This is a genomic window from Pseudomonas sp. A6 (assembly GCF_052367875.1).
GTDB lineage: Bacteria > Pseudomonadota > Gammaproteobacteria > Pseudomonadales > Pseudomonadaceae > Pseudomonas > Pseudomonas citronellolis.
Window position 1 is genome coordinate 5340573 of sequence record NZ_CP198970.1, and the last position, 55093, is coordinate 5395665.

Genomic DNA, 55093 nt, shown 5'->3' on the forward strand with positions numbered 1-55093 from the left:
GGTGTTGGGTTCAAGAGCGCCCTCTCCCCAGCCCTCTCCCTGAAGGGAGAGGGGGCTGTCCGGAGTGGCCTGTAAGTCAGGCACCATCCTTCAACCTCGTCATTCCCGCGAACGCGGGAACCCAGTGACTGGTGGGTTCGCGAGCAAGCTCGCTCCTACGAAGAGCAAAAGCGCGTTCGCTCTTGGGATTTCCAGAGAAACCTCCGCGCGCACCGAAACGCCCCTTCAGAAGGCCGAGCGAAACCCGCGCTCAGGAGGTCATGCGACATGGATGTCGCGAGAGCCCCGCGGGCTACAGGGACGTACCCTCGGGGCGGGCCTCCGTGGCGGGGGAATTCGCGAGGGTAGCCCGACTCTGTCGGGCCCGTATGTGGGGCAAGCCTTTTTGGTTCCTTTTTGCGGGGGTGGCCTTCCACCGTTTGACAAAAGGGACTCGCCCGAGGGGGCGAAACCAGAGACATCCGAACACTCGGTGCGGCGCGCTACACCGAGCCCCCAAGTCACTGGGTTCCCGCGTTCGCGGGAATGACGGGGGGTGAGGTTGGGTGCAAAGTGAAGAATCAGGCTCCTACGCATCCCAACCTCCCAACCTCCCAACCTCCCATCACTCCTCTTCCTCCTCCTCCGGCAACTCGAACAACTCCGCCGCCCGCAACAACCCCGCCAACACCGCATGCCGCTCCCACTCAGGCAACTCGGCAAAGCGCACCAACACATATTCCGGCAACAACGGCGGCGCCGACTGCAATGCGTCACGGCCAGCGTCCTCCAGCAGCAACCATTGCTTGCGCCGATCCTGCTCATCACGCCGGCGCGCCAGCAAACCACGGCTTTCCAGACGATCGAGCACCCCGGACAGCGAAGCCTGGGACAGGCTCACACGCTTGGCCAGGCGGCTGGCAGTGATCTCCCTCTCCACCAGCAACACCTGCAGGATCAGCAGTTGCAGCGGCGTCAGCCCGCCGAAGCGGCTCAGGCGCTTGGCGTGCACCTCGCTGCCCTGCTGCAGCCGCCGCAGGGCCTGGAACATGGACAACGCATAGGCATCCTCCAAGGCATTTTTTCTTTCAACCATAATCAATCTTCCATACAGAAGGCGCATGAATTCATAAAAAAATCATAGAACTACTTTCACATGAAACAGTCTTTCTGTTAACACAAAAAAAGGGCCCCGGCCTGACCCCCCATTCATCCCCAACGGAGAACCGGTAAGGAAAATGTGCGGCATAGCAGGAGAACTACGTTTCGATAACCAGCCGGCCGACCTCGCGGCGGTCGAGCGCATCACCCACCACCTCGCCCCCCGCGGACCCGACGCCTGGGGCTTCCACAGCGAAGGGCCAGTGGCCCTCGGCCACCGCCGGCTGAAGATCATGGACCTGGCCGAAGCCTCCGGCCAGCCGATGATCGACACCACCCTGGGCCTGTCCCTGGTGTTCAACGGCGCCATCTACAACTACCCCGAACTGCGCAAGGAGCTGGAAGCCCTCGGCTACCGCTTCTTCTCCGGCGGCGACACCGAGGTACTGCTCAAGGGTTACCACGCCTGGGGCAAGGAGCTGTTGCCCAGGCTCAATGGCATGTTCGCCTTCGCCATCTGGGAGCGCGACGCCCGCCGGCTGTTCATCGCCCGCGACCGCCTGGGCATCAAGCCGTTGTACCTCGCCCGCGACGGCCAGCGCCTGCGCTTCGCCTCCAGCCTGCCGGCGCTGCTGCAGGGCGGCGGCGTCGACACCAGCCTGGATGCCGAGGCACTCAACCTGTACCTGAACTTCCACGCCGTGGTGCCCGCCCCGCGCACCATTCTCAACGGCGTGCGCAAGCTGCCGCCGGCGACCTGGATGAGCATCGACGCCGACGGCCGCAGCGAGCAGCACTGCTGGTGGCGTCTGGAATACGGCTGCCACGAGGACGAACGCGAACTGCGCCTGGAGGATTGGGAAGACCGCGTGCTGGACAGCCTGCGCGAGGCCGTGGCCATCCGCCAGCGCGCCGCCCGCGAGGTGGGCGTGCTGCTCTCCGGCGGGGTGGATTCCAGCCTGCTGGTCGGCCTGCTGCACGAGGCCGGGGTGGACGACCTGCTGACCTTCTCCATCGGCTTCGAGGATGCCGGCGGCGAGCGCGGCGACGAGTTCCACTACTCCGACCTCATCGCCCGCCGCTACGGCACGCGCCACCACCAGCTGCGCATCGGCGAGAACGAGGTGATCGAGCAACTGCCGGCAGCCTTCCGCGCCATGAGCGAACCCATGGTCAGCCACGACTGCATCGCCTTCTACCTGCTCGCCCGCGAAGTGTCGAAGCACTGCAAGGTGGTGCAGAGCGGCCAGGGCGCCGACGAACTCTTCGCCGGCTACCACTGGTACCCGCCCATGGTCGACGCCGCCTCGCCGCTGCACGCCTACCGCGCGGCCTTCTTCGACCGCAGCCACGGCGAATACGAAGCCACGGTGCGCCCGGCCCTGCGCGTCGAGGACGTGGCCCAGGCCTTCGTCGCCGAGCACTTCGCCATGCCCGGCGCCAGCGACGCGGTGGACAAGGCGCTGCGCCTGGACAGCACCATCATGCTGGTGGACGACCCGGTCAAGCGCGTCGACAACATGACCATGGCCTGGGGCCTGGAGGCCCGCGTGCCGTTCCTCGACTACCGCCTGGCCGAACTCTCGGCGCGCATCCCGGCGCGCTTCAAGCTCGGCGACGGCGGCAAGCAGGTGCTCAAGGCCGCGGCGCGGCGGGTGATCCCGGCCGAGGTGATCGACCGGCCCAAGGGCTACTTCCCGGTGCCGGGGCTCAAGCATCTGCAGGGCAACACCCGGGCCTGGGTCAGCGAACTGCTGCTGGACCCGAGCCAGGACCGCGGCCTGTTCGAGCCGGCGCAGATCGACCGCCTGCTCGGCAGCCCGCAGGACGACCTCACCCCGTTGCGCGGCTCCAAGCTCTGGCAGCTGGCCGCCCTCAACCTCTGGCTGACCGAACAGGGACTCTGACCCAGCCAGCAGCGCGGGCCACCGGCACCGTACCGGCGGCCCGCCCTCCAGGGAGCGAACCATGAAAAGCCATTTCAACCTGCCCCATCCGCACAACCAGCGCCTGCTGCGCGGCCAGGTGCCGACCTACCAGCGCCTGCAGGCGCGCTTCGCCGAGGACCACGAGCGGCCCGGCTGCGAGCCTCACAGCCTGCACTGCGGCTGGGGCCGGCTGTTGATCGGGCACACCTTCGCCGAACCCGACGCGCTGGCCACGGAGCTGCTCAACGAGCGCCCCGGCGAACGCGATATCGCCCTCTACGTGGCGGCGCCGCAGCAGGTGCTGGCCCACGCCCCGCAGCAGCTGTTCCTCGACCCCTCCGACACCCTGCGCCTGTGGTTCACCGACTACCGCCCGGCGCGCCGCTCGTTCCGCGGCTTCCGCATCCGCCGGGTGCACGGCGAGGACGACTGGGCGGCGGTCAACCGCCTGTACCTGGCCCGCGGCATGCTGCCGGTGGACGCCGAGCGGCTCACCCCGCACTACCAGGGCGGGCCCACCTACTGGCTGGCCGAGGACAGCGAGACCGGCAATGCGGTCGGCGCGGTCATGGGCCTGAACCACGCCAAGGCCTTCCACGACCCCGAAGGCGGCTCCAGCCTCTGGTGCCTGGCGGTGGACCCGCAGTGCAGCCGGCCGGGTGTCGGCGAGGCCCTGGTGCGCCACCTGATCGAACACTTCATGAGCCGCGAGCTGGCCTACCTCGACCTGTCGGTGCTGCACAGCAACAAACAGGCGAAGGCGCTGTACCGCAAGCTCGGCTTCCGCGAACTGGCGACCTTCGCCATCAAGCGCAAGAACGGCATCAACCAGCCGCTGTTCCTCGGCCCCGGCCCCGAGCAGGGGCTGAACCCCTATGCCCGGATCATCGTCGACGAAGCCCATCGCCGCGGCATCGAAGTGCAGGTGCAGGACGCCGACGCCGGCCTCTTCAGCCTGACCCAGGGCGGCCGGCGCATCCGCTGCCGCGAGTCGCTGTGCGACCTGACCAGCGCAGTGAGCATGACTCTCTGCCAGGACAAGCGCCTGACCCACCGGGCGCTGGCCCGCGCCGGGCTGAAGCAGCCGCAGCAGCGCCTGGCCGGCAGCGCCGAGGACAACGCCGCGTTCCTCGCCGAGCACGGCGCGCTGGTGGTCAAGCCGGTGGACGGCGAGCAGGGCCAGGGCGTGGCGGTGAACCTGATGCGCGCCGAAGAGGTCGAGGCCGCCATCGAACACGCCCGCCAGTTCGACGGCCGCGTGCTGCTGGAGAGCTACCACCCCGGCCAGGACCTGCGCGTGCTGGTGATCGGCTACGAAGTGGTGGCCGCCGCGGTGCGCCACCCGGCCACGGTGATCGGCGACGGCCGCCACAGCATCCGCCAGCTGATCGAGGCGCAGAGCCGCCGGCGCCAGGCCGCCACCGGCGGCGAGAGCCGCATTCCGCTGGACGGCGAGACCGAGCGCACCCTGCACGCCGCCGGCTTCGGCTACGACGACGTGCTGCCCGAAGGCCGCCGCCTGGCCGTGCGCGGCACCGCCAACCTGCACACCGGCGGCACCCTGGAAGACGTCACCGACAAGCTCCACCCGGCCCTGCGCGAGGCCGCCATCCGCACCGCGCGGGCGCTGGAAATCCCGGTCACCGGGCTGGACCTGCTGGTGCCCGACGTGGAGGGCGAGGACTACGTGATCATCGAAGCCAACGAGCGCCCGGGCCTGGCCAACCACGAGCCGCAGCCCACCGCCGAACGCTTCCTCGACCTGCTCTTCCCGCTCAGCCGCGAACCCCTGGACCGCGAGGTGCCCGCATGAGCCGACTGCCGCAACCGGACCTCAACTACCTGCAGCGGGTGCTGCTGGAGATGCTCGCCATCCCCAGCCCCACCGGCTTCACCGACACCATCGTGCGCTACGTCGCCGAGCGCCTGGAGGAGATCGGCATCCCCTTCGAGATGACCCGCCGCGGGACCATCCGCGCGACCCTCGCCGGCCGCCGCAACAGCCCGGACCGCGCGGTCTCGGCACACCTGGACACCATCGGCGCCATCATCCGCGAGATCAAGCCCAACGGCCGCCTGGCGCTGGCCCCGGTGGGCTGCTGGTCGAGCCGCTTCGCCGAAGGCAGCCGCGTCACCGTGTTCTGCGACAACGGCGTGCTGCGCGGCAGCGTGCTGCCGCTGATGGCCTCGGGGCACGCCTTCAACACCGCGGTGGACAGCCTGCCGATCAGCTGGGACCACGTCGAGCTGCGCCTGGACGCCTACACCGTGAGCCCGGCCGACAGCGCCGCGCTGGGTGTGTCCATCGGCGACTTCGTAGCCTTCGACCCGCTGCCGGAATTCACCGACAGCGGCCACATCAGCGCCCGCCACCTGGACGACAAGGCCGGCGTGGCGGCGCTGCTGGCGGCGCTCAAGGCCATCGTCGAAAGCGGCCAGGAACCGCCGATCGACTGCCACCCGCTGTTCACCATCACCGAGGAGATCGGTTCCGGCGCGGCGGGCGCCCTGCCCTGGGACGTCAGCGAGTTCGTCGGCATCGACATCGCCCCGGTGGCCGAGGGGCAGAACTCCAGCGAGCACGCGGTGAGCGTGGCCCTGCAGGACTCCGGCGGACCCTACGACTACCATCTCTCGCGGCACCTGCTGCGCCTGGCCGAGCGCCACGAGGTGGCGGTGCGCCGCGACCTGTTCCGCTACTACCACAGCGACGCGCAGTCGGCGATCGAGGCCGGCCACGACATCCGCACCGCGCTGCTGGCCTTCGGCTGCGACGCCACCCACGGCTACGAGCGCACCCACATCGACAGCCTGGCCAACCTGGCGCGCCTGCTCTGCGCCTACCTGCTCAGCCCACCGGTGTTCGACAGCGACGCCGAGCCCAAGGAAGGCGCCATCGAGCGCTTCAGCAAGCAGCTGGAACACCCGGTGCACATGGAGAGCACCACCCACGTGCAACCGGTGGGCGAACTGCTGGACAACAGCAAGGACGATGAAAAGGGGCGCCACTGAGGCGTTCCGCACTCGCCGGCGGGCCGGCGCGCGACTAGAATCGCCGCCAGTTCCGCCGAGTGCCCGCCCATGCTGATTCCCTACGACCTGCTCGAAGCCGATACCCTGAACAACCTGCTGGAAGACTTCGTCACCCGCGAAGGCACCGACAACGGCGACGACACGCCCCTGGCCACCCGCGTCGAACGCGCCCGCCACGCGCTCAGGCGCGGCGAGGCGGTGATCGTGTTCGATCCGGAGAGCCAGCAATGTCAGCTGATGCTCAAGGTGGAAGTGCCGAAGGAGTGGCTGGAGAGCTGAGCGATACCCATCCTACGGTGTGTGGTGGTGTAGGAGCGCGCCCTGCGCGCGATATCGCGGGCAGGGCCCGCTCCTACAGGGGTACGCCATGGCTGATGCCGCGTAGGAGCGAGCTTGCTCGCGAATGGCGCTTGCCGGGGACTTTAGGTGCTGGGCTTTGGAGCGCCCTCTCCCCAGCCCTCTCCCTGAAGGGAGAGGGGGCATTCGGTGTCTGGGGTGGTTTCTATGCCCGCCGGCAATGCTGGAGTTGCCGGCATGCACGGATAGCTCCCTCTCCCTTCAGGGAGAGGGCTGGGGAGAGGGTTGCAAGGGTTAGCTGAGCACCAGGAGCCAGGTTCGCGAGCAAGCTCGCTCCTACGAAAAGCCAGCCCCCATCAAGGCGCCAACTTCGGCCCCAGCAGCACCACGCTCGCCCCCACGATGCACAACGCCACGCCCAGCCAGTCGCTCCACAGCGGCCGGCTCTTCTCCACATAGGCCAGCCAGAACAGCGACGCCGCCACGTAGATGCCGCCATAGGCCGCATAGGAGCGCCCGGCATAGGCCGCCTCGACGCGGGTCAGCAGCAGGGCGAAGCACAGCAGGCTGAACAGTCCGGGAATTATCCACAGGGGCGTGCGGTCCAGGCGCAGCCAGAGGAAGAAGGCGTAGCAGCCGGCGATCTCGCAGAACGCGGCCAGGAGGAACCACAGGTAGTTGAGCATCTCGCTTTCCTTGGCGGCTCAGCCGCGCAGGCCGCCTTCGCGTTCCCAGGCGCAGCGTACCCGCAGGTCGCCTTCCTGGGGGCTGTGGAAGCCGCGTTCGGATTCCCAGCGGAAGGTGTGGCAGCCGTTGAGTTCGGTTTCCAGGTGCACCACCGCGCTGGCCCAGTACAGGCGCTTGAGCAGCGCCTCGAACTGCTCCACCCACAGGTTCCACTCGTATTCGATGGCCGGGTAGCTGGCGCCGAAGTGGATCACCTGGGACTGGTACAGGCCGGCGCCTTCCTGCTCGCAGCGGCTGAACATCTCGCGGCCGAGGAACGGCCAGGCCTCGCCCACCGGCAGGCTGTCCAGCACCTTGCGGTTGGCCGCGCGGCGCAGGCGCCGCTCCATGGAGTCGCCGGGCCAGTCGCGGATGCAACCATAGACGATGGATTCGGACTGCAAGACGGTGAGACTCCCTCTGGACGACGCTGCCTTCTAGCACAGGCGCAGGCGCCACGGAAGCGCCGGGCAGCAATGTTGCGTGGCCTGGCCCGGAAAAGCAAAAGCCCCGCGATGGAGGCGGGGCTTTCACTGGGGTCCAACTTACATCGGCAGGCAGGCCGGTGAAGCAAAACTACGCTTTTGCACCGCCCTGGGCAAGCGCTGTTTTCGCCTGCACCGAAGCGGTGCGAAAACTCAGGCCAGGCTGCGCTGCTTGGCCTTCATCTTCTGCGCCATGCGCGTCATCTCGTCGTAGATCGCCTGCGGGTTCTGCTGCTTGACCTGCCAGGCCAGGCGGCCCTGCTCGTGGGGCAGGATCATGAAGCTGCCGCGCTCGACTTCCTGGTGGATGTAGTCGGCGATGTCGGCGGCGCTGATCGGCGAGCCTTCCAGCAGCTTGCCCACCTGGTTCTTCATGTCCGGGCTGGGGCCGCGGAAGGAGTCCAGCAGGTTGGTCTGGAAGAACGACGGGCAGACCACGTGGACCTTCACGTCCACCAGGCTCAGCTCGGCCAGCAGGCTTTCCGACAGGGCCACCACGCCGGCCTTGGCCACGTTGTAGTTGCTCATCGCCGGGCCCTGCATCAGCGCGGCCATGGAGGCGATGTTGACGATGCGCCCCTTGCTGCGCTCCAGCAGCGGCAGGAAGGCCTTGCAGCCCTTGACCACGCCCATCAGGTTGATGGAGATCTGCCAGTCCCAGTCTTCCAGCGACAGCTCCTCGAAGAAGCCGCCGGAGGCCACGCCGGCGTTGTTGACGATGACGTCGATGCCGCCGAGCTTCTCCTCGCAGGCCTGGGCCAGCGCCGTCAGCTGGCTGTAGTCGCGCACGTCGCAGCGCTGGGTGAAGCCGTCGCCGCCGGCCTCGCGCACCAGGCGCAGGGTTTCGGCCAGGCCGTCGTCGTTGATGTCGGCCAGGGCCAGGCGCCAGCCTTCGCGGGCCCAGCGCAGGGCGATTTCGCGGCCCAGGCCGGAACCGGCGCCGGTGATCATCATGCGGTTTTGCATAGGGGGGTTGCCTTGTCTTGTCCGGGGAATTGTCCGGCAGTGTAGCCAAGGCCCCGCCCGCGCTGCGCTTTAATCAGGCTGCTGAATGGCGCCGGCAAACCGGCGCCACAGCCAGGTAAGGCGCGGCCTTCAGAACAGTGGAAGCAGCAGACAGGAAAGCTTCCCGAGAACCAGTGCGACGCCCGCGAAGATCAGCACGAAGGCCGCGCAATTGACCTTCTCGCGGCGCAGGCCGGCGAACGAATGCACGCGGTAGCGCAACAGGAAGAAGCCCAGCGCCAGCAGCAGGGCCGGGGCGAAATAGACGAACTGCCAGTAGCGTTGCGGATCGCTCTCCCGCGCCAACCAGTCCGCCGCCGGCAGCGCCACCAGGCCACTGAGCAACTGGCCGAGCAGCCACAGGCTGCCCAGGGCGACCAGTACGACTCCGAGCATTCCCTTTCCCCCGTCCTGCAAAAGGCCATCATGGTAGGGCGTGGGAGGACGGCGGGCTGTGTCCTGGATCACTTTGCGCACCTTGCGCCGGCGGCGAACCGCGAAGGGTTCACGCTATACGTAGCCCAGCAGGAGCATGACCAGCAGCACCACCAGGACCACGCCGAGGATCCCCGAGGGCCCGTAGCCCCAGCTGCGCGAATAGGGATACACCGGCAGGCCGCCGATGAGCAGAAGGATGAGGATGACCAGCAGAATGGTTCCCATGGAGCGCCTCCCGTAGGCAGTCGGACGGCACGCCAGCATTGCCGGCCCGCGTCCGCGGAACGGGCAGCGCACGGGCTGCCCACCTGCTATTGGGACTGGCGTCGCAACGCCGGGATTCAGTTTTTCTGCGCCGCGGGCTCAGTGCTGCAGGTCGGGCAGCGAGCCCTTGCGCAGGCGCAGGAACATCAGCGCCACGCTGCGCGCATCGCCCAGCGCGGTGTGGCGGCCTTCCACGGGAATGCCGAGGGTGCGCGCCAGGGTGTCGAAGCGCAGGTCCAGGTGCAGGTCCGGGTAGCGCCGCGCCATCTTGCGCTGGTACAGCGCGGAAACCTCGATGCGCGGGTTGCCCAGGGCCTCGCCCAGGCGCTCGCGCAGGTGGCGGCGCAGCACGGCGACGTCGAACGACAGGTAGTAGCCCAGCAGCGGGCGGTCGCCGATGAAGGCCAGGGTCCGGCGCAGCGCCTCTTCCAGCGGCAGTTGGCCTTCGAGGTCGGCGCGGCGCAGCTTGTGGATGCGGATCGACTCGCCGTCGAGGCTGGCCGGCGGCTCCACCAGCAGCTCCAGGCGCTCGCCGAGCACCAGCTTGCCGCGGCGGATGAGCACCGCGCCTATGCTGAGGATGTCCGCCTTGCGCGGGTCGAGGCTGGTGGTCTCCAGGTCCAGGGAGACCACCTCCTCGGCCTCCTCCGGGGCGTGCAGGCACCAGTACAGCCGGCGGCGCCAGCCGGACCAGTGGTGGTCGGGAATCTTCACCAGGGCGTTCATCGGCTCTCCAGGTGGAACTGCCGTTCCAGGCTCTGCTTGAACTTCTTCACCGCGTGCAGGCCGAAGCGCAGCATGTCGCGCTCGTGGCGGCTCAGGCGGGCCACGTCCAGGCCCTGCTGGCGGCCGTCGCGCTCGCCGGCCAGTTGCTGGGTCAGGCGCAGTTGCAGGAACAGCTCTAAGGCCTCGGCAAGGTTCTCCGCCAGGCCCTCGTCGAGCACCCCGCGCGCCTGCAGCGCTTCCAGCCGGGCCAGGCTGCCGCGCGCCTCCAGGCCCTCGCGCAAAGCCAGCACGCGGCAGCCGTGGACGATGGGGAAGATGCCGCCGCGCTTGATGTCCAGGTGTTCCTCGCGGGTCTTCAACTGGCCGAGGAAGGTCAGCGGGGTGTCGAACTGCAGGGCCGCCACGGCGATGTCCGCCAGCCAGCGTTCGCCGTCCGCGGCGAAGCCCAGCAGGCCCTGGCGCAGGCTCTCGAACAACTGGCGGTTGCCGGCCACCGGCCAGGCGTCGGCGAGGATCGACAGGCGCAGCAGTTGCTCCGGGCGCCCTTCCAGGGCCGTGGCGTTCAGCTCGCGCTGCCAGGCCGCCAGCGGCTTGCACCACTCTGCGTGGCTGGCCATGACGCCGCCGGGGCACGGCGGGTAGCCGCAGGCCAGCAGGGCATCGCTGAAGCGCTGCATCAGCGCCAGGGCCTGTTCCTGGGGAAAATCGTCGGCGAGGATCAGGGCGTTGTCCTGGTCGGTCTTGAGCAGTTGCTCGCCGCGGCCTTCGCTGCCCATCACCACCAGGCAGCAGCGGCTGCGCAACGGCGGCGGCACCAGCAGTTCGAAGAGGCGTTCAAGCAACTGCTCGTTGAGCGCGCTGACCAGTTGCATGATGAAGCGCAGGCGGATGCCGTTGCCGGCCAGGGTGGCGATCAGGGTGTGCAGGGTCTCGGCGGCGGCGCGCAGCTCCTCCTCGGTCTCGGCGCGGGCGATACGCAGCGCCAGGACGTGGGAGTGGGTGGAGAACAGGCTGAGCACCTGGGTCAGGTGCAGCAGGCCGACCACTTCGCCGTCCTCGTGCACCGCGACGCGCTCGATGCGCAGGCGCGTCATGAGGATCATGGCGTCGAACAGGAAGTCGCCCAGCTCGATGCTGGCCAGCGGGCCGTGGGCGAGCGGGCCGATGGCTTCGTCCTCGGCGCGGCCGTCGCGGAAATGCGCGCGCATCAGGTCGGTGCGGGTGACGATGCCCAGTTCGCCGCCGCTGCGCACCAGCAGGGCATCGGCGCCATGGCTGAGTTGCAGGCGCGCGGCGTCGCCCAGGGGCAGCCCGGCGTCCACTTCGATGGCCGGCAGCAGGTGTTCGCGGGCGATGCGGGTGAGGATGAATTCGGCCAGGTTCTGCCCGTCGCGCCGCGCCAATTGGCGCTTGGCCGCGAGGTCGGCCTGGAAGAAGCGGGCGAAGCCGGGGTTGTCGCCGCACAGCTGGTGGAAGGTGCTGGCCGGCAGTTCGTAGAGGATGCTCTCCTCCACCGCGCGGTAGTCGTGCTTGCTGCTGCCGGAGAACAGCCCGCGGATGTCGAACAGGTCGTCGCCGGCGTACTGGGCGAACAGCCGGCCATCTTCGCCGCGCTCCTCGACCACGCCCTTAAGCACGATGAACAGGCAGGGCACCGCGGCGCCGGCTTCGAGTACGGTCTCGCCACTGGTGTAGTAGGCGACGCTCAGGGCCTCGGCGAAGGCCTGGCGCTCGCTCACGCGCAGCTGATCGAACGGCGGCGCGGAGAAGTTGAAGCTCTCGGGCATCGCGAGCCCCTTGTGGCAGTGCGTAAAAGGCGAAGCCGGAGGCGAGCCTCCGGCTTCGTCAAGTCAGCCGCGAGGCATCAGTGGGCTACTGCGCCACTGGCGCCCAGGCCGGTCTGCGAGCGGATGAACTGCGGGAAGAAGCGTGCGCGCTCCTCGTCCGCCGCCGCCGACTTGTCGGTGATGGAGAAGAACCAGATGCCGATGAAGGCCACGGCCATGGAGAACAGCGCCGGGTATTCGAACGGGTAGATGGCTTTCTCGTGGCCGAGGATCTGCACCCAGATGGTCGGGCCGAGGATCATCAGCACCACCGCGGTGATCAGTCCCATCCAGCCGCCGATCATGGCGCCGCGGGTGGTCAGCTTCTTCCAGTACATCGAGAGCAGCAGCACCGGGAAGTTGCAGCTGGCGGCGATGGAGAAGGCCAGGCCGACCATGAAGGCGATGTTCTGCTTCTCGAACAGGATGCCGAGGATGATCGCGACCACGCCCAGGGCGACGGTGGTGATCTTCGACACGCGCAGCTCGTCCTTCTCGTTGGCCTTGCCGCCCTTGATCACGCTGGCGTACAGGTCGTGGGACACCGCCGAGGCACCGGCCAGGGTCAGGCCGGCGACCACCGCGAGGATGGTGGCGAAGGCCACCGCGGAGATGAAGCCCAGGAACAGGCTGCCGCCCACGGCGTCGGCCAGGTGCACGGCGGCCATGTTGTTGCCGCCGATCAGGGCGCCGGCGGCGTCCTTGAAGGCCGGGTTGGTGCTCACCAGCACGATGGCGCCGAAGCCGATGATGAAGGTCAGGATGTAGAAGTAGCCGATGAAACCGGTGGCGAAGAACACCGACTTGCGGGCTTCCTTGGCGTCACTGACGGTGAAGAAGCGCATCAGGATGTGCGGCAGGCCGGCGGTGCCGAACATCAGCGCGAAGCCCAGGGAGAAGGCCGAGATCGGGTCCTTCACCAGGCCGCCGGGGCTCATGATGGCCTCGCCTTTGGGGTGCACCTTGATGGCTTCGGAGAACAGCGCGCTGATGTCGAAGTTGACGTGCTTGAGCACCATGATCGCCATGAAGGAGGCGCCGCACAGCAGCAGCACGGCCTTGATGATCTGTACCCAGGTGGTGGCCAGCATGCCGCCGAACAGCACGTAGAGCACCATCAGGATGCCGACCATGACCACGGCGACGTGGTAGTTCAAGCCGAACAGCAGTTCGATCAGCTTGCCGGCGCCGACCATCTGCGCGATCAGGTAGAAGGCCACCACCACCAGCGAGCCGCAGGCGGACAGGGTGCGGATGTTCTTCTGCTTGAGGCGGTAGGAAGCCACGTCGGCGAAGGTGTACTTGCCGAGGTTGCGCAGGCGCTCGGCGATCAGGAAGAGGATGATCGGCCAGCCCACGAGGAAGCCGATGGAGTAGATCAGGCCGTCGTAGCCGGAGGTGAACACCAGCGCGGAAATCCCCAGGAAGGACGCGGCGGACATGTAGTCGCCGGCGATCGCCAGGCCGTTCTGGAAGCCGGTGATGCTGCCGCCTGCGGTGTAGAAGTCGGCGGCCGACTTGCTGCGCTTGGAGGCCCAGTAGGTGATGCACAGGGTGAGGCCGACGAAGGCGACGAACATGATGATCGCCGAGACGTTGATCGGCTGGCGCTGCACGTCGCCGGTCAGGGCGTCGGCCCAGAGGGCGGGGGCGAAGGCGGCCAGGCCGAGGGCCGCGAACAGGCGGGCGATCATTGCTGGACCTCCTTGAGGACTTCCTGGTTCAGGCGGTCGAACTCGCCATTGGCGCGGCGCACGTAGATGCCGGTGAGGACGAAGGCGGACAGAATCAGCCCGACGCCGATGGGAATGCCCCAGGTCACCGAGGAATCGGGGCTCACCTTGGCGCCCAGCACTTGCGGTTCGAATGCGATCAGCAGGATGAAGGCCACGTACAGGCCCAGCATGATCAGTGAGAGCAGCCAGGCGAATCGCTCGCGTTTGGCCACCAGTTCCTTGAAGCGCGGATTGGTATCAATCCGCTGGTAGATGCTGTCGTTCATTTTGTTCTTGTCCTCACAGCGGGGGATGACGCGGATGTCGTCGATCCCCACTTTAGGACTCTGGTGCAAGGCCTCCAGACGACTTTAGTCGTAGCGGGCTGGGAGGTGCTGGCTAGAGCCTTCGGCGTGGGAGTGGCGGAGTCTTGGTGGGGATGTCTGTAGGAGCGGGCTTGCTCGCGAATGGGGTTTGTCGGTGGCTGCGGTGTTGGGGTTGAGAGCGCCCTCTCCCCAACCCTCTCCCTGAAGGGAGAGGGGGCTGTCCTGAGCGATGCGTCGGTCAGGCGCCATCCTCCCACCACCGTCATTCCCGCGAATGCGGGAACCCAGAGACTTTTTTGAGTTGGGGCTCGGTGTAGCGCGCCGCTCCGAGTCTGCGGAGATTTCTCGTTTCGCCCCCTCGGGCGAGTCCCTTTTGTCAAACGCCACAAAAGGAACCAAAAAGGCTTGCCCCGACATACGGGCCCGATAAAGCCGGGCTACCCTCACGAATTCCCCCGCCACGGAGGCCCGCCCCGAGGGTACGTCCCTGTAGCCCGCGGGGCTCTCGCGACATCCATGTCGCATGACCTCCTGAGCGCCGGTTTCGCTCGGCCTTCTGAAGGGGCGTTTCGGAGTGCGCGGAGGTTTCTCTGGAAATCCCAAAAGCAAAAGCCAGAGCGGACGTGCTTTTGCTTTTCGTAGAAGCGAGCTTGCTCGCGAACCTGGCCGTCACTGGGTTCCCGCGTTCGCGGGAATGACGGGGTAGGGTTAGGCGTTCCAGGATGACTCCAAACTCCCCACCCACTCCGAACAGCCCCCTCTCCCGCTTGCGGGAGAGGGTTGGGGAGAGGGCGCTCTTGACCCCAACACCACAACCACCGCCCCCCACTCCCCAAACAAAAAAGCCGCTCCCCCAAAAAGAGAAGCGGCTCTCCTCACAACCTCTACCAGCCCCAGCAGCAACCTACCGCCAGGCCAGGCAAAGCCCTACTGCGTCCACTCCTTCACCCGATCCGGGTTGCTGGCCACCCACTGCTTGGCAGCCTCCTCAGGCTTGGCGCCGTCCTGGATGGCGAGCATCACCTGGCCGATCTCCGCGCCGTCCTTCCACTGCAGTTTCTTCAGCAGCGCCCAGACTTCCGGGGCCTTCTTCTCCAGCGCCGGGTTGGCCACGCTGTCGACGTGCTCTTCCTCGCCGTAGACCTTCTTCGGATCATCGAGGAACTTCAGCTTCCACTTGGCGAACATCCAGTGCGGAATCCAGCCGGTCACCGCCACCGCCTTCTTGTCGTTCTCGGCGCGGGTCAGCTCGGCGATCATGCCGCTGCCGGAGCTGGCCACCAGCTTGTAGTCCAGGCCGTAGTCCTTGATCGCCTGGTCGGTCTTGAGCATCACCCCGGCGCCGGCGTCGATGCCGACGATACGGCCGCCGAAGTCGTCCTTCATCGCCTTGAGGTCTTCGATGCTGTTGGCCTTGACGTACTCCGGCACGATCAGGCCGATCTTCGCCCCGGGGTAGTTGACACCCAGGTCGACCACCTGGCTCTTCATCTTCTCGTAGTAGGCGCCGTGGGTCACCGGCAGCCACGCCGAGAGCATGGCATCGAGCTTGCCGCGGGCCACGCCCTGCCACATGATCCCGGCCGCCACCGGCATCAGCTTGACCGGGTAGCCGAGCTTCTCGCGGATCACCTCGGCGGCCACGTGGGTGGTCGCCACGCTGTCCGACCAGCCATCCACGTAGCCGATGGTGATCTCCGGCTTGGCCGCCGCACCGGCCAGGCCCGCTGCCGCCGACAGCACGAGCCCCGCACCCAGGCCCATCAGTCGTCGCATCATTCGCATAAGAGTCTCCCCTTGTTCTAGGTTCACCGGAACGAGCGCTCCGGGACGGTCTTGGCCGCCCCTCCATCATCGGCGCGAGGGGCTGGCGGGCTGCTCCGAGAACGACGCGCAACCTGCCGGTACGCGACAACGACTGTCCAATTGCGACAACCACGGAGCATTTACGACATGCTCGTGTCCCCCACTGATGCCAGAGAGCCATCCCACGCTCGTCTGCACAGACGCCGGAGGCGGGGCATTGCTAAGATGCGCGACCTGCTCGAAAGCACCGCGCCCATGCCCAGATTCCAGCGCCATCCTTTTTCAGCCTACTGTCTCGGTCTGCTCCTGGCCACCCTTGCCCTCTGCGCCACCTGGTACCTGCAAGGCCGCGCCATCGTCCTGCCCGACGCGGCCGGCCCCACGCACAAGCTGCAGTGCGCCTCCTACAGCCCCTTCGGCAAGGACCAGTCGCCCTTCGACCAGCCCTTCACCCTGCGCCCGGCGCAGATGGACGCCGACCTGGCGCTGCTGGCGACGCGCTTCACCTGCGTGCGCACCTATTCCATGAGCGGCCTGGAGGGCATTCCCGAGCTGGCGCGCAAGCATGGCCTGAAGCTGATCCTCGGCGCCTGGATCAACGCCATCCCCGCCGACAGCGAACGCGAGGTGCAGAAGCTGATAGCGGCGGCCAACGCCTACCCCGACGTGGTCCAGGCGGTGATCGTCGGCAACGAGACGCTGCTGCGCCAGGAAGTCACCAGCAAGTACCTCGACGGCCTGTTGGCGCGGGTGAAAAGCCAGGTGCGCCAGCCGGTGTCCTATGCCGAGGTCTGGGAATACTGGCTCAAGCACCCGCAGCTGGCCGGCGGCGTCGACTTCATCACCCTGCACCTGCTGCCCTACTGGGACAACCAACCCAGCGGCATCGACGGCGCCCTGGAGCACGTCGCGGACATCCGCCGGCGCTTCGACCAGGCCTTCCCCGGCAAGGCCATCCTGATCGGCGAGACCGGCTGGCCCAGCGAGGGCCGCCAGCGCCAGACCGCCCTGCCCAGCCGCGTCAACGAGGCGCGCTACATCCGCGACTTCGTGCGCCTGGCCGAGGAGCACGGCTGGCGCTACAACCTGATCGAGGCCTTCGACCAGCCGTGGAAGCGCCGTATCGAGGGCGCCGTGGGTGGCTACTGGGGCCTGTTCGACGCCGACCGGCAGGACAAGAACGTGCTCGCCGGGCCGGTTTCCAACCAGCCGGACTGGCCGCGCTGGCTGGCACTGTCGCTAGCCCTGTGGGGCGCCGCGCTGCTGCTCGGCGGTCGCCCGGCCCGCGCCCGAGACGCCCTGCTGCAGCCACTGGCTGCCGCCCTCGGCGCTGCCTGCGTCGGCCTGTGGGGCGCCCAGGCCCAAGTGATCTGCACCTTCCTCGACGAATGGCTGTGGGCGGCGTACCTGGTGCTGCTCAACCTGTTGGTGCTGGCACACCTCTCCCTGGCGCTGGGCGCCGGGGCCGGTTGGCGCGCGCGCCTGCTGGCCTGGCTGGAGACCCGCGGCGGCTGGTGGCTGCTGGCCAGCGGCTTCGCCGGCGCGGTGTGGATGCTGGCCCTGGTGTTCGACGCGCGCTACCGCAACTTCCCCAACGCGGCGCTGCTGTTCCCGGCGCTGGTCTACCTCTGCCGGCCGGCGACCGCGCCACGCCGCGAGGCCGGCCTGCTGGCGCTGCTGATCGCCGCGGGCATAGTCCCGCAACTCGTGCTGGAAGGGCTGGGCAACCGCCAGGCGCTGATCTGGGCGGGGATCGCCCTGCTGCTCGCCGGCGCCCTGTGGCGCGGCCTGCGCCAGGAAAGGTGCGTGGCGGCCGCAGCCTCGGCGCCGGCCGCCTGACTCAGGCCCGCGCCGGGCGCGGCTGGCGCACCAGGCGCAGCCCGGCCAGCACCACGGCGAACACCGCCATGCTCACGCTGTAGAACACCAGCGCCAGCAGGCCGACGAACAGCGCCAGGGCCGCCAGCCACCAGCCGATGCGCCCTGGCAGCAGAAAGGCCGGCACGGACGCCGCCAGCGCCGCCTGGCCGAACACCCCGAAATGGATCAGCAGGCCCAGCCCGGAGCGCGCCTGGCACGCCCACAGCGCCGCATCGTCGGCGCACACGTCCACCCAACTGCCGTTTTCCAGCAGGCCGAAGCGCACGCCATAGCAGGCGGCCAGCCAGAGCGCGACGAGGCAGAGCAGGATCAGCGATGAACGTGAAGGCATGGCGCCACTTCCACGGGCGAAGGGCGCCCAGCATAACCAGCGCGGGGGCCGATGCAAGAGGCGCAGCCCCCTGGCGTGGGCGGCTGCAGCAGCTGCGCATCCCGCACCGCCGAGGTTGCCAGCGCCGGGCCGGCACGGCATGCTCGGCGGTCCGCTTCACCAGGAGATGAGCATGTCCCGCATCCAGCTGCGCCCCGCCCGCCCCGACGACGTCCCGCTGATCCTCGAACTGATCGCCGAGTTGGCCGAGTACGAACGCCTGTCCCACGAGAACAAGGCCGACGCCGGGCGCATGCACGAGCACCTGTTCGGCCCGCGCCCCTACGCCGAGGTGCTGATCGGCGAGGTGGACGGCGTCGGCGCCGGCTTCGCGCTGTTCTTCCACAACTATTCCACCTGGCTGAGCCAGCCCGGCATCTACCTCGAAGACCTCTACGTGCGCCCCAGCGCCCGTGGCCTGGGCCTGGGCAAGGCGCTGCTGAGCGAACTGGCGCGCCTGGCGGTGGAACGCAAGTGCGGGCGCCTGGAGTGGTCGGTGCTGGACTGGAACGAACCGGCCATCGGCTTCTACCGCAGCCTGGGCGCCGTGCCCCTGGACGAATGGACCGTCTACCGCCTGGCCGGCGATGCCCTCGCCCGCCTCGGCCGGCGCGACTGAACGACCACCCAAGAGGATTCCGGACGCGTCCTACAGCACTTGTAGAACTTGCACTTGTCATAGTGCTCGGTTTCACTGCATTTCGCGTCCTACTGAAAGGAATCCACCGCATGCCTCTGCTTACGCGCGTGGCTGCCCTGCTCGGCAGCCTCGTCATGGGCTTCGCAGGTCCGGCGCTCGCCAGGGATGTCGACCCGGCCAGTTACGGCTACCCCCTGGGCAACCCCTTCGAAGCGACCATCGCCACCACCCCGGCGGAGCTGCGCCCGCAGCTGCCGGACGATGCCGACATCGACCAGCACGACTACGCCCTCAAGCTGCGTCCGGAGCGCGAGTTCCAGCTGCCGGACAACTTCTGGCCGGTGAAGAAGCTGCACTACCGCCTGGCCCGCCAGGACCACCCGGCGCCTCTGGTGTTCATCATCGCCGGCACCGGCGCCAGCTACCTCAGCAGCACCCCGGAGTACCTCAAGCGCCTGTTCTACGGCGCCGGCTACCACGTGGTGCAGATTTCCTCGCCGACCAGTTGGGACTTCATGGCCGGCGCCTCGATGCGTGCCACCCCCGGCTACAGCCCCGACGACGCCGACGACCTGTACCGGGTGATGCAGGCGGTGCGCGCCCAGCACCCGAGCCTGCCGATCACCGGCTACTACCTCACCGGCTACAGCCTCGGCGCGCTGCACGCGGCCTTCGTCAGCCACCTCGACGAAACCCGCCGCAGCTTCAACTTCAAGCGCGTGCTGCTGCTCAACCCGCCGGTGAACCTCTACACCTCGGTGAGCAACCTCGACCGCCTGGTGCAGACCCAGGTCAAGGGCATCACCGACTCCAGGACCTACTACCAGCTGGTGCTCGGCAAGCTGACGCGCTACTTCCAGCAGAAGGGCTACATCGACCTCAACGATGCCTTCCTCTATGACTTCCAGCACTCCAGGCAGCACCTGACCAACGAAGAGATGGCCATGCTGATCGGCACGACCTTCCGCTTCTCCTCCGCCGACATCGCCTTCACCTCGGACCTGATCAACCAGCGCGGGCTGGTCACCCCGCCGCACTACCCGATCAACGAGGGCACCAGCCTGGAACCCTTCTTCAAGCGCGCGCTGCAATGCGACTTCGACTGCTACATGGTCGAGCAGCTGATCCCCATGTGGCGCAAGCGCCATGGCGGCGGCAGCCTGCCGCAGCTGATCCAGCAGACCAGCCTGTACGCCCTGCAGCAGTACCTGCACGACACGCCGAAGATCGCCGTGATGCACAACGCCGACGACGTCATCCTCGGCCCCGGCGACATCGGCTTCCTGCGCCGCACCTTCGGCGACCGGCTGACGCTGTACCCGCTGGGCGGCCATTGCGGCAACCTCAACTACCGGGTCAACGCCCAGGACATGCTGGACTTCTTCCGCGGCCAGGACGCCACGCTGCAGGCCGCCGCCGACACAGGAAAGCGCTAGATGACCCGCCGATCCCCCTGGCTGCTGGCCCTGCTGCTGGGCAGCGCGCTGGCCCACGCCGACAACGCCTCCGACCTCGGCCCGGCGCCCGCCGTGCCGCCCTCGGCCGCCAAGCAGGTGCAGCTGACGCCCGACGCCGACGGCTTCAAGCACCCGCTGGACGCGCTCAAGTTCAACCCCGGCCTGGACCAGCGCGAGTTCGAACGCGCCACCCTCAGCGCACTCAACGTCTACGACCCCTGGGAGTCGTGGAACCGCCGCGTCTACCACTTCAACTACCGCTTCGACGAGTGGGTGTTCCTGCCCGTGGTGCACGGCTACGAGTACGTCACCCCACGCTTCGTGCGCAGCGGCGTGAGCAACTTCTTCAGCAACATCGCCGAGGTGCCGAGCCTGCTCAACAGCCTGCTGCAGTTCAAGGGCAAGCGGGCCATGAACACCACCGCGCGGCTGCTGTTCAACACCACCTTCGGCGTGCTCGGCCTGTGGGACCCGGCCACCCGCATGGGCCTGCCGCGGCAACCCGAGGACTTCGGCCAGACCCTCGGCTTCTACGGCGTGCCCGCCGGCCCCTACCTGATGCTGCCGATCCTCGGCCCGTCCAACCTGCGCGACACCGGCGGGCTGGTCACCGACTTCGTCGCCGGCCAGCAGGTGGACTACCTGGGCGTGGCCAGCGCCAGCGGCGACTACTGGGAAATCCCCACCCTGGAGGTCATCGACCGGCGCTACAGCAACAGCTTCCGCTACGGGCAGATGAACACGCCCTTCGAGTACGAGAAGCTGCGCTACTTCTATACCGAGGCGCGCAAGCTGCAGATCGGCGAATGAGTGGGCGGGCCGAATATCGACAAATTCGATATTCGGCCCGCAAAACTCGCAACCATTCATTCAATCAGCGGGACTACCATGGCCTCCATGCCTGAACGAGGAGGTCCCCCATGACCCAGCTGCGCAACCTGATCGACCTGCACATCGGCCGCCCCGCCTCCGACGGCGCCGGCGTGCGCCTGACCCGCGTGATCGGCGGCCCGGGCATCGAACGCTTCGATCCCTTCCTGATGCTCGACCAGTTCGACACGCAGAACCCCGACGACTACATCGGCGGCTTCCCCGACCACCCGCACCGCGGCTTCGAGACCGTGACCTACATGCTCGAAGGGCGCATGCGCCACCGCGACCACCTGGGCAACGAAGGCCTGCTAAAGCCCGGTGGCGTGCAGTGGATGACCGCCGCCCACGGCATCATCCACAGCGAGATGCCCGAGCAGGAGCAAGGCGCCATGCGCGGCTTCCAGCTGTGGCTGAACCTGCCCGGCAAGAGCAAGCTCGGCCCGGCCGGCTACCGCGACATCGAGCCGCAAGACGTACCGCGCACTACCACCGCCAACGGCGTGGAAGTGACCGTGATCGCCGGGCGCTTCAACGACGGCCAGGTGCAACTCGACGGCGCCGTGCAGCGCCCGGACAGCGAACCGCACTACTACGACCTGAAGCTGCCGGCCGGCGCCGACATCGGCCTCAACCTGCCGGCCAGCCACCGCACGCTGCTGTACGTCTACGAAGGCAGCCTGCAGGTGCAGGCCGAGCGCGGCGGCGAAGTCGGCACCAACCGCCTGGCGCGCCTGGGCGAAGGCGACGCGGTGAAGTTGCACAGCAACACGGGCGCGCGAGTCCTGCTGCTGGCCGGCAAGCCGCTGAACGAGCCGATCGTGCAATACGGGCCCTTCGTGATGAACAGCCGCGAGGAAATCGAACAGGCCCTGCGCGATTACCGGGATGGCGTGCTGGCGGTCTGAGCCGCCGGGGTCGCGGCCCTGCCCGCGAAATCGCGCGCAGGGCGCGCTCCTACATGGATACGGCGTGGGTGGGGCAGCGTAGGAGCGGATCTTATCCGCGAATCGCGCCGGGACACCCGGCTATCGCGGACAAGGTCCGCTCCTACGGGGGAGGAATACCGTGCCCCCGGCAACCTGTAGGAGCGGGCCCTGCCCGCGATTTCGCGCGCAGGGCGCGCTCCTACATGGGTACGGCGTGGGTGGGGCAGCGTAGGAGCGGATCTCATCCGCGAATCGCGCCGGGACGCCCGGCTATCGCGGACAAGGTCCGCTCGTTGCAGGCGAGCATGGCTTTTCGTAGGAGCGAGCTTGCTCGCGAACAAACGCCGTGCCATGCGGTTCGCGAGCAAGCTCGCTCCTACGAAGAGCGCTCCGGTGTGGCCTGCAAGGCAGTTACGTGTTTGCCTGAAGCGTAGGAGCGGGCTCCGTCCGCGATCCTCCCCTACAGACAATGCTCCTCCAGCCCGAGAAAGCGCACCAGCTCCGCACGCTTGTCCATCGCATCCTTGTAGCCCAGGCGGATCAGCTCGTGGCAATAGCCGCGCTCGAACAGCAGGTAGCTCAACACCCCCGCCCCGCTCGCCCGAGTCGCGCCCGGGCCGCGCAGGAACAGGCGCACCGCCCAGGGCAGTTCCTTGCGGTGCTTGGCCGCGATCTCGTCCAGCGGTCGCGATGGCGACACCAGCAGCACTTCCACCTCGCGCAGCCCGGCCTCGTGGCAGCGGCGCTCCTGGGGCACCAGCGAGCCCAGGTAATTGACGCGCTGCAGCACCTCGATATCCCCTTCCAGGCTATCGATGAAGGTGCTGTTGAGCAGGTGGATGCCCATCTGTGCCAGGGTCGGCGGCCGCCCGCTGGCCAGGTCGGCGGCGCCCTCGTCAGGCCCGTTGTTCGTCGGGTTGCCGCTGACGCCGATCACCAGCACGCGGTTGGCGCCCAGGTGCAGCGCCGGGCTGATCGGCGCCTGCTGGCGGACCGCGCCGTCACCGTAAAACTCGCGCTTGATGCGCACTGGGGCGAACAGCAGCGGGATCGCCGAGCTGGCCAGCAGGTGCTCCAGGTGCAGCCGCGTCGGCACGCCGATGCGCCGGTGGCGCAGCCAGGGCTCGATGGTGGCGCGGCCCTGGTAGAAGGTCACCGCCTGCCCGGAGTCGTAGCCGAAGGCGGTCACCGCCACTGCGCGCAGCTTGCGTTGCTGCAAGGCGGCGCTGATGCCGGAAAAGTCCATCTCGCGGGCCAGCAGGTGGCGCAGCGGCGTGCTGTCGAGCAGCGCCACCGGCCGCCGCCGGCCCAGGCCCAGCAGGCTGTGGCCGAGGAAGCGCAGGGCCTGGCCGAGCACCCCGGTGAAGTCGGCGCGGTACACCTGGCCGGTGTGGAAGCCCTTCCACACCCGCGTCAGGCTGTGGATGGCCTCGCGGAAGGACAGCGCGCCACAGGCCAGGCCCACGGCGTTGATGGCGCCGGCCGAGGTGCCGACGATGACCGGGAAGGGATTGGCCGCGCCCTCCGGCAGCAGCTCGGCGATGGCCGCCAGCACGCCCACCTGGTAGGCGGCGCGGGCACCGCCGCCGGAAAGGATGAGGCCGGTGATGGCGCGTTCGGCGCGGAGGTTGGGTTGCGGCTCGGCGGATTCAGTCACGACGGGAGTCCTGGATGCGTCCTGCACTTTTCAGTATGCAACGCTGCCCGCCGCGGTAAAGCCCGCCGCCGCATTCAGCGCTTGTCGTAGAGCTTCGGCGCGCCGTCCGGGCGGCTCTTGAAGCGGCGGTGGGCCCAGAGGTACTGCTCGGGCTGCTGGCGGATCTCGGCTTCCACCCACTGGTTGATGCGCAGGCAGTCGGCCTCCTCGCTCTCGCCGGGGAAGTCCTGCAGCGGCGGGTGCACCACCAGGCGGTAGCCGGAACCGTCGGCCAGGCGCGTCTGGGTGAAGGGCATGACCTGCGCGCGGCCCAGGCGGGCGAACTTGGTGGTGGCGGTGACGGTGGCGGCCTGGATGCCGAACAGCGGCACGAACAGGCTCTGCTTGGCGCCGTAGTCTTGGTCCGGGGCATACCAGATGGCGCGCCCGGCGCGCAGCACCTTGAGCATGGCGCGCACGTCCTCGCGCTCGATGGCGCTGGCGTCCAGGTTGTGCCGCTCGCGGCCGCGGCGCTGCACGTAGTCGAACACCGGGTTGTCGTGCTCGCGGTACATGCCGTCGATGGTCTGCACCTGGCCCAGCAGCGCCGCGCCTATCTCCAGGGTGGTGAAGTGCATGGCCATGAGGATCACGCCCTTGCCTTCGGCCTGGGCCTGGCGCAGGTGCTCCAGGCCTTCTATATGGGCGAGCTTGGCCAGGCGTTCCCGGGGCCACCACCAGCTCATGGCCATTTCGAAGAAGGCGATGCCGGTGGAGGCGAAGTTGGCCTTGAGCAGCCGGGTGCGCTCGGCGGCGGACAGCTCGGGGAAGCACAGCTCCAGGTTGCGCGCGGCGATCGCCCGGCGGCTGCCGACCACGCGGTACATCAGCGCGCCCAGGCCGCGCCCCAGCGCCAGCAGCGCCGGATAGGGCAGTTGCACCACCAGCCACAGCGCGCCCAGGCCCAGCCACAGCGGCCAGTAGCGCGGATGGAGGAAGGCGGCACGAAAGCTGGGACGGTCCATGAACGATTCCGGGAATGACGGGCAAAGGCGGCATTCTACCGCGAGCGCCGCCTTTGCGCCGCCGCCCCGGTGCCACTATCGCACCTGGCCCCGCGCCAGGCTTGCGACTGCCGGGAGGGTTCGCTATAAGTCGAGGCCATTTAGCGATGCAGTGCGACCATGAGCCAAGCCGACCTCCTCGACCAAGATCCCGTTTTCCAGCTCAAGGGCAGCATGCTCGCCGTCACCGTGCTGGAACTGGCGCACAACGACCTGTCGCGCCTGGACCGTCAGCTCGCCGACAAGGTCGCCCAGGCTCCCAACTTCTTCCGCGACACCCCCCTGGTCCTGGCCCTGGACAAGCTGCCCGGCGGCGAAGGCCAGCTCGACCTGCAGGGCGTGCTGGACATCTGCCGCCGCCACGGCCTGCGCACCCTGGCCATCCGCGCCAACCGCGAGGAAGACCTGCGCCTGGCAACCATGCTGGACATCCCGGTGCTGCCGCCCTCCGGCTCCCGCGACCGCCCGCTGGAGCCCAAGGACGCCACCGCGGGCCCGGCGAACGACGGCATAGTGCGCCGCCCGCGCAGCGAGAAGCTGGCCGAACCGGTGGTCGAAAAAGCCATCGACAAGGCCAGCGACAAGACCGCGGACCCGGCGCCTGAAAAAGCCCCTGAAAAGCCTGCCGAGCCCTCCGCCCCGGCCGTCCGTCCGACTAAGCTGGTGACCAGCCCGGTGCGCGGTGGCGTACAGATATACGCCGCCGGCGGCGACCTCATCGTCCTGGCCCCCGTGAGCCCCGGTGCGGAACTTCTGGCCGACGGCAACATCCACGTATACGGTCCGATGCGCGGTCGTGCCCTGGCCGGCGTCAAGGGCGACACCAGCGCGCGAATCTTCTGTCAGCAACTGGGCGCCGAACTGGTCTCGATCGCCGGGAATTACAAGGTGGCAGAAGACCTTAGGCGCAGTCCGCAATGGGGGCAGGCGGTACACGTCAGCCTGTCGGGAGACGTGTTGAACATCACCCGCCTTTAACGGATACTGCCGCGAATTTCAGGGACCAGAACTCTTCGTTTTTTCTTTGGGGTGAATCACCTTGGCCAAGATCCTCGTAGTCACTTCCGGTAAGGGTGGCGTCGGTAAAACCACCACCAGCGCCGCCATCGGCACCGGCCTGGCCCTGCGCGGCCACAAGACCGTCATCGTCGACTTCGACGTGGGCCTGCGTAACCTCGACCTGATCATGGGCTGCGAACGCCGCGTGGTTTATGACTTCGTCAACGTCATCAACGGCGAAGCCACGCTGACCCAGGCCCTCATCAAGGACAAGCGCCTCGAGAACCTGTTCGTCCTGGCCGCCAGCCAGACCCGTGACAAGGACGCCCTGACCCAGGAAGGCGTCGGCAAGGTCATGGAAGAACTCAAACAGAACTTCGAATACATCATCTGCGACTCCCCGGCCGGCATCGAGAAGGGTGCCCACCTGGCCATGTACTTCGCCGACGAGGCGATCGTCGTGACCAACCCGGAAGTCTCCTCGGTGCGCGACTCCGACCGTATGCTCGGCCTGCTGGCCAGCAAGTCGGCGCGCTCCGAGAAGGGCGAGGAGCCGATCAAGGAACACCTGCTGCTGACCCGCTACAACCCCGAGCGCGTCACCAAGGGCGAGATGCTCGGCGTGGAAGACGTCGAGGAAATCCTGGCGATCCGCCTGCTGGGCGTGATCCCCGAGTCGCAGGCCGTGCTCAAGGCCTCGAACCAGGGCGTGCCGGTCATCCTCGACGAGCAGAGCGACGCCGGCCAGGCCTACAGCGACGCGGTCGACCGCCTGCTGGGCAAAGAGATGCCACATCGGTTCCTCGATGTGCAGAAGAAAGGATTCCTGCAACGACTGTTCGGAGGACGTGAATGAGCCTTTTAGACTTCTTTCGCAGCCGGAAAGCGCCGAACAGCGCGTCCATCGCGAAGGAAAGACTCCAGATCATAGTCGCCCACGAGCGCGGCAACCGTTCGCAACCGGACTACCTCCCGCAGCTGCAGAAAGACCTGCTGGAAGTGATCCGCAAATACGTGCCGATCGACCAGGAACAGGTCCAGGTGGAACTGGCCAACCAGGGCAGCTGCTCGATCCTGGAACTCAACATCACTCTGCCGGAACGTTGATCGTTCCCGGAGTGAACTGCGGCGGCCTCGGCCGCCGCAGTCATTTCTAGCCGCTGTCGAGGCCCCATGCCGCTGTCGAACATCCAGATCGTCCACCAGGACGCCGCCCTGCTGGTGGTGAACAAGCCCACCCTGCTGCTCTCGGTGCCCGGCCGCGCCGAGGACAACAAGGACTGCCTGGTCACCCGCCTGCAGGAAAACGGCTACCCGGAAGCGCGCATCGTCCACCGCCTGGACTGGGAAACCTCCGGCCTGATGGTGCTGGCCCGCGACGCCGACAGCCACCGCGAGCTGTCCCGGCAGTTCCACGACCGCGAGACCGAAAAGGCCTACACCGCCCTGTGCTGGGGCGAACCGGAGCTGGACAGCGGGCGCATCGAACTGCCGCTGCGCTACGACCCGGAGAACAAGCCGCGGCACATCGTCGACCACGAACACGGCCGCCACGCCCTGACCTTCTGGCGCATGGTGGAACGCTGCGGCCAGTACGCCCGGGTGGAACTCACCCCCATCACCGGCCGCTCGCACCAACTGCGCGTGCACATGCTGTCCATCGGCCACCCACTGCTCGGCGACCGCCTCTACGCCGAAGGCGAAGCCCTGGCCCTGCGCGACCGCCTGTGCCTGCACGCCAGCCTGCTGTGCCTGACCCACCCGCAGACCGGCGAGCGCCTGCGCTTCGAGTCGCCGGCGCCGTTCTGAGCGGGAGCCCGCCATGGACCGGCAAGACTTCCACCAGGCAACCCGCGGCACCCCGCCCCATCCCTCGCTGCTGCAGGCGCTGGAGCACTGGCACTGCGCGCCCGGCCTGGCCCTGGACCTGGGTTGCGGCTCGGGACGCGACACCCATGAGCTGCTGCGCCAGGGTTGGCGGGTGCTGGCGATCGACAGCAACGCCGCCGGCCTGCGTCACCTGACGGAAGGTTTATCCACAGGCCAGGCCGAACGCCTGCGAACCCGCTGCGAACGCTTCCAGGACACCGCCCTGCCCAACGCGCAGCTGATCAACAGCAGCTTCGCCCTGCCCTTCTGCCCGCCTGCCGATTTCCCGCGCCTGTGGCAAAGCATCGAGGCTGCCCTGGAGCGTGGCGGGCTGTTCGCCGGGCACTTCTTCGGCGAACGCGACCAGTGGCAGGGGCGCGACGGCATGAGCTTCCACACCCGCGAAGCCGTGCAAACCCTTTTCGAGGGCTGGGAAACGCTGCGCTTCGAAGAACACGAGTGGCAAGGCAAGACCGCCGTCGGTGGTGCCAAGCACTGGCATATCTTCGCCGTGGTGGCACGGCGCCCGTAGATACCGTGTCACCTAGCCTCGAGCAAGGGCCAGTTCCACATTGTATGGCTGGCCCGACTTGAGGACGCCATAGGCGATCTGCAGCAGCTTGCGCATGGCAGCACAGATGATCTGTTTACCCGCTTTGCCTTTCTCCTCGAGCCGTAAACGCAGTGCCCGTATCGCCTGGTTATGGCTCATGGCACAGATGGCTGGCATGAACAGGCCTGCCCGCAAGAGGCGTGAGCCGATCTTTGAGATCCTCACCTGGCCCTTGTGTTGGCCGGATTCCCTGAGCCTCGGATTGAGTCCTGCAAAAGCCACGACCGCCCGGGCACTCTCGAAGCGGCTGATTGATCCAAGTTCGGCCAGCAACAGGGCTGCAGTTTTGTCGCTGATACCCTCGATACTCGTCAGCAGATCGCGCTTGCCCCGCAAGTCAGGATCGTTGTCGATATGTTGGCGAATCGCTTCCAGCGTCTGTTCAATCTGCTGTTCCAGATGGGCCGAGACCGACAGGATCGACTCTTTCACCACGTCGCTCTTGGCGGTTTCCAGGCGGTTGATTTCCATCTGGAACAGCTCCTTGAGCTCTTCGTAGCGCCGTACCAGCGCACGGAGTTGCCGCACGCTCACCGGGTCCGGCTGCCAGAGCTGGAGATCCTCGGCATGCCGAGCGCCGTAGAGGGCGATCAACTTGGCGTCGACCTTGTCGGTCTTGACCCGTTGCAACTGGCTTTGCGCATAGCTGGCGATACGTGCCGGATTCATCACGCAGACACGATATCCCCGGGCCAACAGATAATCGCCCAGAGCTTCGTGATAGATGTTGGTGGCTTCCATCACCACCCACGCCCCTGGCTCGGCATGTTTTTGCAGCCACTGGTCAAAGACGCTGAAGCCCGACTGATCGTTGCTCAGATTGCCTTTGGTGCGGTATTTGCCATTGCTCTGCAGAACCGCAATGTCGAAAGTTTTCTTGGCGATATCCACGCCAACTACGATGGCCATAACTCCTGCTACCTCTTACAGCTTTACATCATCAGCACTCCACTCCATCCAACCTTGCCTATACGAGCTACCACCGGGGTGGGGCTCCAGATACCGTTCGGACTCACGAGTGGATTGGGAAGGCAGGAGACTATCTACAGTGCAGGCTCGTAGCCTAGGAGCGGACACGTCTTCCTGGTCTTCCTTCCGGTGATCAGCCGGAGACTACCCGCCGTTATGGCGGGTCGTCGACATACAAGGAGCGGACCTTGTCCGCGATAGCCGGACATCCCGGCGCGTTTCGCGGATGAGATCCGCTCCTACGCCGCCCCACCCGCGCCATTCCCCTGTAGGAGCGCGCCCTGCGCGCGAAATCGCGGGCGGGGCCCGCTCCTACAACTCACCATGAGACATGGTGCCCCCGAGCGGACCTTGTCCGCGATAACCGGACATCCCGGCGCGTTTCGCGGATGAGATCCGCTCCTACGCCTCCCCACCTGCGCCATTCCCCTCTAGGAGCGCGCCCTGCGCGCGAAATCGCGGGCAGGGCCCGCTCCTACAACTCACCATGAGGCATGGCGTCCCCCGTAGGAGCGGACCTTGTCCGCGATAGCCGGACGTCCCGGCGCGATTCGCGGATGAGATCTGCTCCTACGCCACCCCACCCGCGCCATTCCCCTGTAGGAGCGCGCCCTGCGCGCGAATCGCGGACGGAGTCCGCGATGAATCCCCGCCGGCACTGCCACAGCCCCGCCGCCCCCGCCATTTGCGATAAACTTCCGCCCATCGTTGTCCGGAGTTTCCCATGCGTGCAGATCTCAACCAGGGCCTGATCGATTTCCTCGCGGCCTCGCCGACGCCGTTCCACGCCACCGCCAGCCTCGCCCGGCGCCTCGAAGAGGCCGGCTACCAGCGCCTCGACGAGCGTGACGCCTGGCGCACCGAGTCCGGCGGGCGCTACTACGTGACGCGCAACGACTCCTCGCTGATCGCCTTCAAGCTCGGCCGCAACGCCCCGCTGGAGCACGGCCTGCGCCTGGTCGGCGCGCACACCGACAGCCCCTGCCTGCGCGTCAAGCCGAACCCGGAACTGGCCCGTAAGGGCTACTGGCAACTGGGCGTCGAGGTCTACGGCGGCGCCCTGTTCGCGCCCTGGTTCGACCGCGACCTGTCCCTGGCCGGGCGCGTCACCTTCCGCCTGGCCGGCAAGGTGGAAAGCCGCCTGATCGACTTCCGCGCGCCCATCGCGGTGATCCCCAACCTGGCCATCCACCTCAACCGCGAGGCCAACCAGGGCTGGGCGATCAACGCCCAGACCGAACTGCCGCCGATCCTCGCCCAACTGGCCGCCGGCGAAACCCGCGACTTCCGCGACCTGCTCGGCGAACAGCTGCAGAACGAGCACGGCATCATCGCCGACGCCATCCTCGACTACGAACTGAGCTTCTACGACACCCAGCGCGCCGCGGTGGTGGGCCTGGGCGGCGAGTTCATCGCCGGCGCCCGCCTGGACAACCTGCTGTCCTGCTACGCCGGCCTGGAAGCCCTGCTGGACAGCGGCGACGAGCAGAGCGCGGTGCTGGTCTGCACCGACCACGAGGAAGTCGGCTCCTGCTCGGCCTGCGGCGCCGACGGCCCCTTCCTGGAGCAGGTGCTGCGCCGCCTGCTGCCCGACGGCGACGCCTTCGTGCGGGTGATCCAGCGCTCGCTGCTGGTCTCCGCCGACAACGCCCACGGCGTGCACCCCAACTACGCCGACAAGCACGACGGCAACCACGGCCCGCTGCTCAACGGCGGCCCGGTGATCAAGGTCAACAGCAACCAGCGCTACGCCACCAGCAGCGAGACCGCCGGCTACTTCCGCCACCTGTGCCTGGAGAACGAAGTGCCGGTGCAGAGCTTCGTGACCCGCAGCGACATGGGCTGCGGCTCCACCATCGGCCCGATCACCGCCAGCCAGCTGGGCGTGCGCACCGTCGACATCGGCCTGCCGACCTTCGCCATGCACAGCATCCGCGAACTGGCCGGCAGCCACGACCTGCGCTACCTGGCCAAGGTGCTGGGGGCGTTCTACGGCAGTGCCGAGCTGCCTTGAGGCTGCGGCTTTTCGTAGGAGCGAGCTTGCTCGCGAACTCTTGACCTAGATGCCTGGGGATAAGTCCGCCCCTCTCCCTAACCCTCTCCCTGAAGGGAGAGGGGACCGTTCGGTGTGTTTGGATAGTTTGGAGTTAGCCGGCTAGCACAGAGATTGTCGGCTGAAACCAGGCCTCTTCTCGGCACGGACAAGCCCCCTCTCCCTTCAGGGCGGGGCGCGCAGCCGAGGGCTGGGGAGAGGGTGCGAAGGTCGACCAAACGCACGAAGGTCCGGGTTCGCGAGCAAGCTCGCTCCTACGAAGAGCCCTCCCCTCAATCCGGCACTTCCACGCTCACATGAATGGCATCGTGCCGCCAGAACTCCAGGTCGCAGTCGATCACCCGGCCGTGCTGGTCGCGGTTGATGCGGGTGATGCGCAGCGCCGGGCTGCCCTCGGCCACCCGCAGGGCGCTGGCGGCTTCGCCGTGCAGGGCGGTGGGGACCATGTCGAAGCGCACGCGGCCGTAGCGGATGTCGTAGCGGCTGGCGTAGAGATCGGTCAGCGACTGGCGCAGGTCGTTGTCGAGGATGCCGGGGAAGTAGGCCGGGTTCAGGTAGTGCTCCACGTACAGCACCAGCCGCCCGTCCACCCTTCGTGCACGGCGGATCTGGTAGACGCTGGACAGCGCCGGCAGCTCCAGGTGCGCGCAGATCGCCGGGCTGGCCGGCAGTTGGCGCGCCGACAGCACCTCGGTGGCCGGCACCCGCTGCTGGCCGGCGACCATCGCGTGGAAGTGGCTGCGCACCAGCGGGTTGTACAGCAGCCGCGGCGGCGAGACGAACCAGCCGCGGCGCTCCTCGCGGTAGATCAGGCCCTGGGCCTCCAGCTGCGTCAGCGCCTCGCGCAGGGTGATGCGCGTGGTGTCGAACAGCTCGCTCAGGCGCCGCTCCGCCGGCAGCTTGCCGCCGGCCGGCAGCAGGCCGCTGTCGATCTGTTCCAGCAGCGCCCGGCAGATCGCCGTCACCGTCGGTAGCGCCTCGTCGCGCATGCTGTTTCCCTCTTCTGGACTAGACCAGCCCCAACCTGGGGCACTTCACCGCAACCGGCGGCAGCTTCCACTGTAGGAATCGCCGGTGACCGTCCGGTGACAATGCCATGGCAAGCAGGCCCCATGCCAGCTCCCGGGCCCGGCATAGCCCCGTCGCATCAAGGTCTTGTGCATGGTCTAGGCTGTATCCGGGCGCCGCCTGCTGACCCCCATGCCGCCGCCCGGACACGAAATTGTCATGCCCGCTTCGTAGATTGGCCTGGGTCTTGCTGATCTAGACCAGCGACGCGCCGCGCCCTTGCCGGGGCGTGGGCCCGACTGCCAAACCCGATGACCGAAGGAGCACCGAATGAAACGCTTGCTTGCTTCACTGCTGGGAACCGCGATTGCCCTGGGCAGCGCGACCGCCATGGCCGCCGAGGCCGACCTGCAGGCGCTGGAACAGGCCGCGCGCAAGGAAGGCCAGGTGAACAGCGTGGGCATGCCCGACAGCTGGGCGAACTGGAAGGACACCTGGAAGGACCTGGAGAGCAAGTACGGGCTCAAGCACATGGACACCGACATGAGCTCGGCCCAGGAGCTGGCCAAGTTCAAGGCCGAGGGCGAGAACGCCAGCGCCGACATCGGCGACGTCGGCGCCGCCTTCGGCCCCATCGCCGTGCAACAGGACGTCAGCCAGCCCTACAAGCCGAGCACCTGGGACCAGGTCCCGGACTGGGCCAGGGACAAGGACGGCCACTGGGCCCTGGCCTACACCGGGACCATCGCCTTCATCGTCAACAAGCAACTGGTCAAGGACGTGCCGCGCAGCTGGGCCGATCTGCTCAAGGGCAAGTACAAGGTCACCATCGGTGACGTCAGCAGCGCGGCCCAGGCGGTCAACGGCGTGCTCGCCGCGGCCATCGCCAACGGCGGCGACGAGAAGAACATCAAGCCGGGCCTGGAGTTCTTCGCCCAGTTGGCCAAGCAGGGCCGCCTGTCGCTGACCAACCCGGTGATCAACACCCTGGAGAAAGGCGAGGTGGAAGTCGGCATCGTCTGGGACTTCAACGGCCTGAGCTACCGCGACCAGATCGACCCCAGCCGCTTCGAGGTGCTGATCCCCTCCGACGGCTCGGTGATCTCCGGCTACACCACCATCATCAACAAGTACGCCAAGCACCCCAACGCCGCCAAGCTGGCCCGCGAGTACATCTTCAGCGACGCCGGGCAGATCAACCTGGCCAAGGGCAACGCCCGGCCGATCCGCGCCGAGCACCTGCAGCTGCCGGCCGAGGTCAAGGCCAAGCTGCTGCCCAACGAGCAGTACGCCAAGGCCCAGCCGATCAAGGACGGCCAGGCCTGGGAAGCGACCTCCAAGCGCCTGCCGCGCATGTGGCAGGAGAGCGTGATCATCAACATGCAGTAACGCGGCACCGCCCCCGGCCATGGCCGGGGGCGCCCGTTCCGGTTTCCCCGACACAGGCAGCTACGATGTCCCGTCCCGTCATCCTGGTCATTCTCGACGGCCTCAACTACGGCGTCGCCCATGACTGCATGGGCCACCTGCAGGCACTCTGCAACGCCGGCCGCGGCCGCCTCTACCGCCTGCAGTGCGAGCTGCCGTCGCTGTCGCGGCCGCTCTACGAATGCCTGCTCACCGGCGTCGCGCCGATTGACAGCGGCATCCTGCACAACCAGGTGTCGCGCCTGTCGAGGGAGCTCAGTCTGTTCCACTACGCCCGCGACGCCGGCCTGAGCACCGCGGCGGCGGCCTACCACTGGGTCAGCGAGCTGTACAACCGCTCGCCCTTCGACGCGGCCCGCGACCGCCACACCGAGGACGCGGCGCTGCCGATCCAGTTCGGCCACTTCTACTGGACCGACCACTACCCCGACTCGCACCTGCTGGCCGACGCCGAGCACCTGCGCCGCCGCCACAAGCCCGACGTGCTGCTGGCGCACCCGATGAACATCGACGACGCCGGCCACCGCCATGGCCTGAACAGTGCCCAGTACCGCAACGCCGCGCGCCAGGCCGACGTGCTGCTCTCGGAATACCTGCACCAGTGGCTGGCCGCCGGCTACCAGGTGATGGTCACCGCCGACCACGGCATGAACGACGACCATACCCACGGCGGCATCCTCCCCGAGGAGCGCGAGGTGCCGCTGTTCGTCTTCGGCGAGGCCTTCAGCCTCGACGACCAGGTGCGCCCGCGCCAGGTCGAGCTATGCGGCAGCCTCTGCGAAATCCTCGGCGCGGCCCACGACAAGCCGGTCTGCCAAGGACTGCTGCGGCCATGAGCGCGAACCGCGGAAAGCGCCTGGCCCTGCTCTGCCTGCTGCCCTTCGCGCTGTTCTTCTTCGCCTTCCAGATCGCCCCGCTGCTGTGGGTGGCGATCAACAGCCTGCGCAGCGAGGACGCCTGGGGCCTGGGCAACTTCGCCGAGATATTCGCCTCGCCCTTCTACCTGCAAGCGATCCGCTACAGCCTGGAGATTTCCCTGTGGTCGAGCCTGATCGGCCTATCCATCGCCGTGCTCGGCAGCTATTCGCTGCGCCAGGTGGACAGCCGCCTGCGCGACTTCGTCATGGCCTTCGCCAACATGACCAGCAACTTCGCCGGGGTGCCGCTGGCCTTCGCCTTCATCATCATCCTCGGCTTCAACGGCGCCATCACCCTGCTGCTCAAGCAGGCCGGGCTGATCGAGGACTTCAACCTCTACTCCAAGACCGGCCTGATCATCCTCTACACCTACTTCCAGATTCCCCTGGGGGTGATGCTGCTCTACCCGGCCTTCGACGCCCTGCGCGAGGACTGGCGCGAGTCGGCGGCGCTGCTGGGGGCCAACCACTGGCAGTTCTGGCGGCACATCGGCATCCCGGTGCTGACGCCGGCGCTGCTGGGCACCTTCGTCATCCTCCTGGCCAACGCCCTGGGCGCCTACGCCACCGTCTACTCGCTGACCACCGGCAACTTCAACGTGGTGCCGATCCGCATCGCCGGCCTGGTCTCCGGCGACGTCTTCCTCGACCCGAACATGGCCAGCGCCCTGGCGATGATCCTGGTCGGGCTGATGACCGTCATCACCCTGGCCCACCAGTGGCTGCTGCGACGGAGCTATCATGTCCAGAAACGCTAGCCCGCTGTACCACCGGCTGGTGGTCTGGGCCCTGTTCCTGATCCTGCTGCTGCCGCTGGCCGCCACCCTGCTCTACTCCCTGGCCACCCAGTGGTCGGCCAGCGTGCTGCCCGACGGCCTGACGCTGAAGTGGTACCTGGCGCTGTGGACCGACCCGCGCTTCCTCACCGCCTTCGGCCAGTCGCTGCTGGTGTGCTTCGGCGCGCTGCTGCTGAGCGTGCTGCTGATCCTGCCGCTGATGTTCGTGGTGCACTACCACTTCCCGCGCCTGGACGCGCTGATGAACGTGCTCATCCTGCTGCCCTTCGCGGTGCCGCCGGTGGTCTCCTCGGTGGGCCTGCTGCAGCTGTATGCCGCAGGTCCCCTGCCGCTGACCGGCACGCCCTGGATCCTCATCGGCTGCTACTTCACCATCGCCCTGCCGTTCATGTACCGGGCCATCGGCAACAACCTGCAGGCGATCAACCTGCACGACCTGATGGACGCCGCCCAGCTGCTGGGCGCCAGCACCTGGCAGGCGGCCCTGCTGGTGGTGCTGCCGAACCTGCGCAAGGGCCTGATGGTGGCGCTGTTCCTGTCCTTCAGCTTCCTCATCGGCGAGTTCGTCTTCGCCAACCTGCTGGTCGGCACCCGCTACGAGACGCTGCAGGTCTTCCTCAACAACATGCGCAACAGCAGCGGCCACTACACCAGCGCGGTGGTGGTCTCCTACTTCCTCTTCATCCTGCTGCTGACCTGGGCCGCCAACCGCCTGAACAAGGACCGCACATGAGCTTCCTCAGCGTCGAACGCCTGGACAAGAGCTTCGGGGATACCCAGGTCTTCCAGGACATCGACTTCGCCGCCCGGCGCGGCGAGTTCGTCACCCTGCTCGGCCCCAGCGGCTGCGGCAAGTCCACCCTGCTGCGCTGCATCGCCGGGCTCACCGCGGTGGACAGCGGGCGCATCCTGGTCGACGGCCAGGACCTGGTGCCGCTGCCGCCGCAGAAGCGCGGCATCGCCATGGTGTTCCAGAGCTACGCGCTGTTCCCCAACATGACCGTGCAGCAGAACGTCGCCTTCGGCCTGCGCATGCACAAGGTGCCGGCCGCGGAGGCCGCCAGCCGGGTGGCCGAGGTGCTGGAGATGGTCGAACTGGGCCAGTACGCCGCGCGCTACCCGCACCAGCTCTCCGGTGGCCAGTGCCAGCGCGTGGCCCTGGCCCGCTCACTGGTCACCCGCCCGCGCCTGCTGCTGCTCGACGAGCCGCTGTCGGCCCTGGATGCGCGCATCCGCAAGCACCTGCGCGAGCAGATCCGGCGCATCCAGCAGGAGCTGCAGCTGACCACGGTGTTCGTCACCCACGACCAGGAGGAGGCGTTGACGCTGTCCGACCGCATCGTGCTGATGAACGCCGGGCGCATCGTCCAGAGCGGCGACGCGGAAACCCTCTACACCGCGCCGGCCGACGCCTTCGCCGCCGGCTTCATCGGCAACTACAACCTGCTCGACGCCGAGCAGGCCGGCCGCCTGCTCGGCCGGCCCTTCGCCGGGCAGGTGGCGATCCGCCCGGAATCCCTGCGCCTGAGCGTGGATGCGGGCGACGGCATCGCCGCCCAGGTGCTGTCCCACAGCCTGCTGGGCAACGTCATCCGTTACCGGGTGCGGGCCAACGGCGTCGAACTCACGGTGGACGTGCTCAACCGCAGCGCGGAACGCCTTTATCCGGCCGGCAGCCAACTGGCGCTGGCGATCGATCATGAAAGCATCCGGGAGGTGGCCTGATGGCCCTGGTGATCTTCGACCTTGACGAAACCCTCATCGACGGCGACTGCGCCAGCCTGTGGAGCCGGCGCATGGCCGAGCTGGGCTGGGTCGACGGCGAATCCTTCATCCGCCGCGACGCCGAGCTGATGGCGCGCTATGCCCTGGGCGAGCTGTCGATGGAGGCCTACATGGCCTTCAGCCTGGAGCCCATGGCCGGGCGCAGCGTCGAGGAAGTTGAGCGGGAGGTGGAGGCCTACGTCGAGGACGTCATCGAACCGCTGATCTACAACGACGCCTGCCGCACCCTGGCGCGCCACCGCGCCGCCGGCGACAGCCCGCTGGTGATCTCCGCCTCCGGCGTGCACCTGGTGCAGCCGATCGCCGAGCGCATCGGTATCCAGGACGTGCTGGCCATCGACCTGGAGGTGCTGAACGGCCACTACACCGGCCGCACCCAGGGCGTGCTGACCTACCGCGACGGCAAGATCATCCGCCTGCTCGACTGGCTCGGCGGCGACGAAAACCCGCTGGCCGCCGCGCACTTCTATTCCGACTCGCGCAACGACCTGCCGCTGCTGCACCGCGTCGGCAACCCGCACACGGTCAACCCCGACCCGGTACTGCGCGGCGAGGCGGAAAAACACGGCTGGGAAATCCTCGCCTGGCGCTGAGGACGCGCCTACAGAAGTACCGTCGTAGGATGGTGTTGAGCGAAGCGATACCCATCGCCACGACAGCATGGGTTTCGCAAGCTCAACCCATCCTACGAAGAGCACCTCTGCGCAAGACAGGTGCTCCTACACCTCCAGGAAAGCACGGTCGTAGGAGCGGACTCCGTCCGCGATATGCCGGAGCCGGCCCGTCGGCCGGATCGCGGATGAATCCGCTCCTACGGATTCGAGGGAAACACCGTGCGGAACCGCCCGTCAGGCCAGGCTCTCGTCGACCAGCAGCACCACCTTGCCCTGCACCTGGTTGCTGGCCAGGGCCTCGAAGGCCTGCTCGGCATCCTTGGCGGCGAACTGGCGTTCCAGCCGCGGCTGCAGCTGGCCGCTGGCGAACAGCGGCCAGACGCGGGTGCCCAGCTCGGCGATCAGTTGCGCCTTGAAGTCGGCGTCGCGGCTGCGCAGCGTCGAGCCGGTCAGCTGGATGCGCTTGCCCAGCAGCAGCGCCAGGTCCAGTTCGGCCTTGCGTCCGCCCATCAGGCCGATGACCACCCAGCGGCCGTCCTGGCGCAGCACCTGCAGGTTGAGCGCCGCGTAGTTGGCGCCCACCGGGTCGAGGATCACGTCGAAGGGCGCGAAGTCGCGCAGCGATTCCAGTCCCTCACCGCGCAGCACGCCGCCCTCGGCGCCGAGGGCCTCGCAGTAGGCCAGCCGGTCGGCGGAGCCGACGCTGACCCAGCAGGGGCTGCCGAAGGCCTTGCACAACTGGATGGCGGCCGAGCCCACGCCACTGGCGCCGGCGTGCAGCAGGACCTTCTCGCCCGGCTGCAGGCCAGCCAGCTGGAACAGGTTGAGCCAGGCCGTGGCGTACACCTCCGGCAACCCCGCCGCTTCGGCCAGCGACAGGCCGTTGGGCACCGGCAGCACGTGGCGGGCGTCGACCACCACTTCCTCGGCCATGCCGCCGCCGGCCAGCAGCGCGCAGACGCGGTCGCCCACCTGCCAGGTGGCGCCGGCGCCCACCTCGCTGATCACCCCGGCGCATTCCAGGCCGAGCACGTCGCTGGCCCCCGGCGGCGGCGGGTAGAGCCCGGCGCGCTGCAGCAGGTCGGCGCGGTTGAGTCCGGCGGCGGCCACGCGGATGCGCACCTGCCCAGCCCCGCAGGTCGGCGCGGCGCGCTCGGCCCACTCCACCCGCCCTTCGATACCTTGCAATGCGTTCACGCTACCTCCATAGTGCTTGCACGGCCCGCACCACGTCGGTCGGGCCTTTCTCTTCGCTCGTCGCGCCAGAGCCCAATCTCGACAAGCTTGGAACCCGGCGACGCCAGATACGGCCTAATATGCGTCATAACTCCGCACCCAGTCGATTAAGCATGAAGCGATTTCTGCCCCGCACCGCCCTGCTGTTGGTCCTCGGCGCCAGCGCCCTGTCCTCGTTCGCCGCGCCCTCCGCCGGCCAGAACTCCTGGGACGGCCTGCAGCCGGACCGTGACCAGGTGATCGCCAGCCTCAACATCGTCGAGCTGCTCAAGCGCCATCACTACAGCAAGCCGCCGCTCAACGACGACCGTTCGGCGAAGATCTACGACGCCTACATCAAGGCCCTGGACCCGTCGCGGATGTACTTCACCGCCGGCGACATCGCCCAGTTCGCGCCCTGGCGCACCCAGTTCGACGACTTCCTCAAGAGCGGCGAGCTGGACCCCGGCTTCACCATCTACAAGCGTCACCTGGACCGCCTCAAGGAGCGCCTGGACTTCGCCCTGGCGATGCTCGGCAAGGGCGTCGACAAGCTCGACTTCAAGGCCGACGAGAGCCTGACCATCGACCGCGAGAACGCCGCGTGGGCGAAGAACAGCGCCGAACTCGACGACCTCTGGCGCAAGAAGGTCAAGGACGAGGTGCTGCGCCTGAAGATCGCCGGCAAGGACGACAAGGCCATCCAGGAACAGCTGACCAAGCGCTACAAGAACCAGCTGATGCGCCTGGAACAGACGCGCAGCGAAGACATCTTCCAGGCCTACATCAACGCCTTCGCGCAGACCTACGACCCGCACACCCAGTACCTGTCGCCGGACAGCGCGGAAAACTTCGACATCAACATGAGCCTCTCCCTGGAGGGCATCGGCGCGGTGCTGCAGAGCGACAACGACTACGTCAAGGTCGTGCGCCTGGTGCCGGCGGGCCCGGCGGAGAAGAGCAAGCAGATCGCCACCTCGGACAAGATCATCGGCGTCGCCCAGGGCAAGGGCGAGATGGTCGACGTGGTCGGCTGGCGCCTGGACGAGGTGGTCAAGCTGATCCGCGGGCCGAAGGGCTCGCAGGTGCGCCTGGAAGTGATTCCGTCCACCAACGCGCCGAACGACCAGACCAGCAAGATCGTCACCATCACCCGCGAGGCGGTGAAGCTCGAAGACCAGGCGGCGAAGAAGTCGGAAATCACCCTCGACCACGACGGCCGCAACTACAAGCTCGGCGTGATCGACGTGCCGGCCTTCTACCTGGACTTCAAGGCCTACCGCGCGGGCGACCCGAACTACAAGAGCACCACGCGCGACGTGAAGAAGCTCATCGGCGAGCTGCAGAAGGACAAGGTCGACGGCATCGTCATCGACCTGCGCAACAACGGCGGCGGCTCCCTGCAGGAAGCCACCGAGCTGACCGGCCTGTTCATCGACCAGGGCCCGACCGTGCTGGTGCGCAACAGCGACGGCCGCGTCGACGTGCTCAACGATGACGAGGGCCAGGCCTTCTACACCGGGCCGATGACCGTGCTGGTCAACCGTCTCTCGGCCTCGGCCTCGGAAATCTTCGCCGGCGCCATGCAGGACTACCACCGCGCGCTCATCGTCGGCGGCCAGACCTTCGGCAAGGGCACCGTGCAGACCATCCAGCCGCTCAACCACGGCGAGCTGAAGCTGACCCTGGCCAAGTTCTACCGCGTCTCCGGGCAGAGCACCCAGCACCAGGGCGTGATCCCGGACATCAGCTACCCGTCCATCGTCGACGACAAGGAAATCGGCGAGAGCGCCCTGCCCGACTCCATGCCCTGGGACACCATCCGCCCGGTGCTGTCGGCGCAGAGCGACCCCTTCAAGCCGTTCCTCGACCAGTTGAAGACCCAGCACGACGCGCGCACCGCGAACAATGCCGACTTCGTCTACGCCCGCCAGCGCCTGGCCCTGGCCCAGGAGCTGATGAAGGAGAAGACCGTCAGCCTGAACGAGGCCAAGCGCCGCGCCCAGCAGAGCAGCATCGAGGGCCGCCAGTTGGCCATGGAGAACGCACTGCGCAAATCCAAGGGCCAGGAGCCGCTGAAGGAACTCAAGCAGGAGGATGACAACGCCCTGCCGGACGACGACAAGACCAAGCCGCAGGACGACGCCTACCTCACCGAGTCCGGGCACATCCTGCTGGACTACCTGACGCTCAGCTCTGCGGTGGCCAAGCACTGAAAGAGCGGAGTCGTCACGAAACAGTCATGACTCAGTAGTGAAATGCGCAAGGGCCGGGAGACCGGCCCTTCGTCTTTTCACCCCACAGAGAACCGTCATGACCGTCACCGAGCAGTTGAGCGCGCTGGCCCAGATCATCGCTCACGGCGACCTGCATTGTCTGTTCCAACCCATAGTGTCGCTCTCCGAGCGGCGCCTGGTAGGCTACGAGGCCCTCACCCGCGGCCCCTCCAACAGCCCGCTGCACTCCCCCCTCACGCTGTTCAGCACCGCGCGCCACGCCGGCCGCCTGAGCGAGCTGGACGTGCTCTGCCGGCGCCGCGCCTGCCAGCGCTTCCACGAGCTGGGGCTGGGCGGCAAGCTGTTCCTCAACGTCGCCCCCGAGTCACTGCTGGACCCCAACCACCAGCCCGGCCGTACCCTGCAGTTGCTGCAGACCCTCGGCATAGCGCCGGGCGACGTGGTCATCGAGCTGACCGAGCAGGCGCCCATCGAGGACTTCGGCCTGCTCGACACCGCGCTGCACCACTACCGCGCCATGGGCTTCTGCATCGCCCTGGACGACCTAGGCGCCGGCTACTCCAGCCTGCGCCTGTGGTCGGAGCTGCGCCCGGACTACGTGAAGATCGACCGCCACTTCATCGACGGCATCCACCAGGACGGCGTCAAGCGCGAGTTCGTCGGCTCCATCCTGAAGATGGCCCACGCCTCCCGCGCCCAGGTGATAGCCGAGGGGATCGAATTGCCGGAGGAACTGGCGGTGCTCTCGGAGATGGGCGTCGACCTGGTCCAGGGCTACCTGATCGGCCGCCCGCAGGAACAGCCGGTGCGCGAGGTCCGCGGGCTGCTGCCGGACCTCGACCGCACGGACGCCCTGCACGGCGAGGAACAGGCCGACCTGCGCCCGCTGTTGCTGGAACAGCCGGCGGTGGGCCGCGATACGCCGATCGCCGAGGTACTCGAAGCGTTCCGCGCCCAGGCCAACCTGAACGCCCTGGCGGTGCTCGACGAGCACCAGCAGCCGGTGGGCATCGTCCACCGCCACGCTCTCTCCGATGCCCTGCTCAAGCCCTTCGGCACCGAGCTGTACGCGCGCAAGCCGATCAGCCGGCTGATGAGCGAGGACTTTCTCGCGGTGGAGCGCAGCCAGTCGCTGCAGCAAGTCAGCCGCCTGCTCACCAGCCGCGCGCGGCAGCGCATCGAGGAAGACTTCATCATCACCCAGGGCGGCCGCTACCTCGGCCTGGGCCGGGTGATCGACGTGCTCAAGCTGATCACCGAACTGAAGATCCGCCAGGCGCGCTACGCCAACCCGCTGACCCTGCTGCCGGGCAACGTGCCCATCCAGCAGTGCCTGGGCCGCCTGCTGCAACAGGAGCGCGAGGCGGCGGTGTGCTACGTCGACATCGACAGCTTCAAGCCCTTCAACGACCTCTACGGCTACGCCCGCGGCGACGAGGTGCTGCTGTGCCTGGCGCAATGCCTGAGCGACCGGGTGGACCCCGGCTGCGACTTCGTCGGCCACATCGGCGGCGACGACTTCATGCTGGTGTTCACCTCCGGGGACTGGCGCAACCGCCTCAACCAGTTGCTGGAGGACTTCCAGGGCCAGTGCCGGCGCTTCTACAACCAGGAGCACCTGCAGGCCGGCTGCTTCGTCGCCTACAACCGCCGCGGCCAGCGCCAGGAGTTCCCGCTACTGTCGCTGTCGGTGGGCGTGGTGCACCTCAAGCCCGGCGCCGGCGAGCGCCTGGACGCGGCGCAACTGGCGAGCATCGCCTCCGAGGCCAAGCGCCACGCCAAGGAAGTGCCGGGCTACAGCCGGCACGTCATCACGCTGGAATAGAAGCCGCTCAGAGTCCGAGACGCGCAGCCACGGCCTGGTAGCGTTCGGCTTGCTCGGCATCGGCGGCGAGGCCTTCGGCCCCGTCGCGATAGAGCTCGGCCAGGCGCCGCGCGGCCAGCGGATGACCGGCCTCGGCGGCCTGGGCCCAGTGGCGCGCCGCAGCGGCGCCGTCCGGCTGCCGCTGCGCGCTGCCCTGCAGGGCCTGCACGCCCAGTTGGTAGGCAGCCTTGGCATCACCGCCGGCAGCCGCCAGGGCGAGCAGGCGCAGGCCCTCCTCGCGGGCGCCGAAACCCTGGCCGCGGAACAGCAGCAGGTGGCCGTAGAAGCTCTGCGCAGCCACGTCGCCGAGGTTGGCCATGCGCGAGAACTGCCCCTGCATCCACTGCCAGGCGCGCGGCTGGCGGACCAGCCAGGGCCAGCCCATCAGGCGTCGCGCCACGGCGTAGGACAGGCGGGCGCGCAGGCGCCAGACGAACTCGCGGCTCACGGCTCTTCCGGATAGTCGAATTCAAACACCCGCACCACCTCGGCGGCATGCCAGCCCGCCGCCGCCGGGCCGTCAGAAGCGCCGGAGAAGCGTCCCAGGCGCTCCACGCACTCGAAGAACCCGGTGCGCGGCAGGCGGCTGGCGCCCTGGCTGATCACCAGCGAACTACGCAGCGGCCGGCCGGCGCGGGCATCGAGCTGCGCCAGGTGTTCCAGGGCCGCGGTCAGGGTGGTCATCGCCGGGGTCGGCAGTTGCAGGCGCTCGATCAGTGCCCGGTAGGTCAGCAGGTGGCGCTGGCGGCGCGCGTCTTCCAGCTCGTCCAGCAAGCCCTGCCAATGCTTGCGGCTGATATGCACGCTCAAGATGCCGACTCCGACTTCGCTCCCAGTGCGCGACGCAGGCCGTGCTCGATGGCTTCGCTGACCTCGCGTTCGCCGCTTTCGATCATCCCCAGGTAGGACGGGCTGATCCCCACCTCGCGGGCCACGCTCTCCAGGGACAGGCCACGCGCCTCGCGCAGTTCGCGCCAGGAGGCGGTCGGCGCTGCCACCGTGACGGCAGCCGCCGGGGGCTGGGCGGCGCGGGCGCCGGCAGCGGCCAGCAGCGCCTGGTAGTCGGCCCAGGGAAGCACGGCGTACTCCGCTTCGCCGTCTCGCGTGATCACTTGCACATTCATCGACAACACTCCTTGCATGTCGGCATTTCAACGGGCAATGACGGCAACCACTGGCGCCTGCCCGGCATTCCGACCCTTGATAGTATCGCCCATGAAACGCCGCTCGGCCTCATCGGGCGCATCGGCGCGCACGGCATCGCGAAGCCGCGCACGCTTCGGTGGATGATTCAGCCGCGCGCCGGGCGCTCCGGCCTGGGCAACAGCGCCAGGGACTGGCGCGTCTCGCGGCTCTGCGCATCGCGCCAGACCTTGAAGGCATCCAGCTCGGCCTGCCAGTGGCGCACCACCCAGGCCAGCACCGCCAAGTCGTCCAGCAGGCCCACGCCGGGCAGCCAGTCGGGAATCATGTCCAGCGGCGAGAGGAAATACAGCAGCGCCGCCACCACGGCCAGCAGCGCCCTGGGGTTGAGCTGGCGATACTGCCCGCGCACGGTGGCCAGGGCGAGTTCCTGCAGCAGGCGCAGGTCGGCCTTGACCAGCTTCAGGCGCGCGCTCTTGCGCGCCACGGCGAACAGCAGCGCCGGTACCCGGCCCCGGGCAAGAAAGCGTTCGGCCAGGGCCAGATAACGGTCGAAACCGGCGGGTTTCTTCATCGGGCACCTCGTCCCGGCGGTGTCGCCGGGGGACGTTTGGGTTATCCACCTTTCCTGTGGATAACTCTGTTGAAAGTATCCGGTCTCCGCGCCGGAAAGCCCGTCGCCAGCGGCCTACAGACAGATCGGCGATTTTTTGTTCAGCTCGGGAAACCTTATAAAAATCATACAGTTGCGGCTATTCGATATCACCCTTCGCTGTCAAGCACCGGCCGTAACCACGGCTGCGACATATATGTGCATAAGGGTAACATCCCGCACCAGACTACGCCCTTTCCGACTGGCTGGTCAGCCGCGGGGCAGCGCCATCTTCCTGCAGAAACAGGAACGCCCCGCACGAGCGGGGCGTCCTCTTGGTACGAATGTACTCAGTTCTGCGCCGGGGCTTGCGGCTGCTCGCCGCCGGCCTGGTTGGCGTCCTTGATGCCCAGCAGTTCCAGGTCGAACACCAGCACCGAGTTGGCCGGAATGGTCGGGCTCGGGCTCTGCGAGCCGTAGGCCAGTTCGCTGGGGATGAACAGCTTGATCTTCTCGCCCACGTGCATCAGTTGCAGGGCTTCGACCCAGCCCGGGATCACGCCGTTGACCGGCAGGTCGATGGGGCTGCCGCGCTGGATGGAGCTGTCGAACACGGTGCCGTCGGTCAGCTTGCCCTCGTAGTGCACGGTGACCACGTCGGTGGCCTTGGGCTGCGGGCCGTCGGCCTTCTTCACCACTTCGTACTGCAGGCCGGACTTGGTGGTGACCACGCCTTCGCGCTTGCCGTTGTCCTCGAGGAACTTCTTGCCGGCCTTGAGGGTTTCCTCGCTCAGCTTGGCCATGCGCTCCTCGGAACGCTTCTGCAGGTCGGTGAACGCCTGGGTCAGCTCTTCATCGGTGACGCGCTGCGGCTTCTTGCCGATGGCATCTTCGATGCCCTGGGCGACGGCCTTGGAGTCCAGATCGTTCATGCCTTCCTGGGCCAGGCTCTTGCCCATGTTCAGGCCGATGCCGTAGGAAGCCTTCTGCGCCGACGTCTTGAGCTCCACATTGGCAGCCTGCTGATCGCAGCCCGCGAGAACCAGGCCGACCAGTGCGATCGCTGCCGCCAACCGATGTTGTTTCATGCTGATTCCTTGTCTGATTGCCATGCTGGCATTTCGATGAAACCGCGAGCTTATCAGGGCGCCGCGGCCAATGGCTATGGGCAATAGGAACCACTGCCGGGGGATAAGTTCCCACGGCAAACTTATAGAAAAATTAACAGGATAGGCGTTGCGAACGGCGTCGCACGCGGGCCTTTTCCGGAGCCGGAAAAGACAAAGCCCCCAGGCATTTCTGCCTGAGGGCTTGGAATATGGCGCAGCGGACGGGACTCGAACCCGCGACCCCCGGCGTGACAGGCCGGTATTCTAACCGACTGAACTACCGCTGCGTCGGACCTCGAGTTTGGTGGGTGATGACGGGATCGAACCGCCGACCCTCTGCTTGTAAGGCAGATGCTCTCCCAGCTGAGCTAATCACCCTTCACTCTCGAAGTGGGGCGCATTCTACGGAGGCATTCGCACCCTGGCAAGCCCTCGCGTGAAAATTTTTTTCTGCCGTTCCAAAGGCTTAGGAAAACGCCGGCGAAACGCCATGGGCTTGGCCTGGACCGCCGCTGTGGGAATAATGCAGTCCTTTGTGTCCGGGAGTTTGACCCTCATGTGGTTCCGTAACCTGCTCGTCTACCGCCTCACCCAGGATCTGCAGATCGATGCCGATGCCCTCGAGAAAGCCCTGGCCAGCAAGCCGGCGCGCCCCTGCGCCAGCCAGGAACTGACCACCTACGGCTTCACCGCGCCCTTCGGCAAGGGCCCCGACGCCCCCCTGGCCCACGTCAGCCAGGGCTTCTACCTGATCAGCGCGCGCAAGGAGGAGCGCATCCTCCCCGGCAGCGTGGTGCGCGATGCGCTGAAGGACAAGGTGGACGAGATCGAGACCGCGCAGATGCGCAAGGTCTACAAGAAGGAACGCGACCAGCTCAAGGACGAGATCGTCCAGAGCCTGCTGCCGCGCGCCTTCATCCGCCGCTCCTCGACCTTCGCGGCGATCGCCCCGGAGCTGGGCCTGATCCTGGTCGATACCGCCAGCGCGAAGAAGGCCGAGGACCTGCTCTCCACCCTGCGCGAGGCCCTCGGCTCGCTGCCGGTGCGCCCGCTCAGCGTCAAGGTCGCGCCCAGCGCCACCCTCACCGACTGGGTGAAGACCCAGGAAGCCGCCGGCGACTTCTTCGTGCTCGACGAGTGCGAACTGCGCGACACCCACGAGGACGGCGGCGTGGTGCGCTGCAAGCGCCAGGACCTGACCAGCGACGAGATCCAACTGCACCTGTCCTCCGGCAAGCTGGTCACCCAGCTGGCGCTGGCCTGGTCGGACAAGCTCAGCTTCGTGCTCGACGACAAGCTGGCGATCAAGCGCCTGCGCTTCGAGGAACTGCTGCAGGAGCAGGCCGAGAAGGACGGCGGCGACGACGCCCTCGGCCAGCTCGACGCCAGCTTCATCCTGATGATGCTGACCTTCGGCCAGTTCCTGCCGGCGCTGTTCGAGGCGCTGGGCGGCGAGGAAATCCCCCAGGGCGTCTAAGAACCAGCCCACGATCTGCTGCGCGTCGGCATAACTGCGTTGAAAACAGGCGAGTGATGCTCATTTAGCGGACTAAACTCGAACGCGAGCCCGGTGCCTCCCTCGCCTGTTTGACTCGCTGCGCTCGCCCTTCGGGCCAGCCTTCGGCTGTTACTCCCGTTGGTCGTTGCGCCTTGTTCTGCTCTAGCTCGCGAGATCGTGAACAGGTTCTTCAGAAGGTCGGCGCCCCACATGGCGCCGGCCCGACAATAACGACAGGGATCACCGTCCATGCGCGCCATCGCCTTGCTGAGCCGCTTCGTCGGCAACACCTTCGCCCTCTGGGTACTGCTGTTCGCCGTGCTGGCCTTCCTCGCGCCACAGTGGTTCCGCCTGCTGGCGCCGGCGATAGTGCCGATGCTCGGCATCGTCATGTTCGGCATGGGCCTGACGCTGAAGCTGGAAGACTTCGCCGAAGTGGCGCGCCACCCCTGGCGCGTGTGCCTGGGCGTAGTCGCCCACTTCGTCATCATGCCCGGCGTGGCCTGGCTGCTGTGCCAGTTGCTGCACCTGCCGCCGGAGATCGCCGTGGGCGTGATCCTGGTCGGCTGCTGCCCCAGCGGCACCGCCTCCAACGTCATGACCTGGCTCGCCCGCGGCGACCTGGCGCTGTCGGTAGCCATCGCCGCGGTGACCACCCTGCTCGCCCCGCTGCTGACGCCGGCGCTGATCTGGCTGCTGGCCTCGGCCTGGCTGCCGGTGTCCTTCGCCGAGCTGTTCTGGTCGATCCTGCAAGTGGTGCTGCTGCCCATCGCCCTCGGCGTGGTCGCCCAGCGCCTGTTCGGCGCGCGGGTGGGCAAGGTGGTGGAAGTGCTGCCGCTGGTATCGGTGGTGTGCATCGTGGTGATAGTCGCGGCGGTGGTGGCGGCCAGCCAGGCGAAGATCGCCGAGTCCGGCCTGCTGATCATGGCCGTGGTGATCCTGCACAACAGCTTCGGCTTCCTCCTCGGCTACCTCGCCGGGCGCGTCTTCGGCCTGCCCCTGGCGCAGCGCAAGTCGCTGGCCCTGGAAGTCGGCATGCAGAACTCCGGGCTTGGCGCGGCCCTGGCCAGCGCGCACTTCTCGCCGCTGGCGGCGGTGCCCAGCGCGTTGTTCAGCGTCTGGCACAACATCTCCGGGGCCACCCTGTCGAGCTGGTTCCGCCGCCTGACGGACAAGCCCGAACAGACCTCCTGAAACCTGCTGGCCCGGGCGGCACCTGCACAGGTTGCCGCCCGGGCCAGATTGTGCAAAATACTGCACATCGTGAGGACGACCTCACCACCGCCTGGTGCACCGACGGGGACGGCCCTGCCATCGACTACCCTCGGAGGTCCCCATGTCCTGGTTCATCCTTTTCCTCGCCGGCCTGTTCGAAGTGGCCTGGGCCGTCGGTCTGAAATACACCGAAGGTTTCACCCGCCTGTGGCCCAGCGTGCTGACCGCGCTGGCCATGGCCGCCAGCATCGGCCTGCTGGGCCTTGCCATGAAACACCTGCCGCTGGGCACCGCCTACGCCATCTGGACCGGCATCGGCGCGCTGGGCACGGTGACCCTCGGCATCCTGCTGTTCGGCGAATCCGTCGCCCCGCTGCGCCTGCTCAGCATCGCGCTGATCCTCTGCGGCCTGGTCGGGCTGAAGTTAAGCCATTGAAATCGGCACGTCCGTCCTGTCGCTTTCCCGGAAAAGTCCCGGTATGCTGCGGCAACTGTGCTTGCCAGGATCGTCACGGCTGATGACCTGAAGGCGGCGACGCTCTTCGTTCGGCCCGGCCCACACCTTGCAACTCAGAACAGGCGGCGGTAACGCCGTGCAGCAAACCACAACGTTCAAGGTGTAATTCCATGTCGAATCGTCAGACCGGCACCGTCAAATGGTTCAACGATGCCAAGGGCTTTGGCTTCATCACCCAGGAAAACGGTGGCGACCTGTTCGTTCACTTCCGTTCCATCCAGGGCAATGGCTTCAAGTCGCTGCAGGAAGGCCAGAAGGTCTCCTTCATCGTTGTAGAAGGCCAGAAAGGCCTGCAGGCGGACGAAGTTCAGGTCATCTGAACCTCGCACCCCTGTGAAAAAGCCCCGGCTCTGCCGGGGCTTTTTCGTTTCAGCGGGCGTTGCCGCGCAGGCCAGCCACCTGCGCCTGCAGGTATTGGCGCCCAGCCTCCTGCGGCGGCAGCGGCTGCCCCGCCACCAGGCACACGCGCGACCAGAAGCGGCGGAAGAAGCCCTTGTCCGGGTCGCGGCTGAAGAAGCTGCCCCACAGGCCCTGCAGCGCCATGGGGATCACCGGTACCGGGGTTTCCTCGATGATCCGCTCCACCCCGCCGCGGAACTCGTTCATCTCGCCGTCGGCGGTCAGCTTGCCCTCGGGGAAGATGCACACCACCTCGCCGTCCTTCAGGTACTGCGCCACGCGGCGGAAGGCCTCCTCGTAGATGCGCTCGTCCTCGTGGCGCGCGGCGATGGGCACGGCGCCGGCGGTGCGGAAGATGAAGTTGAGCACCGGCAGGCGGAAGATCTTGTAGTACATCACGAAGCGCACCGGGCGGCGGATGGAGCCGGCGATGAGTAGCGCATCGACGAAGGACACGTGGTTGCACACCAGCACCACCGGGCCCTCGTCGGGGATAGCCTCGAGGTTCTGGTGGTCGACGCGGTACATGGAGTGGCTGAGCAGCCAGACCAGGAAGCGCATGGTGAACTCGGGCACGATCTTGAAGATGTACACGTTCACCGCGACGTTCATCAGCGACAGCACCAGGAACAACTGCGGGATGCTCAGCTTGGCCACCGACAACAGCAGGATCGAGACGACGGCGGCGACCACCATGAACAGCGCGTTGAGGATGTTGTTCGCGGCGATTACCCGGGCCCGCTTGTCCTCCTCGGTGCGCGCCTGGATCAGGGCGTACAGCGGCACGATGTAGAAGCCGCCGAAGATGCCGATGCCGAGGATGTCGCCGAGCACCGCCCAGCTCTGCGGATGCTCCAGCACTTCCAGCCAGGTGAACGGCGCGGCGCCGACGGGGAAGCCGCCGCTGTGCCACCACAGCAGGATGCCGAACAGGCTCAGGCCAATGGAGCCGAAGGGCACCAGGCCGATCTCCACCTTCTTGCCCGAAAGCTTCTCGCAGAGCATCGAGCCCAGGGCGATGCCCACCGAGAACACGGTGAGGATCAGCGTCACCACGCTCTCGTCGCCGTGCAGCAGCTCCTTGGCGTAGGTGGGGATCTGCGTCAGGTAGACCGCGCCGAGGAACCAGAACCAGGAGTTGCCCACCAGCGAGCGCGACACCGCCGGGCGCTGGCCGAGGCCCAGGCACAGGATGGCCCAGGACTGCTTGAAGATGTTCCAGTCCAGCTGCAGCTGCGGCAGCGCGGCGGCGGCACGGGGAATGCCGCGACTGGCCAGGAAGCCGCAGATAGCCACCAGCACCACGGCGACGCCCACCGCCGGCGCGTAGGCCTGGCGCGACATCAGCACGCCGGCGCCGATGGTGCCGGCGAGGATGGCCAGGAAGGTACCCATCTCCACCAGGGCGTTGCCGCCGACCAGCTCGTCGTCGCGCAGGTGCTGCGGCAGGATCGAGTACTTCACCGGGCCGAACAGCGCCGAATGGGTGCCCATGGCGAACAGGGCGAGGAACAGCAGCGGCAGGCTGCCGAACAGGAAGCCCGCGGCGCCGACCAGCATGATGACGATCTCTGCGGCCTTCAGGGCGCGCATCAGCGCGTCCTTGTTGAACTTCTCGCCGAACTGCCCGCCCAGGGCGGAGAACAGGAAGAACGGCAGGATGAACAGCAGGGCGCAGAGGTTGACCAGCAGATTGCGGTCACCGCCGACGCTCAGGTGGTAGAGGATCGCCAGGATCAGCGACTGCTTGAAGATGTTGTCGTTGAAGGCGCCGAGCAGCTGGGTGATGAAGAACGGCAGGAAACGCCGGGAGCCCAGCAGGGCGAATTGCGAGTGTTGGCTCATCGTCCGTGTGTACCTGGTCAGGCGACCCCGAAAGCGGGCCGGGAGGACGCCGCGGCGTCCGTCGCAGATTTGACTGCAACTGCGATGCCTCTGGCCACATCCACGGGCAAAAATTCCGAATTGCCTCTCGCATGACCGGACAGGCCGGGGCGAAATCGCGGATAAGATCCGCTCCTACGCCGCCCCACCCGCGGTGTTCCCTTGTAGGAGCGCGCCCTGCGCGCGAATCGCGGGCAGGGCCCGCTCCTACAGGTTGCACGGTATTCCTCCCCCGAGCGGACCTTGTCCGCGATAGCCGGAACCCCCGGCGCGATTCGCGGATAAGATCCGCTCCTACGCCGCCCCACCCACGCCATTCCATGTAGGAGCGCGCCCTGCGCGCGAAATCGCGGGCAGGGCCCGCTCCTACAGGTTGCACGGTATTCCTCCCCCCGTAGGAGCGGACCTTGTCCGCGATAGCCGGAACCCCCGGCGCGATTCGCGGATAAGATCCGCTCCTACGCCGCCCCACCCGCACCATTCCATGTAGGAGCACAGTATTCCTCCCCCGTAGGAGCGGACCTTGTCCGCGATAGCCGGAACCCCCGGCGCGATTCGCGGATAGGATCCGCTCCTACGCCGCCGCCGCACCATTCCATGTAGGAGCGCGCCCTGCGCGCGAATCGCGGGCAGGGCCCGCTCCTACAGGTTGCCGGGTGACAGGCCGGAGCGTCCGCAGGCCAGGCGGTATTCCCCCGGCGCCACGCCGTAGGCCTGCTTGAACTGGCGGCTCAGGTGGCTCTGGTCGGCGTAGCCCAGTTGCGCCGCCACCGAGGCCGGCGCGCAGCCGCCCTTGAGCAGGGCGCGGGCCTGTTCCAGGCGGCGTTGCTTGATCCAGGCGTGGGGCGGCAGGCCGGTGGCCTTGCGGAACACCCGGGCGAAATGGAAGGGCGACAGGTTCACCACCGCCGCCAGCTCCTCCAGCGACGGCGGCTCGACCAGCCGTGCCGCCAGCAGCTCGCGGGCACGGGCCACCGCCTGCGGTTCCTGGCCGGCCGGGCGCGCCTCGGGCACCCGCGCGTGGCGCTGGAACAGCAACAGCAGCGTCTCGCGCCAGCAGGTCTGGCGCTCCAGGCTGCTGGCGTTGGACTCCAGCAGGCGGTGCACGTGCAGGAAGGCCCGGCTCAGCTCGGGATCGTGCAGCACGCTGGCGTCGAAGGTGGGCAGGCCGCGGCCACCCAGCTCCAGCTCGTCGAGCACGCTGCCGACCTGCCCGATCTCCGGATAGAAACCACGGTACAGCCAGCCCGCCTCGTGGGCCTTGGAGCCGGTGTGGACCTCGTCGGGATTGATCAGCACCAGGCTGCCACTGGGCGCCAGGTGCTCGGCGCCACGGTGGCGGAAGCGCTGGGCGCCCTGCTCGATCAGCACCAGGGCGAAGCCTTCGTGGACATGGGGGGCAAAGCGCTGCTCGATGAAGCGCGCGTGCAGCAACTCCAGGCCGCCCAGTTCCTGGGCCCGCCAGAAGCGCGTCTGCTCGCCATGGGCACTGTCGAGGGGCATGCCGGGGCCTCAGCCGATGAAGCCGGCTTCCAGGGCGGCCTTCACCTGCGGCCACTCCAGGTCGGTGATGCTGTAGAGAACGCTGTCGTCCAGGCGCCCGCCGGCCAGGCGCCGGTGGTTGCGCAGCACGCCCTCGCGCACCGCGCCGAGCTTCTCGATGGCGCGCTGCGAGCGCAGGTTGCTGGCGGCGGTCTTCAGCTGCACGCGGACCATCTTCCAGTTGTCGAAGGCCTGGCGCAGCATCAGGTACTTGATGCTGGCGTTCAGCCCGGTGCCGTGCTGCGCCGCATCCAGCCAGGTGCCGCCGATCTCGCAGGCCGGCAGCGCCGGGAGGAAGTCCATGAAGCGGGTGGTGCCCACCAGCTGGTTGCCCAGGCGCACCACCAGCGGCAGGGCGCGGCCCTCGCGCTGCTCGGCGAGGCTGTTGCGGTACCAGTCCGGGCGCTGCGGCGCGCTCATGAACCTCAGCGCCTCGCGGTTGGCCTCGGCCAGCGCCACCAGGTCCGGCACGTCGGCCTCGACCATGGGCTCCAGTCGCAGCGCACCGCGCTGCAGGGTGATGGGTGACGGTCTGAACATGGCCCCTCCTCGTACCTCGACTTTCCGCCGGCTCCTATCGGAACCCGGTGCCCGGCAATAGTGCCACAGCGGCGCCAGGGCGCGACGGACGGGCCCCGGGCGAAAAGGCCGGCAAAGCTACCAGCGCTTTCCCACTGCGGCAAGCGGCCTCTGAGACCTTGGTCGCAGGGGTTCTGACAGCATCGGACTTTGGTGCGAAACTGCATCCCAGCAGCTCCTGCGGGGGAGCGAGTCGATTTGTCGGAGTTCGCATGTCGTTGTCCAGTGGGCTGATCGCTACGGTCGCCCTTCTCTACATGGCCATCCTGTTCGCCATCGCCTTCTATGGCGACCGCCGCCGCGCGCCCCTGTCGCCGCGCCTGCGCGCCTGGGTCTACAGCCTGTCGCTGGCGGTGTACTGCACCAGCTGGACCTTCTTCGGCGCCGTCGGCCAGGCCGCCGGCCAGCTCTGGTCGTTCCTGCCGATCTACCTCGGCCCGGTGTTGCTGATGCTCTTCGCGCCCTGGGTGCTGCAGAAGATGATCATGATCAGCAAGCAGGAGAACATCACCTCCATCGCAGACTTCATCGCCGCGCGCTACGGCAAGTCCCAGGCCCTGGCGGTGGTGGTGGCGCTGATCTGCGTGGTCTGCGTGCTGCCCTACATCGCCCTGCAGCTCAAGGGCATCGTCCTGGGCGTGAACCTCCTGATCGGCGCCGGCGCCGACTCCGGCGGCAGCCGCGCCCAGGACACGGCGCTGATCGTCTCGCTGGTGCTGGCGCTGTTCACCATCGTCTTCGGCACCCGCAGCCTGGACGTCACCGAGCACCACCGCGGCATGGTGCTGGCCATCGCCTTCGAGTCGCTGGTCAAGCTCACCGCCTTCCTCGCCGTGGGCATCTTCGTCACCTTCGGCCTCTACGACGGCTTCGGCGACCTGTTCGACAGGGCCCGTGACGCCCCGCAGCTGGCCGAGTACTGGCAGGAGACCGTGCACTGGCCGGCCATGCTGCTGCAGACCGGCGTGGCCATGACCGCCATCATGTGCCTGCCGCGGCAGTTCCACGTGCTGGTGGTGGAGAACATCGAGCCGCGCGACCTCAACCTGGCGCGCTGGGTATTCCCCGCCTACCTGGTGCTGGCCGCGCTGTTCGTGGTGCCCATCGCCCTGGCCGGGCAGCTGCAGTTGCCGGCGGGGGTCATCCCCGACTCCTTCGTGATCAGCCTGCCGCTGGCCGAAGCGCACCCGGCGCTGGCGCTGCTGGCCTTCATCGGCGGCGCCTCGGCGGCCACCGGCATGGTCATCGTGGCCAGCGTGGCGCTGTCCACCATGGTCTCCAACGACATGCTGCTGCCCTGGCTGCTGCGCCGCAAGGGCACCGATGCCGAGCAGCCGTTCGAGGTGTTCCGCCACTGGCTGCTGACCGTGCGCCGGGTGAGCATCGCGCTGATCCTCCTGCTGGCCTACGTCAGCTACCGCCTGCTGGGCTCCACCGCGAGCCTGGCGACCATCGGCCAGATCGCCTTCGCCGCCATCGCCCAGCTGGGCCCGGCGATGATCGGCGCGCTGTACTGGAAGCAGGCCAACCGCCGCGGCGTGTTCGCCGGCCTGGCCGCCGGTGCCGCGCTCTGGGCCTACACCCTGGTGCTGCCGGTGATCGCCCGCAGCCTGGGCTGGCCGCTGGAACACTTCCCCGGGCTGACCTGGCTGGCCGCCCACCCCTTCGGCATCAACATCGAGCCGCTGACCCTCGGCGTACTGCTCTCGCTGATCGGCAACTTCGCCCTGTTCGGCCTGGTCTCG

53 protein-coding genes and 2 tRNA genes (1 of these 55 running past the window's edge) are annotated in these 55093 nt (G+C 67.6%); 28 read left to right on the plus strand and 27 right to left on the minus strand.

What is annotated here, in order from left to right; genetic code table 11:
• Positions 1–604 precede the first annotated feature (604 nt).
• Complete coding sequence (locus ACTWJ5_RS23380; protein WP_116423126.1) at positions 605–1075, minus strand: MarR family winged helix-turn-helix transcriptional regulator; 471 nt, start codon at positions 1073–1075, stop codon at positions 605–607.
• 142 nt (positions 1076–1217) lie between these two features.
• Between ACTWJ5_RS23380 and ACTWJ5_RS23385 the strand changes: the two genes are divergently transcribed.
• From ACTWJ5_RS23385 to ACTWJ5_RS23400, 4 genes are all read left to right on the plus strand, one after another.
• Positions 1218–2987, plus strand: coding sequence for an N-acetylglutaminylglutamine amidotransferase (locus ACTWJ5_RS23385; RefSeq protein ID WP_444436659.1), 1770 nt, complete (start codon positions 1218–1220; stop codon positions 2985–2987).
• Between the two features lie 61 nt (positions 2988–3048).
• Entirely contained in the window at positions 3049–4821 is a 1773-nt protein-coding gene (gene ngg, locus ACTWJ5_RS23390; RefSeq protein ID WP_256512245.1) for an N-acetylglutaminylglutamine synthetase, read from the plus strand.
• Positions 4818–6020, plus strand: a complete 1203-nt coding sequence (locus ACTWJ5_RS23395; protein WP_444436660.1) for an osmoprotectant NAGGN system M42 family peptidase — start codon at positions 4818–4820, stop codon at positions 6018–6020. Before ngg ends, ACTWJ5_RS23395 begins: the two co-directional genes overlap by 4 nt.
• A 69-nt stretch (positions 6021–6089) precedes the next feature.
• On the plus strand, positions 6090–6320 hold the full coding sequence (locus tag ACTWJ5_RS23400) for a YheU family protein (RefSeq protein WP_074986441.1): 231 nt from the start codon (positions 6090–6092) through the stop codon (positions 6318–6320).
• 374 nt (positions 6321–6694) lie between these two features.
• Here ACTWJ5_RS23400 and ACTWJ5_RS23405 read toward each other — a convergent pair whose 3' ends face one another.
• The 10 genes from ACTWJ5_RS23405 to ACTWJ5_RS23450 form a co-directional block, all read right to left on the minus strand.
• Positions 6695–7024 carry a YnfA family protein gene (locus ACTWJ5_RS23405; protein ID WP_009620480.1) on the minus strand — a complete coding sequence of 110 codons (330 nt, stop codon included), beginning with the start codon at positions 7022–7024 and terminating at the stop codon, positions 6695–6697.
• Between the two features lie 18 nt (positions 7025–7042).
• Entirely contained in the window at positions 7043–7468 is a 426-nt protein-coding gene (locus ACTWJ5_RS23410; RefSeq protein WP_043271029.1) for a hypothetical protein, read from the minus strand.
• A 234-nt stretch (positions 7469–7702) separates the two neighbouring features.
• Positions 7703–8515 (minus strand): SDR family oxidoreductase, encoded by an 813-nt coding sequence (locus tag ACTWJ5_RS23415; RefSeq protein WP_009620482.1) that lies wholly within the window; start codon positions 8513–8515, stop codon positions 7703–7705.
• A gap of 129 nt (positions 8516–8644) precedes the next feature.
• Positions 8645–8950: a hypothetical protein gene (locus ACTWJ5_RS23420; protein WP_009620483.1), complete on the minus strand. Its 306-nt coding sequence runs from the start codon at positions 8948–8950 to the stop codon at positions 8645–8647.
• Positions 8951–9064: 114 nt separating this feature from the next.
• The gene (locus ACTWJ5_RS23425) at positions 9065–9217 is read right to left on the minus strand and encodes a DUF3309 family protein (protein WP_009620484.1); all 153 of its coding nucleotides are present in this window, start codon (positions 9215–9217) and stop codon (positions 9065–9067) included.
• 138 nt (positions 9218–9355) lie between these two features.
• Positions 9356–9982 carry a 3'-5' exonuclease gene (locus tag ACTWJ5_RS23430; RefSeq protein ID WP_261747968.1) on the minus strand — a complete coding sequence of 209 codons (627 nt, stop codon included), beginning with the start codon at positions 9980–9982 and terminating at the stop codon, positions 9356–9358.
• Complete coding sequence (locus ACTWJ5_RS23435; protein ID WP_444436661.1) at positions 9979–11769, minus strand: DUF294 nucleotidyltransferase-like domain-containing protein; 1791 nt, start codon at positions 11767–11769, stop codon at positions 9979–9981. The genes ACTWJ5_RS23430 and ACTWJ5_RS23435 overlap by 4 nt, the downstream gene beginning before the upstream one ends.
• Positions 11770–11846: 77 nt before the next feature.
• A complete protein-coding gene (locus tag ACTWJ5_RS23440; RefSeq protein WP_444436662.1) occupies positions 11847–13502 on the minus strand; it encodes a cation acetate symporter in 1656 nt (551 codons plus the stop codon).
• The gene (locus ACTWJ5_RS23445) at positions 13499–13810 is read right to left on the minus strand and encodes a DUF485 domain-containing protein (RefSeq protein ID WP_256512250.1); all 312 of its coding nucleotides are present in this window, start codon (positions 13808–13810) and stop codon (positions 13499–13501) included. Before ACTWJ5_RS23445 ends, ACTWJ5_RS23440 begins: the two co-directional genes overlap by 4 nt.
• 966 nt (positions 13811–14776) lie before the next feature.
• Positions 14777–15634 (minus strand): glycine betaine ABC transporter substrate-binding protein, encoded by an 858-nt coding sequence (locus ACTWJ5_RS23450; protein WP_444436663.1) that lies wholly within the window; start codon positions 15632–15634, stop codon positions 14777–14779.
• 246 nt (positions 15635–15880) lie between these two features.
• Between ACTWJ5_RS23450 and ACTWJ5_RS23455 the strand changes: the two genes are divergently transcribed.
• The gene (locus ACTWJ5_RS23455) at positions 15881–17494 is read left to right on the plus strand and encodes a glycoside hydrolase family 17 protein (protein ID WP_444436664.1); all 1614 of its coding nucleotides are present in this window, start codon (positions 15881–15883) and stop codon (positions 17492–17494) included.
• A gap of 1 nt (position 17495) precedes the next feature.
• Here ACTWJ5_RS23455 and ACTWJ5_RS23460 read toward each other — a convergent pair whose 3' ends face one another.
• Positions 17496–17867, minus strand: coding sequence for a hypothetical protein (locus ACTWJ5_RS23460; RefSeq protein WP_074981602.1), 372 nt, complete (start codon positions 17865–17867; stop codon positions 17496–17498).
• A 172-nt stretch (positions 17868–18039) separates the two neighbouring features.
• Here ACTWJ5_RS23460 and ACTWJ5_RS23465 point away from each other — a divergent pair, with 172 nt between their 5' ends.
• The 4 genes from ACTWJ5_RS23465 to ACTWJ5_RS23480 all read left to right on the plus strand — a co-directional run bounded on the left by ACTWJ5_RS23465 (position 18040) and on the right by ACTWJ5_RS23480 (position 21781).
• Entirely contained in the window at positions 18040–18525 is a 486-nt protein-coding gene (locus tag ACTWJ5_RS23465; RefSeq protein ID WP_043271035.1) for a GNAT family N-acetyltransferase, read from the plus strand.
• A gap of 110 nt (positions 18526–18635) precedes the next feature.
• A complete protein-coding gene (locus tag ACTWJ5_RS23470) occupies positions 18636–19982 on the plus strand; it encodes a serine/threonine protein kinase (protein WP_074981600.1) in 1347 nt (448 codons plus the stop codon).
• Complete coding sequence (locus ACTWJ5_RS23475; protein ID WP_116423121.1) at positions 19983–20813, plus strand: MlaA family lipoprotein; 831 nt, start codon at positions 19983–19985, stop codon at positions 20811–20813. It abuts the gene before it with no gap.
• 110 nt (positions 20814–20923) lie between these two features.
• Positions 20924–21781, plus strand: coding sequence for a pirin family protein (locus ACTWJ5_RS23480; RefSeq protein ID WP_444436665.1), 858 nt, complete (start codon positions 20924–20926; stop codon positions 21779–21781).
• Between the two features lie 481 nt (positions 21782–22262).
• Here ACTWJ5_RS23480 and ACTWJ5_RS23485 read toward each other — a convergent pair whose 3' ends face one another.
• Positions 22263–23411, minus strand: a complete 1149-nt coding sequence (locus tag ACTWJ5_RS23485; RefSeq protein WP_444439651.1) for a patatin-like phospholipase family protein — start codon at positions 23409–23411, stop codon at positions 22263–22265.
• 122 nt (positions 23412–23533) lie between these two features.
• Positions 23534–24463 (minus strand): lipid A biosynthesis lauroyl acyltransferase, encoded by a 930-nt coding sequence (locus ACTWJ5_RS23490; RefSeq protein ID WP_444436666.1) that lies wholly within the window; start codon positions 24461–24463, stop codon positions 23534–23536.
• Positions 24464–24622: 159 nt separating this feature from the next.
• Here ACTWJ5_RS23490 and minC point away from each other — a divergent pair, with 159 nt between their 5' ends.
• The 5 genes from minC to ACTWJ5_RS23515 all read left to right on the plus strand — a co-directional run bounded on the left by minC (position 24623) and on the right by ACTWJ5_RS23515 (position 27902).
• A complete protein-coding gene (gene minC / locus ACTWJ5_RS23495) occupies positions 24623–25480 on the plus strand; it encodes a septum site-determining protein MinC (RefSeq protein ID WP_444436667.1) in 858 nt (285 codons plus the stop codon).
• Positions 25481–25541: 61 nt separating this feature from the next.
• Positions 25542–26357, plus strand: coding sequence for a septum site-determining protein MinD (gene minD / locus ACTWJ5_RS23500; RefSeq protein ID WP_009620514.1), 816 nt, complete (start codon positions 25542–25544; stop codon positions 26355–26357).
• On the plus strand, positions 26354–26608 hold the full coding sequence (gene minE, locus ACTWJ5_RS23505) for a cell division topological specificity factor MinE (protein ID WP_009620516.1): 255 nt from the start codon (positions 26354–26356) through the stop codon (positions 26606–26608). Before minD ends, minE begins: the two co-directional genes overlap by 4 nt.
• 66 nt (positions 26609–26674) lie before the next feature.
• Entirely contained in the window at positions 26675–27310 is a 636-nt protein-coding gene (locus ACTWJ5_RS23510; RefSeq protein WP_444436668.1) for an RluA family pseudouridine synthase, read from the plus strand.
• Positions 27311–27323: 13 nt separating this feature from the next.
• Positions 27324–27902 carry a class I SAM-dependent methyltransferase gene (locus tag ACTWJ5_RS23515; RefSeq protein WP_444436669.1) on the plus strand — a complete coding sequence of 193 codons (579 nt, stop codon included), beginning with the start codon at positions 27324–27326 and terminating at the stop codon, positions 27900–27902.
• A gap of 12 nt (positions 27903–27914) precedes the next feature.
• Here ACTWJ5_RS23515 and ACTWJ5_RS23520 read toward each other — a convergent pair whose 3' ends face one another.
• On the minus strand, positions 27915–28892 hold the full coding sequence (locus ACTWJ5_RS23520; RefSeq protein ID WP_444436200.1) for an IS110 family transposase: 978 nt from the start codon (positions 28890–28892) through the stop codon (positions 27915–27917).
• Positions 28893–29676: 784 nt separating this feature from the next.
• Between ACTWJ5_RS23520 and ACTWJ5_RS23525 the strand changes: the two genes are divergently transcribed.
• Positions 29677–30966 (plus strand): M18 family aminopeptidase, encoded by a 1290-nt coding sequence (locus ACTWJ5_RS23525; protein WP_116423116.1) that lies wholly within the window; start codon positions 29677–29679, stop codon positions 30964–30966.
• A gap of 311 nt (positions 30967–31277) precedes the next feature.
• Here ACTWJ5_RS23525 and ACTWJ5_RS23530 read toward each other — a convergent pair whose 3' ends face one another.
• Entirely contained in the window at positions 31278–31994 is a 717-nt protein-coding gene (locus tag ACTWJ5_RS23530; protein ID WP_043271054.1) for a UTRA domain-containing protein, read from the minus strand.
• Positions 31995–32343: 349 nt separating this feature from the next.
• Here ACTWJ5_RS23530 and ACTWJ5_RS23535 point away from each other — a divergent pair, with 349 nt between their 5' ends.
• From ACTWJ5_RS23535 to ACTWJ5_RS23560, 6 genes are all read left to right on the plus strand, one after another.
• Positions 32344–33402, plus strand: coding sequence for an ABC transporter substrate-binding protein (locus ACTWJ5_RS23535; RefSeq protein WP_249917416.1), 1059 nt, complete (start codon positions 32344–32346; stop codon positions 33400–33402).
• Positions 33403–33467: 65 nt separating this feature from the next.
• A complete protein-coding gene (locus tag ACTWJ5_RS23540; RefSeq protein ID WP_444436670.1) occupies positions 33468–34277 on the plus strand; it encodes an alkaline phosphatase family protein in 810 nt (269 codons plus the stop codon).
• The gene (locus ACTWJ5_RS23545; RefSeq protein ID WP_444436671.1) at positions 34274–35116 is read left to right on the plus strand and encodes an ABC transporter permease; all 843 of its coding nucleotides are present in this window, start codon (positions 34274–34276) and stop codon (positions 35114–35116) included. Before ACTWJ5_RS23540 ends, ACTWJ5_RS23545 begins: the two co-directional genes overlap by 4 nt.
• The gene (locus tag ACTWJ5_RS23550) at positions 35100–35888 is read left to right on the plus strand and encodes an ABC transporter permease (protein WP_074981581.1); all 789 of its coding nucleotides are present in this window, start codon (positions 35100–35102) and stop codon (positions 35886–35888) included. The genes ACTWJ5_RS23545 and ACTWJ5_RS23550 overlap by 17 nt, the downstream gene beginning before the upstream one ends.
• Positions 35885–36880, plus strand: coding sequence for an ABC transporter ATP-binding protein (locus ACTWJ5_RS23555; protein ID WP_444436672.1), 996 nt, complete (start codon positions 35885–35887; stop codon positions 36878–36880). Before ACTWJ5_RS23550 ends, ACTWJ5_RS23555 begins: the two co-directional genes overlap by 4 nt.
• Positions 36880–37533 carry an HAD family hydrolase gene (locus ACTWJ5_RS23560; protein WP_444436673.1) on the plus strand — a complete coding sequence of 218 codons (654 nt, stop codon included), beginning with the start codon at positions 36880–36882 and terminating at the stop codon, positions 37531–37533. Before ACTWJ5_RS23555 ends, ACTWJ5_RS23560 begins: the two co-directional genes overlap by 1 nt.
• A 255-nt stretch (positions 37534–37788) precedes the next feature.
• Here the strand turns inward: ACTWJ5_RS23560 and ACTWJ5_RS23565 are convergent, their stop codons facing one another.
• Complete coding sequence (locus ACTWJ5_RS23565) at positions 37789–38751, minus strand: NAD(P)H-quinone oxidoreductase (protein WP_253409751.1); 963 nt, start codon at positions 38749–38751, stop codon at positions 37789–37791.
• Positions 38752–38903: 152 nt separating this feature from the next.
• Between ACTWJ5_RS23565 and ACTWJ5_RS23570 the strand changes: the two genes are divergently transcribed.
• Both ACTWJ5_RS23570 and ACTWJ5_RS23575 read left to right on the plus strand, forming a co-directional pair.
• Positions 38904–40985, plus strand: coding sequence for a carboxy terminal-processing peptidase (locus tag ACTWJ5_RS23570; RefSeq protein WP_116423110.1), 2082 nt, complete (start codon positions 38904–38906; stop codon positions 40983–40985).
• A gap of 97 nt (positions 40986–41082) precedes the next feature.
• Positions 41083–42831, plus strand: a complete 1749-nt coding sequence (locus tag ACTWJ5_RS23575) for a GGDEF domain-containing protein (protein ID WP_116423109.1) — start codon at positions 41083–41085, stop codon at positions 42829–42831.
• 7 nt (positions 42832–42838) lie between these two features.
• Here the strand turns inward: ACTWJ5_RS23575 and ACTWJ5_RS23580 are convergent, their stop codons facing one another.
• From ACTWJ5_RS23580 to ACTWJ5_RS23610, 7 genes are all read right to left on the minus strand, one after another.
• Positions 42839–43318 (minus strand): hypothetical protein, encoded by a 480-nt coding sequence (locus tag ACTWJ5_RS23580; RefSeq protein ID WP_074981568.1) that lies wholly within the window; start codon positions 43316–43318, stop codon positions 42839–42841.
• A complete protein-coding gene (locus ACTWJ5_RS23585; protein WP_009620544.1) occupies positions 43315–43680 on the minus strand; it encodes a hypothetical protein in 366 nt (121 codons plus the stop codon). Before ACTWJ5_RS23585 ends, ACTWJ5_RS23580 begins: the two co-directional genes overlap by 4 nt.
• Positions 43677–43994 (minus strand): helix-turn-helix domain-containing protein, encoded by a 318-nt coding sequence (locus tag ACTWJ5_RS23590; protein WP_074981566.1) that lies wholly within the window; start codon positions 43992–43994, stop codon positions 43677–43679. The genes ACTWJ5_RS23585 and ACTWJ5_RS23590 overlap by 4 nt, the downstream gene beginning before the upstream one ends.
• A 167-nt stretch (positions 43995–44161) precedes the next feature.
• Positions 44162–44587, minus strand: coding sequence for a YkvA family protein (locus ACTWJ5_RS23595; protein WP_261747949.1), 426 nt, complete (start codon positions 44585–44587; stop codon positions 44162–44164).
• Positions 44588–44955: 368 nt separating this feature from the next.
• Positions 44956–45693, minus strand: coding sequence for an FKBP-type peptidyl-prolyl cis-trans isomerase (locus ACTWJ5_RS23600; protein WP_009620550.1), 738 nt, complete (start codon positions 45691–45693; stop codon positions 44956–44958).
• A gap of 231 nt (positions 45694–45924) precedes the next feature.
• Positions 45925–46001, minus strand: a tRNA-Asp gene (locus tag ACTWJ5_RS23605).
• Positions 46002–46016: 15 nt separating this feature from the next.
• A tRNA-Val gene (locus ACTWJ5_RS23610) sits at positions 46017–46092 on the minus strand.
• Positions 46093–46270: 178 nt separating this feature from the next.
• Here ACTWJ5_RS23610 and rdgC point away from each other — a divergent pair.
• From rdgC to ACTWJ5_RS23630, 4 genes are all read left to right on the plus strand, one after another.
• The gene (gene rdgC / locus ACTWJ5_RS23615; RefSeq protein WP_444436674.1) at positions 46271–47191 is read left to right on the plus strand and encodes a recombination-associated protein RdgC; all 921 of its coding nucleotides are present in this window, start codon (positions 46271–46273) and stop codon (positions 47189–47191) included.
• Positions 47192–47461: 270 nt separating this feature from the next.
• Positions 47462–48406, plus strand: a complete 945-nt coding sequence (locus tag ACTWJ5_RS23620) for a bile acid:sodium symporter family protein (RefSeq protein WP_253392329.1) — start codon at positions 47462–47464, stop codon at positions 48404–48406.
• A 142-nt stretch (positions 48407–48548) separates the two neighbouring features.
• A complete protein-coding gene (sugE, locus tag ACTWJ5_RS23625; RefSeq protein WP_009620556.1) occupies positions 48549–48863 on the plus strand; it encodes a quaternary ammonium compound efflux SMR transporter SugE in 315 nt (104 codons plus the stop codon).
• Between the two features lie 191 nt (positions 48864–49054).
• Positions 49055–49264, plus strand: a complete 210-nt coding sequence (locus ACTWJ5_RS23630; RefSeq protein WP_009620558.1) for a cold-shock protein — start codon at positions 49055–49057, stop codon at positions 49262–49264.
• Positions 49265–49313: 49 nt separating this feature from the next.
• Here the strand turns inward: ACTWJ5_RS23630 and ACTWJ5_RS23635 are convergent, their stop codons facing one another.
• The 3 genes from ACTWJ5_RS23635 to ACTWJ5_RS23645 all read right to left on the minus strand — a co-directional run bounded on the left by ACTWJ5_RS23635 (position 49314) and on the right by ACTWJ5_RS23645 (position 53309).
• Positions 49314–51188: an MFS transporter gene (locus ACTWJ5_RS23635; protein WP_444436675.1), complete on the minus strand. Its 1875-nt coding sequence runs from the start codon at positions 51186–51188 to the stop codon at positions 49314–49316.
• Positions 51189–51869: 681 nt separating this feature from the next.
• On the minus strand, positions 51870–52730 hold the full coding sequence (locus tag ACTWJ5_RS23640) for an AraC family ligand binding domain-containing protein (RefSeq protein WP_444436676.1): 861 nt from the start codon (positions 52728–52730) through the stop codon (positions 51870–51872).
• 9 nt (positions 52731–52739) lie between these two features.
• Entirely contained in the window at positions 52740–53309 is a 570-nt protein-coding gene (locus ACTWJ5_RS23645; protein WP_116423104.1) for a GNAT family N-acetyltransferase, read from the minus strand.
• A 251-nt stretch (positions 53310–53560) separates the two neighbouring features.
• Here ACTWJ5_RS23645 and ACTWJ5_RS23650 point away from each other — a divergent pair, with 251 nt between their 5' ends.
• Positions 53561–55093, plus strand: the 5' portion of a protein-coding gene (locus ACTWJ5_RS23650) for a PAS domain-containing hybrid sensor histidine kinase/response regulator (protein WP_444436677.1). The gene runs 1944 nt beyond the window's last position; the window shows 1533 of its 3477 coding nt (coding positions 1–1533); it begins with the start codon at positions 53561–53563; its stop codon lies off the right edge, out of view.

Excerpts from the sequence above, each read along its gene's own strand:
- ACTWJ5_RS23545 (WP_444436671.1), top strand. The coding sequence starts at position 34,274 with ATGAGCGCGAACCGCGGAAAGCGCCTGGCCCTGCTCTGCCTGCTGCCC.
- ACTWJ5_RS23470 (WP_074981600.1), top strand. The coding sequence starts at position 18,636 with ATGCCTCTGCTTACGCGCGTGGCTGCCCTGCTCGGCAGCCTCGTCATG.
- ACTWJ5_RS23450 (WP_444436663.1), bottom strand. The coding sequence starts at position 15,634 with ATGCGAATGATGCGACGACTGATGGGCCTGGGTGCGGGGCTCGTGCTG.
- ACTWJ5_RS23385 (WP_444436659.1), top strand. The coding sequence starts at position 1,218 with ATGTGCGGCATAGCAGGAGAACTACGTTTCGATAACCAGCCGGCCGAC.
- ACTWJ5_RS23520 (WP_444436200.1), bottom strand. The coding sequence starts at position 28,892 with ATGGCCATCGTAGTTGGCGTGGATATCGCCAAGAAAACTTTCGACATT.
- ACTWJ5_RS23480 (WP_444436665.1), top strand. The coding sequence starts at position 20,924 with ATGACCCAGCTGCGCAACCTGATCGACCTGCACATCGGCCGCCCCGCC.
- ACTWJ5_RS23515 (WP_444436669.1), top strand. The coding sequence starts at position 27,324 with ATGGACCGGCAAGACTTCCACCAGGCAACCCGCGGCACCCCGCCCCAT.
- ACTWJ5_RS23645 (WP_116423104.1), bottom strand. The coding sequence starts at position 53,309 with ATGTTCAGACCGTCACCCATCACCCTGCAGCGCGGTGCGCTGCGACTG.
- ACTWJ5_RS23560 (WP_444436673.1), top strand. The coding sequence starts at position 36,880 with ATGGCCCTGGTGATCTTCGACCTTGACGAAACCCTCATCGACGGCGAC.
- ACTWJ5_RS23510 (WP_444436668.1), top strand. The coding sequence starts at position 26,675 with ATGCCGCTGTCGAACATCCAGATCGTCCACCAGGACGCCGCCCTGCTG.
- ACTWJ5_RS23535 (WP_249917416.1), top strand. The coding sequence starts at position 32,344 with ATGAAACGCTTGCTTGCTTCACTGCTGGGAACCGCGATTGCCCTGGGC.
- sugE (WP_009620556.1), top strand. The coding sequence starts at position 48,549 with ATGTCCTGGTTCATCCTTTTCCTCGCCGGCCTGTTCGAAGTGGCCTGG.
- ACTWJ5_RS23575 (WP_116423109.1), top strand. The coding sequence starts at position 41,083 with ATGACCGTCACCGAGCAGTTGAGCGCGCTGGCCCAGATCATCGCTCAC.
- ACTWJ5_RS23640 (WP_444436676.1), bottom strand. The coding sequence starts at position 52,730 with ATGCCCCTCGACAGTGCCCATGGCGAGCAGACGCGCTTCTGGCGGGCC.
- ACTWJ5_RS23425 (WP_009620484.1), bottom strand. The coding sequence starts at position 9,217 with ATGGGAACCATTCTGCTGGTCATCCTCATCCTTCTGCTCATCGGCGGC.
- ACTWJ5_RS23430 (WP_261747968.1), bottom strand. The coding sequence starts at position 9,982 with ATGAACGCCCTGGTGAAGATTCCCGACCACCACTGGTCCGGCTGGCGC.
- ACTWJ5_RS23465 (WP_043271035.1), top strand. The coding sequence starts at position 18,040 with ATGTCCCGCATCCAGCTGCGCCCCGCCCGCCCCGACGACGTCCCGCTG.
- ACTWJ5_RS23395 (WP_444436660.1), top strand. The coding sequence starts at position 4,818 with ATGAGCCGACTGCCGCAACCGGACCTCAACTACCTGCAGCGGGTGCTG.
- ACTWJ5_RS23475 (WP_116423121.1), top strand. The coding sequence starts at position 19,983 with ATGACCCGCCGATCCCCCTGGCTGCTGGCCCTGCTGCTGGGCAGCGCG.
- ACTWJ5_RS23540 (WP_444436670.1), top strand. The coding sequence starts at position 33,468 with ATGTCCCGTCCCGTCATCCTGGTCATTCTCGACGGCCTCAACTACGGC.
- ACTWJ5_RS23445 (WP_256512250.1), bottom strand. The coding sequence starts at position 13,810 with ATGAACGACAGCATCTACCAGCGGATTGATACCAATCCGCGCTTCAAG.
- ACTWJ5_RS23600 (WP_009620550.1), bottom strand. The coding sequence starts at position 45,693 with ATGAAACAACATCGGTTGGCGGCAGCGATCGCACTGGTCGGCCTGGTT.
- ACTWJ5_RS23380 (WP_116423126.1), bottom strand. The coding sequence starts at position 1,075 with ATGGTTGAAAGAAAAAATGCCTTGGAGGATGCCTATGCGTTGTCCATG.
- ACTWJ5_RS23595 (WP_261747949.1), bottom strand. The coding sequence starts at position 44,587 with ATGAAGAAACCCGCCGGTTTCGACCGTTATCTGGCCCTGGCCGAACGC.
- ACTWJ5_RS23415 (WP_009620482.1), bottom strand. The coding sequence starts at position 8,515 with ATGCAAAACCGCATGATGATCACCGGCGCCGGTTCCGGCCTGGGCCGC.
- ACTWJ5_RS23400 (WP_074986441.1), top strand. The coding sequence starts at position 6,090 with ATGCTGATTCCCTACGACCTGCTCGAAGCCGATACCCTGAACAACCTG.
- ACTWJ5_RS23530 (WP_043271054.1), bottom strand. The coding sequence starts at position 31,994 with ATGCGCGACGAGGCGCTACCGACGGTGACGGCGATCTGCCGGGCGCTG.
- minC (WP_444436667.1), top strand. The coding sequence starts at position 24,623 with ATGAGCCAAGCCGACCTCCTCGACCAAGATCCCGTTTTCCAGCTCAAG.
- ACTWJ5_RS23405 (WP_009620480.1), bottom strand. The coding sequence starts at position 7,024 with ATGCTCAACTACCTGTGGTTCCTCCTGGCCGCGTTCTGCGAGATCGCC.
- ngg (WP_256512245.1), top strand. The coding sequence starts at position 3,049 with ATGAAAAGCCATTTCAACCTGCCCCATCCGCACAACCAGCGCCTGCTG.
- rdgC (WP_444436674.1), top strand. The coding sequence starts at position 46,271 with ATGTGGTTCCGTAACCTGCTCGTCTACCGCCTCACCCAGGATCTGCAG.
- ACTWJ5_RS23440 (WP_444436662.1), bottom strand. The coding sequence starts at position 13,502 with ATGATCGCCCGCCTGTTCGCGGCCCTCGGCCTGGCCGCCTTCGCCCCC.
- ACTWJ5_RS23460 (WP_074981602.1), bottom strand. The coding sequence starts at position 17,867 with ATGCCTTCACGTTCATCGCTGATCCTGCTCTGCCTCGTCGCGCTCTGG.
- ACTWJ5_RS23590 (WP_074981566.1), bottom strand. The coding sequence starts at position 43,994 with ATGAATGTGCAAGTGATCACGCGAGACGGCGAAGCGGAGTACGCCGTG.
- ACTWJ5_RS23555 (WP_444436672.1), top strand. The coding sequence starts at position 35,885 with ATGAGCTTCCTCAGCGTCGAACGCCTGGACAAGAGCTTCGGGGATACC.
- ACTWJ5_RS23550 (WP_074981581.1), top strand. The coding sequence starts at position 35,100 with ATGTCCAGAAACGCTAGCCCGCTGTACCACCGGCTGGTGGTCTGGGCC.
- ACTWJ5_RS23570 (WP_116423110.1), top strand. The coding sequence starts at position 38,904 with ATGAAGCGATTTCTGCCCCGCACCGCCCTGCTGTTGGTCCTCGGCGCC.
- ACTWJ5_RS23435 (WP_444436661.1), bottom strand. The coding sequence starts at position 11,769 with ATGCCCGAGAGCTTCAACTTCTCCGCGCCGCCGTTCGATCAGCTGCGC.
- ACTWJ5_RS23525 (WP_116423116.1), top strand. The coding sequence starts at position 29,677 with ATGCGTGCAGATCTCAACCAGGGCCTGATCGATTTCCTCGCGGCCTCG.
- ACTWJ5_RS23455 (WP_444436664.1), top strand. The coding sequence starts at position 15,881 with ATGCGCGACCTGCTCGAAAGCACCGCGCCCATGCCCAGATTCCAGCGC.
- ACTWJ5_RS23620 (WP_253392329.1), top strand. The coding sequence starts at position 47,462 with ATGCGCGCCATCGCCTTGCTGAGCCGCTTCGTCGGCAACACCTTCGCC.
- ACTWJ5_RS23630 (WP_009620558.1), top strand. The coding sequence starts at position 49,055 with ATGTCGAATCGTCAGACCGGCACCGTCAAATGGTTCAACGATGCCAAG.
- ACTWJ5_RS23420 (WP_009620483.1), bottom strand. The coding sequence starts at position 8,950 with ATGCTCGGAGTCGTACTGGTCGCCCTGGGCAGCCTGTGGCTGCTCGGC.
- minE (WP_009620516.1), top strand. The coding sequence starts at position 26,354 with ATGAGCCTTTTAGACTTCTTTCGCAGCCGGAAAGCGCCGAACAGCGCG.
- ACTWJ5_RS23635 (WP_444436675.1), bottom strand. The coding sequence starts at position 51,188 with ATGAGCCAACACTCGCAATTCGCCCTGCTGGGCTCCCGGCGTTTCCTG.
- ACTWJ5_RS23490 (WP_444436666.1), bottom strand. The coding sequence starts at position 24,463 with ATGGACCGTCCCAGCTTTCGTGCCGCCTTCCTCCATCCGCGCTACTGG.